Raw genomic sequence first — 57,671 nt, forward strand, 5'->3', positions numbered from 1 at the left:
ATATTACAATAATGAAAGAATAAAACTGAATTTAAACGGAATGAGCCCGACACAATATCGGGCTCATTATTATCAAAATTAATTATAAATTTGTCTAAACTTTTGGGTGCAGTCTATATATAATACAAGACGGCTTTATAATTTATTTAAAAATCAAGAATTAGTCGTTCAACATTTTCCACAACTTGTCTTTTAATTCTGTCAAACCTTGTTGGGCAACAGAAGAAATAAACATATACGGAATGTCTTTGAAAGCGACATCTAATTCTATTTTCAATTCTGCTTTTAACTCATCATCAAGCATATCGCATTTTGAAATCACTAACAGACGCTCTTTATCAAGCATTTCAGGATTGTATTTTGTCAATTCGTTTACCAAAATATCGTATTCTGCTTTGATGTCTGGCGTATCTACTGGAACTAGAAAAAGTAACGTTGAATTACGCTCAATATGACGCAAGAAATAATGTCCTAATCCTTTTCCCTCGGCAGCTCCTTCTATAATTCCGGGAATATCTGCAATTACAAAAGATTGAAAATCTCTGTAGGCTACAATTCCAAGATTTGGTTTTAAAGTAGTAAATGGATAATCCGCAATTTTTGGTTTAGCTGAAGTCAGTACTGATAACAAAGTTGATTTTCCTGCATTAGGGAAACCTACCAAACCTACATCAGCAAGTACTTTTAGTTCTAAAATCACATCCATTTCTGCACCAGGCAAACCAGGTTGAGAATATCTAGGTGTTTGATTGGTTGAGCTTCTAAAATGCCAATTCCCTAAACCACCTTTACCTCCACGAGAAAGCACTTGTTTTTCACCATCTTCGGTAATCTCAAATAATATTTCTCCAGTTTCTTTATCTTTTACTACCGTTCCTAATGGAACTTCGATAAATTTATCGTCTCCGTCAGCACCCGTACTCCTATCACCACTTCCATCTCCGCCATTCCCTGCTTTGATATGACGCGCAAATTTAAGGTGAAACAATGTCCAAAGACCTTTGTTGCCAACCAAAAAAACATGACCACCACGACCACCATCACCACCATCAGGGCCACCTTTTTCAATAAATTTTTCTCTATGCAAATGCGTAGATCCTTTTCCTCCTTTTCCGGAAGAAACATATATTTTAACGTAATCTACAAAATTCCCTTCAGTCATTTTTTCTAATATTCAATGTTCAGCTTTAGTATTTAGTACTCATTTTGAGCAATTTAATCCTAAGCTATTTAATTTTTTAATGCTTTCACCATCACTTTATCAATCTTCACGCCATCCATATCAATGACTTCTAACTCAAATTTTTGCCAAATCAATTTTTCTCCTTGTTTTGGAATATGAGAGAGTTCCGTCATTATTAACCCACTCACCGTGGTTACTTCATAATCATTGATTAACTCATCTAATTCAAAGTATGTTAAGAAGTCATGCAGCGAATAATGCCCGTCAACCAACCAAGTTCCGTCTTCTCTTTCAATCAACTGAAAATCATCTTTATAAAAGTCCGAAGCATCACCAACCAATGCTTCCAGAATATCATTCAAAGTAATTACTCCCTGGAAAACACCATATTCATCTGAAACAAATGCATAATGTATCCCTGTTTTTTTAAAGTTTTCTAAGGCTACATAAGCAGTAGTCTGTTCCATCATAAAAGGCGCTTCGGTCATTATATCAGCCAAATTGAAGTTTTCATTTTCAAAATGTGCGAAAATATTTTTTAGGTTAACAACTCCAACAATATCATCATAATTTTCACCGTAAATTGGATAAATAGAATGCAATTCTTTGAGCATAAACTCCTTAACCTGTTCTTTATCAGAATGCAAAGGTAAGAAAACCACTGACTTCCTGTGCGTCATCAATGAGTTTATTTTCCGGTCTCCAATATGGAAAACGCGTTCCACTATATCTTGTTCAATTTCTTGAACTTCTCCTCCTTCGGTTCCTTCTTTGATTATCGCTTTTATTTCCTCTTCGGTTACTTTACCGTCAGCAGTGGGCTTTATTTGTAAAATATCCAACAAAAAATCTGTTGAATGCGTTAACAACCAAATAAATGGTGCCGTAACAATCGAAACAATTTTCATGGGTAATGCCACTGCTTTGGCAATGGATTCGGGATGATTCAAGCCTATTCTTTTTGGTAATAATTCTCCTAGAACTAAAGAGAAAAAAGTCAAAGTCACAACAACCAAACCTACAGCAACTGGATGTGCATACGGTTTTAGAAATTCAAACCCGCTTACAAAAGTTTCTACATCTAATGTGATTTTATCACCACTATAAATACCAGTAAGAATTCCTATCAGAGTAATTCCTATTTGTACCGTTGATAAAAATTTATTTGGCGAATTCGCTAAATCCAATGCAATTTTAGCACTTTTATTCCCTTTTTTTGCCGCAGTCTCTAATCTGTTTTTCCGTGCTGAAATCAATGCGATTTCTGACATAGAGAAAACTCCATTTAGTAGTATTAGAAAAAATATTATTAGTATTTCCAATTTTTTAGTTGATTCGTTTTTTATTTAAAATCTGATTTCTGACTCTTTACTTTCTAAAACCTCCAATCTGGTTTTTAGCCCAGATGGCAGTGAAAAGCCCGGAGTTAAAAAAGCTAATTTTTCTTGTCAAAAAAGAGCGACCAAAGGAAGATCCTTTTATGACTTAGAAAAATAGATTTTTTTAACGAGGACTTGTAACGTACAGCTGGAATTGCTCCTATAAATTATCAATCACGTTACTTACTCTTTCTGTAATTTCTGCAATGGATCCTATTCCGTTTACGGCATGAAATTTTCCTTGCTCCTCATAATAATGCATCAAAGGTGCTGTTTTTTCATTGTATTCCTGGTAGCGATTTCTGATTTTTTCTTCATCTTGGTCGTCAATTCTACCACTTGTTTTTCCTCTTTCCAATAAGCGTTTTACCAGAATCTCATCATCGGCTTCAAGCGCAATTGTTGCTGCTACTTGAGAACCTATTGAGGTAAGAAATGCATCTAAAGCTTCGGCTTGTGAAATTGTTCTTGGATATCCGTCAAACAAAATTCCCTTTGTATCTGGGTGTTTATTTACCTCATCAATTAGCATTTTTGTAGTCAATTCGTCTGGAACTAAATCTCCAGCGTCCATAAATACTCTTGCTTGTTTGCCAAGTTCTGTATCGTTTTTTAAATTAAAACGAAATACATCACCAGTTGATATGTGTGTTAATTTGTATTTTTCTTTCAAAAACTCTGCTTGAGTTCCTTTACCAGCTCCTGGTTTTCCAAATAAAACAATGTTAGTCATGTTGTTCTGTCGTTATTCTTTTAGTTTATATACTTCGGGTAAATTTCTTCCTAATCCATCGTAATCTAAACCAAAACCCACAATAAATTTATTTGGAATTCTAATCCCAATGTAATCTATTTTGATGTCTTTTGTGTAGGCTTCGGGTTTAAAAAAAAGTGTTGCTATTTTAAAATGTTTTACATTTTGTTTTTTGAATAATTCTTTCAGTTCAACCAATGTATTACCGGTGTCAACTATATCTTCGATTATAACTACACTGCGCCCCGTTAAATCCTGGTTTAAACCTATTAATTGTTTTACTTCATTTGTGGTAGCAGTTCCTTCGTATGATGCCATTTTGATGAAAGATACTTCACACGGCTTTTTATATTGTTTCATAAAATCAGAAACAACCATAAAAGCTCCATTCAATACTCCCACAAATACCGGCGTTTCATCAGCAAAATCAGCTTCTACTTGCGCCACCATTTTTGCGATGGCAAAATCAATTTCTTTAGCAGAAATAAACGGAACAAATTGTTTATCGTGAAGTTGTATCATTATTTTCGTGTTTAAAATAATGCGCAAAGATACAGAATTCGGATTTGACAATTGATAATTGGGCATTAATTTCTAATTTTAAGTAAATTCCACAAAAAAACGACTCAAAATGTATTAAAAGCAACAAATGACGCAATAAAATTATGAAGAAAATAAAATAGCATTTTCGGATTCAATCATTATAAAGTATCTTTGCATAAACATACAACTACACCATGAATTATTTTTCTTCTGATTTTAAATTGGGAATTCTCGGCGGCGGACAACTGGGTAAAATGCTGTTGTTTGACACCCGAAAATTCGACATACAAACTTATGTTCTTGATCCAAGTGATGAAGCACCATGTAAAATAGCCTGTAATCAATTCTTTAAAGGTGATTTAATGGATTTTGAAACGGTGTATAACTTTGGTAAAAAAGTTGATGTTTTAACTTTTGAAATTGAGTTGGTAAATCTTAAAGCTTTAGTAAAATTAGAGGAAGAGGGAGTAAAAGTATTTCCTTCACCAAAAACGTTGCAATTAATTCAAAATAAAGGAATTCAGAAAGATTTTTATATTCAACATGCTATTCCAACAGCAAATTACAAACGATTTGAGAATCTAAAAAGTCTAATTGTTGATATTTTGGATTCTAAAACAAAACTACCGTTTGTCTGGAAATGTACTGAATTTGGTTATGATGGAAATGGCGTTAAAGTCATTCGACAAATCTCGGATCTAGACAACTTAGCTAATGTAGAATGTATCGCTGAAGAAATGGTTCCGTTCAAAAATGAATTGGCCGTTATCGTTTGTCGCAATCCATCAGGCGAAATAAAAACCTACCCTGTGGTCGAAATGGAATTTCATCCGGAAGCCAATCAAGTAGAATATGTGATTTGTCCTGCTCGTATTGATGAAAAAGTAGCTGAAAAAGCAAGAGCAATCGCTCTCAATGTTTCCGAGAAATTCAATCATGTTGGTTTATTAGCCGTTGAAATGTTTCAAACTGAAGATGATGAAATCCTCGTGAACGAAGTCGCTCCTCGCCCGCACAATTCAGGTCATTATTCCATTGAAGCCAGCTATACCTCCCAATTTGAAAATCATTTGCGAGCGATACTTAATTTACCTTTAGGGAATACCGACAGCAAAGTAGCTGGAATCATGGTAAATCTTTCGGGCGAAGAAGGCTATTCCGGTGATGTAGTGTATCAAAATATTGAAAAAATATTAGGTTGGAACGGTGTTACACCTCATATTTATGGCAAAAAACAAACACGTCCCTTTAGAAAAATGGGACATGTAACGATAGTAAATCAAGACATCAACGAAGCTCGAAGAATAGCTGAAGAGGTAAAGAATACGATTCGAGTAATTAGTACTAAATTGAATAATTAAAAGATTTAAGCACTGAAAAATTACGTCAGGTCTCATTCAGTTCTAGCTAATTTTTCAATCCTTAAATCTTTCAATCCTTAAATAATAATAAAATGAAAGTAGCCGTAATCATGGGAAGCATTTCTGACATGCCTGTAATGCAAGAAGCCATAGACATCCTAAAAGCATTCGATATAGAAATAGAAGTCGATATTGTATCGGCACATAGAACTCCCGAAAAATTATTTGATTTCAGCAACAATGCGCATACTCGCGGAATTTCGGTAATTATTGCCGGTGCTGGCGGTGCTGCACATTTACCAGGAATGGTCGCTTCTATGTCACCATTACCCGTTATTGGGGTTCCTATAAAATCAAGCAATTCAATTGATGGTTGGGACAGCGTTTTATCCATACTGCAAATGCCAAGCGGAGTTCCCGTAGCAACTGTAGCGCTAAATGGCGCAAAAAACGCAGGAATTCTTGCCGCTCAAATCATAGGAAGCCACGACAAAAGTGTGATGGAAAAGATAATTAAATACAAAACTGGGTTGAAAGAAGCGGTTAACATCGCTTCCGAAAGTTTAAAAAAATAAAAAAAGCTCCATAACGGAGCTTTTTTGTTTCATTTCATGGATCATTTACTCCACATCTACTGCAATTTCTAAGACTCCTTCAAATTCCGAAGCAATGATATCTTCTTTATTCAACCAATATTCGGAAGTAGTGATTGTATACGTCAGATTATCTGTGGTTGTCAAATCCCATAAAACATCCTCAGCTTCTGGAAAAGGAGCATTTTCATTCATCGCGTGATCAAACAATCTTTTGATAAGATTACTATCAGACAATCCTTTGCTTAATAATTTAAGTACATGCTCTTTGGTCAAATCAATGCTATTTTCAGGCTCTGATGATGCTATAGTAACCGTTACAATTGTTGCTTTTGCATTAGGAAATTTGCCGTTATACGCTTTGAAAAGGAGTTGATTAATATGAAACAAAGTTGCATGCAAACCTATTTCAGGATATTCTTCACAGACTTTGTCTAAAAACATATCGTTTGAAATTTGCTGAATTTGGCCTTCATTTAGATCTTCTGATAATTTATATTCTAATACGATTACGGCAGCCTCTTTGGGTTCAAAATCAGAAATTGCCATAAACAATAACTCCCTCAAACTGGAAGTATCCGCATCGGAAGCATCCGGATAATCGAATTTTTCAAGCAGTTTAATGTAATCCTCATTTGTCCAATACGCTTCAATTTCGTCAACAGTATTTGCGCTATTTATTGTAATTTGATAGTTCATATTTTCTTTGAATATTTATTTTTTATTTTGATTCCTTTCTTCAGAAACCAATCTTTTTTTTTACAATTTAAGGCTTTATTACTGCCAAACGAAATAAATAACATTTAAATAACACAATCAGCGGCGCCATTTTAGAGCAAATCAATTGCTGTGACAACCTCATTTTTTTCAATAAATCCATACCTTTGTGATCTTTAAACATCGAATTATTTTTATTAAAAAATACAAATGAGCATCTTAACCCACCATTTCAATACAAAGTACAATACTGCGCCTTTTTCGAAAATTAAAAACGAAGATTTTCTTCCTGCTTTTCAAAAAGGGATCGAATTGGCAAAAGCCGAAATCGATGCTATTGTACGAAATCCTATACAACCCACTTTCGAAAATACTATTGAAGCGTTGGCATTCAGCGGCGATGTTTTGGATCGAATTTCAAGCATCTTTTTCAACTTGAATTCCGCAGAAACAAATGACGAAATTCAAAAAATTGCACAAGAAGTTTCTCCTTTATTGTCTGAATTTGGAAATGATGTACGTCTTAATCCTGATTTATTCGCCCGAGTAAAAACGGTTTACGAACAAAGAGAAAAATTAAATCTAAATCCCGAACAAACCACGCTTTTAGACAAAAAATACAAAAGCTTCTCCAGAAACGGAGCCAATTTGCCGGAAGACAAGAAAAATCAATTGCGAGAAATTGACAAAGAATTATCGAAATTGAGTTTGCAATTTGGCGAAAATGTTTTGGCTGAAACGCAAGCCTATCAATTAAACATTACCAATGAATCGGATTTAGCCGGTTTACCGGAAGGTACAATCGAAGCCGCTCGCTCTTTGGCTAAAAGTCAAGAAAAAAAAGGTTGGATTTTCACGCTGGATTACCCAAGCTATGTTCCCTTTGTGACCTATGCTGATAATCGTAAATTGCGTAAGAAAATGGCTATCGCTTTTGGTGCCAAAGGGTTTCAAAACAATGAATTTGACAATCAGAAAATTGTGCTTAAAATTGCCAAATTGCGTTTTGACAGAGCACAAGTTTTAGGTTACGCCACGCACGCTCATTTTGTTCTCGAAGAACGAATGGCAGAAAGTCCGGAGAAAGTAAAAACATTTTCGAATGACTTATTGGAAAAAGCCAAACCCGCAGCTTTGAAAGAATTTGCACAATTGACCGCTTTCGCAAAAGAGTTACACGGAATCGAACAACTGGAAAAATGGGATGGCGCTTATTATTCGGAGAAATTGAAGCAACAGTTATTCAATTTGGATGATGAAATTTTAAAACCGTATTTTCAATTAGAAAAAGTCTTGGACGGTGCTTTCGCAGTAGCGCAAAAATTATATGGAATCACTTTCGAAGAAATTTTCGAAGTCGATAAATACCATGAAGAGGTAAAAACATACGAAGTAAAAGACGAAGAAGACCAATTAGTCGCCGTATTTTATGCTGATTTCTTTCCAAGAAAAGGCAAACGCAACGGTGCTTGGATGACGTCTTTTAAATCGCAATACATAAAAAAAGAAGTCAATGAAAGACCGCACATTTCCATTGTGTGCAATTTCACGAAACCTACCGAAACAAAACCATCGTTGTTAACTTTCAACGAAGTAACGACTTTGTTTCATGAATTTGGTCACGCATTACATGGCATGTTAGCCAACACGACCTATCCAAGTTTATCCGGAACAAGTGTGTATTGGGATTTTGTGGAATTACCGAGTCAAATTCTGGAAAACTGGTGTTATGAGCCGGAAGCACTAGCTTTATTTGCCTATCATTATGAAACTGGTGAAATGATTCCGATGGAATTAGTGCACAAAATTAAAGAAAGTGCCAGTTTTCAAGAAGGAATGGCAACGATGCGTCAATTAAGTTTTGGATTGTTAGACATGGGATGGCATGCGCAAGATCCTTCCAATATCAAAGACATCAAAACTTTTGAAACCGAACAATTTGCAGCCACACAATTGTATCCTGAAGTAAAAGAAAATGCGATGAGCACTTCTTTTTCCCATATTTTTCAAGGCGGTTATTCTTCTGGATATTACAGTTATAAATGGGCCGAAGTTCTGGATGCTGATGCTTTCGAATATTTCCAGGAAAAAGGGATTTTCAATAAAGAAGTAGCAACCAAATTCAAGGAAAACGTGCTTTCAAAAGGCGGAACAGAACATCCGATGATCTTGTACAAACGCTTTAGAGGACAAGAACCAAAACCGGAAGCACTATTGAGAAGAGCAGGATTGGTTTAGATTTTTAAACAATACGATTTTTTAGACCATAGAAACCGAAGTAAAAGCTTCGGTTTTTTTAAAAAAAATTTCGGGGATTAGGAATTAAATAGTTTTTTATAGTAATTTTGAAGAAGCAACTCTTTCATTATGTGATAAATACAAAAAAACCACACTATAAAAACAATTAGCTTTTATCAAGGATTAATATAACTTCTTTTTCTATCAGGTCTAAAATTATCATTAAAGACAAACTAAAAATCTAAATATGATGACAACTATAAAGGTTTTAACTAAAATAAAAGCACCAATACAAACTGTTTTTGATTTATCTAGAGATATTGATGCACACCAACAATCTGCAAATTTCACAAAAGAAACTGCCATCAACGGAGTCACTGCCGGGTTAATCAATTACAACGAAACCGTTACTTGGCGGGGCAAACATTTTGGCGTTTATTTGACTCATAAAAGCCGAATCACAGCAATGAATTTGTATGGCTATTTTGTTGATGAAATGGAAGAGGGAAAATTCAAATCATTCCGACATGAACACATATTTAATGAAAAAGACGGGGTTACTATACTGAAGGATAAATTATATTACGAAGTTCCTTATGGTTTTTTTGGAGAACTATTTGACATACTGTTTTTAAAAAATCATTTGATTAATTTTATTATCGAAAGAAATAAAACACTAAAAGCTTTATCAGAAAACGAAAAGCAATAACCACCAAACAAATGGAATACTTTCTGCCCAAAAAGAGAATTCTATTTAAATTTATTTCAAAAACTCTCTGAAATTTTCCTTGCTTATCACCAAAAAACTCGGTTGATACGCTTCTTGAAATGATTTAGGCAACTTCGCTTTTTTGGTGGACGACCATTTGAATTCAAAAGCACTGACTGCATCAGCATTAGTTTCAATATAATCTATTTCCTGTTGTTGCGTAGTTCTCCAAAAATAAGGTCTGGACAAACTCTGAGAATAGGACAACTTTTTGAATCGTTCTGAAACTAAAAAATTTTCCCACAATGCTCCTTTATCCTGTCTAAAGTCTAATGAATTAAAATTTCCAATCAACATATTCCGAACACCATTGTCGTAGAAATAGATTTTTCTGTTTGCCTTTATTTCATTTCTCAAGTTTTTGCTAAAACTATTTAATCTAAAAATCACAAAAGCTTTCTCTAACAAATCGATATAAGTATTAACCGTATTTTTATCTACACCAACTAATTGTGCTATTTCATTATAACTTACCTCACTACCAACCTGAAAAGCTAAAGCTTGTAATATTTTTTCTAAAACTTCCGATTTTCGGATACCCGCTAAACTCAAAACATCTTTATACAAGTAACTAGAAACAAGGTTTTTCAAAATTTCATATTCATTACCAAAATTATTAATCACATCAGGATACATTCCGTATAACAATCGCAATTCCAATTGCTGTTGCGCTTTCATATAGCCAACATTTCCTTCAAATTCATTCCAGGAAATGGGATACAAACGGTATTCAAATTTGCGTCCCGTTAATGGTTCTTGTGTAACATGATTAATATCAAAAGCCGAAGAACCACTCACAATCACTTGTACATCTTTGATTTGGTCAACAATAATCTTTAGTTTTAAACCAATAGTAGGAATACGCTGTACCTCATCAATAAAAACGTATTTATAATTTCCAATAATACTTTTTAGTGTTTCGGTATTTGCATTTGCTAAAGTATCAGCCACAACCGCATCATCACCATCAAGAAATAGAAATGGAATATCCTTTAATAAAGCGTTAATCAATGTAGTTTTTCCAACTTGTCGCGGACCTATTAATACAATAATTTTTCCCTTCCCTAAATTCTTCTCTATTATTGACGTTAAATCTCTACTAATCATAACTGTAAATTTAAACAAATATAGTACAATTATACGCTATTCACCAAATTTATATTGTTTTTGGTGAATACATTCACCAAATTTATAGTTTTTTTGGTGAATATATTCACCAATATTAGTATTTTTTAAAGAATCAAAACTAGCAGCCACCAGATAATTGGCACGCTTTCCACCCAAAAAGAAGTATAATATTTCGAGCGTTTTTCATTAGCAAAAACCAGAAATAACGCAATCAGAATCACTATTATCAAGTTGACAATCAATTGATTTTTGTCAAAATTACTTTTAAAAAATTCTAAAAAATAAAACGGAATCAAAAGTAACAATCCCAATATTTTAGTTCGCTTCAATCCTATTTGTTGTGGTACGGTCTGCAAATGCGGATCGTCTTTTGCCAAATCAATAATTTCAAAAATAAGGATCAATACAAAAATCAAGATAAAACGTTGCACGCATTTTAAATAGAAATCGGAAGTAATTGAAATATTGGCATTCAAAACTGGCAAAGCCAAGGTCACTCCTACCCAACACAATGCTACAATATAAATTTTAACTCCAGCCCAGTTTCTTGCATTTTTCTTATTTGGAAAAAAGGAAAGTGTGTACAGTAATGTAACACTCAAGAAAACTACAGCCACTATTTGGGTTAAATTTTGGAGCTGAAAAAAATAATATCCGACTAAAAAAAGAGCTAAAAAGCTAAATAACGTGATCATTTTTAACTCCTTGCGCATCTGCAATCTTTGAACTCTGACCAGAGCATCGTATTTTACAAAATTATATCCTACAATTGTTCCAAAAAAAGCAAAGTTAGCAACTGGCTCTTCTACTGGAATGTGGAACATATGTTGCGTCATCCTAACCAAAGCAAGACATGATAAACCCACGTGAATACTACCATTAATGTAAAAATCGAATATTAATTTTAAAAACCTCATTAGACAAAATTAATCAAAGTGTTAACAAGAATGGCTTTTAGTTGAAAAATTCACAGAAAATCAAGTTAAAAAAGTCTTTTAATAGCAGATTAATATTTATTTTTACAACCTTTTAAAACAAGAAACACACAACCCATTTTATATATAATGAAAACAGACGCTTTTGCATTAAGACACATTGGCCCAAGAGAAAATGATCTAGAACACATGTTGAAGACAATTGGGGCTGCAACACTTGACCAATTGATCCATGAAACTATCCCAAGTGATATTCGTTTAAAATCTGATTTGGACTTAGAGCCTGCAATGACTGAATATGAGTTTGCAAATCACATACAGAAATTGGGGAATAAAAATAAAGTTTTTCAATCGTACCTTGGTTTAGGGTACAATGCAGCAATTATTCCTGCAGTAATCCAAAGAAATGTATTTGAAAACCCAGGATGGTATACTGCTTATACGCCGTATCAAGCTGAAATTGCGCAAGGTCGTTTAGAAGCAATTTTGAATTTTCAAACGATGGTCATCGAATTAACCGGAATGGAAATTGCAAATGCTTCGTTATTAGACGAAGGAACTGCTGCTGCAGAAGCCATGGCATTACTTTTTGACGTTCGCTCTCGTGACCAAAAGAAAAACAACATCAATAAATTCTTCGTTTCTGAAGAAATATTACCACAAACTTTATCCGTTTTACAAACACGTTCTACGCCAATCGGGGTTGAATTAGTAGTAGGAAACCATGAAACATTCGATTTTTCATCGGAATATTTTGGAGCAATTCTTCAATATCCTGGAAAATTTGGACAAGTTCATGATTATACCGCTTTTATCGCCAAAGCAGCCACAAACGAAATAAAAGTGGCTGTTGCTGCTGATATTTTGAGTTTGGCAAAATTGACTCCTCCGGGAGAAATGGGTGCAGCTGTAGTGCTTGGAACAACACAACGTTTCGGAATTCCTTTAGGTTACGGTGGCCCCCACGCTGCTTATTTCGCTACGAAAGATGAATACAAAAGAAGTATGCCGGGAAGAATCATCGGTGTAACTGTTGATACTGATGGAAATCGTGCCTTGCGCATGGCGTTACAAACCCGCGAGCAACACATTAAACGGGACAAAGCAACTTCAAATATTTGTACAGCACAAGTTTTATTATCCGTTATGGCAGGGATGTATGCCGTTTATCATGGTCCAAAAGGATTGCAATATATTGCGAATAAAGTACATGCTTCGGCCGCAACATTGGCAAATGAATTAGAAAAATTAGGGTTACAACAAACCAATACTGCTTTCTTTGACACAATTGTTGTTAAGGCTGATGCCAAAAAAGTAAAAGCGATTGCCGAACAAAACGAAATCAACTTCTACTATATCGACGAAAACACCGTTTCTATTTCCTTAAACGAAACGACAAGTATTGCCGATTTAAATAAAATTATTGCTGTTTTCGCTTCTGCAAAAGAGACTCTGGCAGCTACAATTGAAAGTTTATCAGAAACCAATCATTTTCCAGCAAGTGTAAGCAGAACATCAACGTTCTTGCAACACGATGTTTTCAACAAGCATCACTCCGAAACCGCTTTGATGCGTTACATCAAAATGCTGGAAAGAAAAGATTTAGCGTTGAATCACTCGATGATTTCATTGGGTTCTTGTACGATGAAACTAAATGCCGCTTCAGAAATGTTGCCTTTGAGCATGCCACAATGGAATAACATTCACCCGTTTGCACCATTGGATCAGGCACAAGGATACCAGGAAATGTTGGCTAAATTAGAACAACAGTTAAATGTTATTACTGGTTTTGCCGGAACAACATTACAACCAAATTCAGGTGCCCAAGGCGAATATGCCGGATTAATGGTAATTCGTGCGTACCACCAATCCAGAGGAGATCACCATAGAAACATTGCCTTAATTCCATCATCGGCTCATGGAACAAATCCAGCTTCGGCAGCGATGGCAGGAATGAAAGTTGTGGTTACTAAAACATTAGAAAATGGAAATATTGACGTAGAAGATTTACGTGAAAAAGCTATTTTACACTCAGCCAATCTTTCTTGTTTGATGGTAACGTATCCATCAACTCACGGTGTTTTTGAAAGCGCAATCAAAGAAATTACACAATTGATCCACGACAACGGTGGACAAGTATATATGGATGGTGCCAACATGAATGCGCAAGTTGGATTAACAAATCCTGCAACTATTGGAGCTGATGTTTGTCACTTGAACTTACACAAAACATTCGCTATTCCTCATGGAGGTGGTGGACCAGGTGTAGGACCAATATGTGTTGCACCACAATTAGTGCCGTTTTTACCTACTAACCCAGTAATTCCAACAGGTGGAGAAAACGCTATTACAGCTATTTCTGCCGCACCTTGGGGTTCTGCTTTGGTGTGTTTGATATCGTATGGTTACATTTGTATGCTTGGCGCTGAAGGTTTGAAACAATCTACTGAATATGCAATTTTAAACGCAAACTACATCAAAGAAAAATTAAACGGTCACTATGATACGTTGTATTCTGGAGAAATGGGTCGTGCAGCACACGAAATGATTTTAGAATGCCGTCCATTTAAAGAAAAAGGAATTGAAGTAACTGATATTGCAAAACGTTTGATGGATTATGGTTTTCATGCTCCTACCGTTTCTTTCCCAGTTGCCGGAACTTTAATGATTGAACCTACTGAAAGTGAAAACTTAGAAGAGTTAGATCGTTTTTGTGACGCTATGATTGCAATCAGAAAAGAAATTGAAGCCGCTACTTTAGACAATCCAAATAATGTATTGAAAAATGCGCCACATACTTTGATGATGGTTACTACTGATAACTGGAATTTTCCATACAGTCGTGAAACAGCAGCATTTCCATTAGAATACATTGCCGAAAATAAATTCTGGCCTACCGTTCGTAGAGCAGATGAAGCGTATGGTGATAGAAACTTAGTTTGCTCTTGCGCGCCGATTGAAGCGTACATGGAAAGCTAGTTTTCAGATATTTTAAAAAAAAAAAGAAATGCCTCGATATATCGGGGCATTTTCATTATACTTGTATTAGCAAAGCAATTCTTACAAGTGTATGTTGAAAACAAAACTCTTATTATTTCTATTACTATCGTATTTTGGAACTTGCCAAGCCCAGAATTATGGGTTTAGTTATTCCCCTAACAGCATTGATTCGCTGGAAAATTACCTTACCAAAATAACGAATAATAAAATAAACGAGTTCGACACTAGTCAACGAAAGAAAGCCAAAGAAATACTTTTAGAGAGAAAAGTATCTTTCATAAAAGATGTAGCGGATAGCACATTTATTTTTGACAAAACCATTAATGGGTTTCTTCAAAAAACACTTGCCGAAATATACCATTCAAACCCTCAAATTGACACGAAAGATTTTTATTTTCTAATTAACAAATCCCTGATTCCTAATGCTGCGTGTTATGGAAATGGAATATTCTCAATTAACTTAGGTCTATTCACACTTATTGAAAATAATGATGAAATGGCTTTTATTATCTGTCATGAATTAGCACATTATATCTTAAAACATAATGACAAAGCTCTCGAAGAGTATCTCAAAACCTTCAACTCTAAGGATGTTAAACAACAGCTAAATACCGCTTCCAATAAAAAATATGGTCGAAGGTCTGCTGTAACTTTATTATTAAAAGATTTGAAATTTAATTTCATGAAACGAAGCAGAAGTGCAGAAACACAAGCTGACTCACTTGGCTTCACTATTTTTAATAATACAAAATACAACAAACAGGCTTCAATAAATATTCTAAAAAAACTGGATCTGACTGACGGCATGATTTTCAACAATCAAACCGATTTAAAACAAAATTTCACTTTTGAAGAATATCCATTTAAAGACCTATGGATTGAAAAAGAAGACAAAATGTTTGACACTACTGAAAGTGCAAATGATTTAGAGCTTGACAAAGATTCCTTAAAAACACATCCTGACATTCCACTTCGTATAGAAAATATAATTCACAATTATACTATCACCTCCACAAATACCACTAAAAACGAAATAGGATTGGTACAGAAAAAAACATCTGAAAACAGCATTAAAATCTTTTTTGACGATTCTAAATTAGACTTTGCTCTATACCAATTATTATCACTTCATAAAAAAAATGAATTGGACAAAAAGACCTTTAATCGCTATGTTGCTTATTTATTAAAAAAAGTATACATTTTAAAAGAAAAACATGTTTATGGAAAATATGTAGGTCCGGTAAACTCTTTCTCAGAGGAAAAACACATTAATGAAATAAGGTTGTTTTTAAACAATGTTGAACTAAAAGACTTAAAGAAAATTGGTTACTATTTTTGTCAAAAAAATGAATTAATATCCAAAGATGATGCTGAATTTCAAGATGCTTATACTTTTTTCAAGAGTTTAAATAAAAATTAATACTAATCAAATACAAACCAATTATGAAAAGAATCAGTACTTTACTTTTAATCTCTTTTGTGGCAAATTTGACCTTTGCACAAGAAAAAAAAATTAACGAAGTCAATACTTTTAAAGTAAAGAATTCAGGGGCAATCCTAAACAAAGAGAAAGATGTTGATGGTTATTATTTTTTCTATGAATTAGACAAACTAAAAAAAGGTGACCGGGAGTTTGCAATTCAAGTTTTAGATAAAAATCTAGTGGAAGTTGCTAAGAAAACATACATTGATAATAAAAATACTTTTTTGATGAAAAGTAGTTTTAACAATCAAGGAATAATGTTTGCTATGGCTAATTTTAAAGAAAAAAAAATCAGCCTGCTAAGCTATGATAAAAAAGTCAACCAATTACCTACTGTTGAGATTCCCTTAGAAAGCAAAGAAATCCGTTATATTCAATACATGCAACAAACAGGTGATTTTAATATTATATTTCCTGTTGAAAATAAAGGATTCATTTTCAACAAGTTTGAAGACAACAAGAAAATAGGATACTCTTTAAAATATTATCCAACTGATGGTGGAAAATCATGGGAATATAATTCTCCCGATGATTCAAAAGAAATGTTGGCAATAAATCCTATTGAGGTAAATGACAAAGTAATTGTTGCTTTAGAAACATCAAAACCAAGTCTTTTGTCCAGAAAACTTACCTTAAAGACAAAAATTATTGATGTGAATACAGGTGTTTTATTGTATGAAAAAGAATATAGTAAAAACAGCAAACCCCGATTAATTAATAATGCGTTCTTGGACAAAGACAATAATGTGGTTTTAATGGGGGAATATTTTAAAGAAGGGGATAATATTATAGATGATAAAAGTTTAGGTCTGTTTACAGAAGTTGTTGATTTATCTGGAAAAACTTTAAAAGAAAATTTTACTAGTTGGAAAGAAGATGTTGCTAAAATTGCAAATGTAAGCGGCAATTACATTGAAGACAAAGGATACATCTATTTCCATAATATTGCAAGAACAAAAAACAATGAGTATTATGCCATTGGAGAATTCTATAAAAGAACCGCAAGTGCTGGAGGTATAGCGCTAACAACATTATCGCTGTTAGGCGGTGGTGGCGGTGGTGCAAGTGTAACACAGCTTACAATTACAAATTCTGTGGTTTTTAAGTTCAACTCCGATTTCAAACTTACAGGAATTCAAGAATTTGAAAAAGGAAAATCAAGAGCTCCAAGTTTATCTGATTTTGGAAGCCCTCAATTAAACGCACACGCATTAAAAGCGTATGGAGCATTTGATTATGAATATACCCAACTAGACAAAACAAATGATCGTTTCTACGCTTGTTTCATAGATTATGAAAGATTAAAAGGAGAAAAAAATAAAAATGCTTTTAAAACTATAATTTGTGATAATGGACAATTATCCGAAGATAAAATTTATTTAAAAAGTGATAATAACAATACTGATTTTAGGGTTTTACCCGCAAAAGTTGGAAATGTTTTATTATTGGAATATGATAAAAAATTAAAAGAAATAAATATACATTTAGAAAAAATAAATATTAAATAGTCCCTTTAGAGCCACTTATTAGTGGCTCTTTTTTATTTTTGTACCCATAATTTAATTTCAATTTCTAATTAATGTTTTTATCAAAAAAAGTCATAGCTTAGAAACAATTACACCTATAGTATTTAAACACAAACAAATCCTCAATTACAAATTCTCAAAACACCCATTTTATCAATCGCAACAATTAAAAATAAATATCGCATAATTTTTTATAATTTGTAATAAAATAATCAATATTTTTGCCAATAAATTATTATTTCACAATTATATGCGCGCATAGTAAATTTTGTGAGTGTACTAATTTATTTATCATTAAATTTGCCTGAATTTTGGAAAACAACCCGATGAAAATAAAAATAACTGGAATAGGAAGTTATATTCCTGAGAAAAAAGTAAGCAATACTGACTTTAGTGATCATGTTTTTTTGAATGAAGACGGAACAGCTTTTGGTTACCCTAATGAAGTAGTCATTAATAAATTTAAAGCAATTACTGGCATCGAACACAGACGTTATGCCGAAGACCAATACAACTCTTCTGATTTAGCTTTCTTTGCTTCTCAAAAAGCAATAGAAAATGCTGGAATTGATCCAGAAACGATTGACTACATCATTTTTGCACATAATTTTGGCGATGTTAAATGTGGAACACATCAATCTGATATGCTTCCAAGTTTAGCCACTCGTGTCAAAAACAAATTACAAATAAAAAACCCAAAATGCGTGGCCTATGATATCCTTTTTGGATGCCCGGGCTGGATAGAAGGAGTACTTCAAGCCAATGCTTTTATAAAATCTGGCATGGCAAAACGCTGTTTGGTAATAGGTTCTGAAACACTTTCCAGAGTAGTTGATGCGCATGACAGAGATTCCATGATTTATTCTGATGGCGCTGGTGCTTCAATCATTGAAGCTTCTGATGACGAAACAGGAATGTTGGCTTACGAAAGTGCAACTTACGCAAATGATGAAGCTAATTACTTGTTCTTTGGCAAATCATACAACCCAGATTTAGATCCAGACATTCGCTATATAAAAATGTACGGACGTAAAATATATGAATTTGCATTAAGCCAAGTTCCGGCAGCCATGAAAAGTTGCTTGGACAAAAGCGGAATAGGCATTGACGACGTAAAAAAAATCCTTATCCACCAAGCCAATGAAAAAATGGACGAAGCGATAATCCAACGTTTTTACAAATTACACGACAGACCCGTACCAAAAGACATCATGCCCATGAGCATTCATGATTTAGGAAACAGCAGTGTAGCCACTGTTCCTACGCTTTATGACCTGTTAATTCGCGGAGAAATAGAAAACCAATCCATACAAAAAGGCGATGTTCTAATCTTTGCATCCGTTGGGGCAGGAATGAATATCAATGCGTTTGTTTACCGATATTAATCAATAAGGAATTTTGCAATCAGGAGCTAATCCGGCTGTACATTACAATTCCTCACTACAAAACTTGTTTTTCTAAGGTGCAAGAAAGCTTCTTTTAGTCGCTTTTTGCACCTTGAAAAACTACATTTTGAAGCTCCGGGATTTTCATTTCCATCCGGGCTAAAAAACAATGCCCAAAAACACATTTATTACTATATTTGTGGCTTGGTGCCCTTGCGGCAAAATCAAAAAAACATGTACGAAAAAACGTTTCCCAATAAAAGATTCAAACATACTTTAGAATTTCTAAAAAAACACGTCTCAACTTCAGAAACCATATTAGATTTGGGCGTAGAAAATCCTTTTTCTAAAATCATGAAATCCGAAGGATTTGCAGTTACAAATACAACAGGAGAAGACTTAGATACCGACCAAACTGTACTTTCAACAGAAAAACAAGATGTCGTAACCGCTTTTGAAATCTTCGAACATTTACTCAATCCGTTTACTATATTAAAAGAAATAAAATCCGATAAGCTTTTTATATCCATCCCGATGCGTTTGTGGTTTTCACCAGCTTATCGAAGTAAAACAGACATGTGGGACAGACATTACCATGAATTTGAAGATTGGCAACTAGACTGGCTTTTAGAAAAAACAGGATGGAAAATAATCGACCGTGAAAAATGGACCAATCCCGTAAAAAAATTTGGCCTTCGTCCCTTATTGAGAAAGTTTACCAACCGATATTATATAGTTTACGCTGGAAAAATTCCCACCCCAACCCTCCCCAATGGGAAGGAAGCCTAGACGCTACAATTTTTAAGCTTAAAGTCTCAGCATCTTAGAAACTTAGTCCCTCAAAAAAATGAATTATTACATTGTTATTCCAGCTCATAACGAAGAAGCATTTATTGCTTTAACTTTGGAATCTTTAATTTCGCAAACCGTTTTACCCAAAAAAGTAGTCGTTGTCAATGACAATTCCACTGATAAAACTGCCGAAATTGTAACGGGTTTCGCTAAAGAAAATCCGTTTATCACTTTGGTAAACAAAACTTCCAGTGCGATACATCTTCCGGGAAGTAAAGTCATTCAAGCTTTTCACAAAGGTTTCGAAACATTGGACGAAGAGTACGACATTATCGTAAAACTGGATGCCGACTTAATTCTGCCGAACAACTATTTTGAGGCTGTTCTAAACATTTTCGAAAAAGATGCAACAATAGGAATGGCGGGTGGATTTGCCTATATCGAAAAAAATGGCGAGTGGATTCTGGAAAATCTAACCGATAAAGACCATATTCGTGGCGCATTCAAAGCCTACAGGAAAGCCTGTTTCCAACAAATAGGGAATTTAAAACCGGCTATGGGTTGGGACACCGTTGATGAATTACTATCAAAATTTTACGGATGGAAAGTCGTTACCGATGCTTCATTGATCGTAAAACACCTAAAACCAACTGGAGCTAATTACAACAAAACGGCCCGCTACAAACAAGGAGAAGCGTTTTACACTTTAGGTTACGGATTTTTAATCACTTCAATAGCTTCGGCAAAACTAGCGATGATGAAAAAGAAACCGTTACTTTTTTTGGATTACATCAAAGGTTTTTGGAAAGCCAAAGCTGCTAAAACCCCATTATTGGTAACCGCAGAACAAGCAAAATTCATTCGCAGCTACCGTTTGAAGAAAATGAAAGAAAAAATTTTCTAACGAAAACTACGAAAGCATAACATATAACTCATAACTATTTTTGTAATTTAGCCCATATTCACAAAACTATGATGCTCATTCGATATATAACGCAAATAGGAAGGTACTTCTTAATGCTCAAAGAAATTTTCAATAAACAGACGAAATGGTCTGTGATGAGAAATCTGATTTTTAAGGAAATAGACGATTTAATTATTGGCTCCCTTGGTATTGTAGCATTCATTTCTTTCTTTGTTGGAGGTGTTGTTGCCATACAAACGGCATTGAATTTGACCAATCCATTAATTCCAAAATACCTTATTGGATTTGCCACAAGACAATCTGTAATATTAGAATTTGCCCCTACGTTCATCTCGGTGATTATGGCTGGAAAAATGGGTTCCTTTATTACATCAAGTATTGGAACCATGAGAGTGACTGAACAAATTGACGCACTGGAAGTGATGGGAGTTAACTCCTTGAATTACCTTGTTTTCCCCAAAATAATAGCACTATTATTATACCCATTCCTAATAGGGATCGCAATGTTTCTCGGAGTTCTGGGTGGCTGGATGGCAGGTGTTTATGGCGGTTTTATCTCTAGCACCGAGTTCATAAATGGCACCCAAATGGATTTTATTCCGTATCATATTGTTTATGCATTCATTAAAACTCTAATATTTGCCATGTTACTAGCCACAATTCCTTCTTTTCATGGATATTACATGAAAGGTGGCGCACTTGAAGTAGGAAAAGCCAGTACCGTCGCTTTTGTTTGGACATCCGTTTCCATAATACTATTCAATTATATACTAACGCAGTTGTTACTAGGATCATGATAGAAGTACAAAACATAGAAAAATCATTTGGTGGTGTCAAAATACTTAAAGGTATTTCTACGGTTTTTGAAACCGGAAAAACAAATTTAATTATTGGGCAAAGTGGATCTGGCAAAACGGTTTTACTTAAAAGTCTTTTAGGAATTCACACACCGGAATCTGGGACTATTTCATTTGATGGCCGAATTTACTCGGAATTAACGCCTGATGAAAAGCGAGATTTACGAACTGAAATAGGAATGGTATTTCAAGGGAGTGCATTGTTTGATTCGATGACAGTTGCAGAGAACGTAGGTTTTCCATTAAAAATGTTCACCAAAGACAATAAGGCAAAAATTCAGCAGCGCGTAGACTTTGTATTAAAAAGAGTCGATCTTACTGACGCTCATAAAAAATTACCTTCACAAATTTCAGGAGGAATGCAAAAACGAGTAGCAATTGCACGCGCAATTGTAAACAACCCAAAATACCTGTTTTGCGATGAACCAAACTCTGGTTTGGATCCAAACACAGCAATTTTGATTGATAATCTTATCAAAGAAATCACCGAAGAATACAATATTACAACGGTTATAAACACGCATGATATGAACTCCGTTATGGAAATAGGAGAGAAAATTCTATTCTTAAAAGATGGTTTAAAAGCTTGGGAAGGAAGCAAAGAAGAAATTTTCAGAACCGATAATGAAGCTGTCGTTGCCTTTGTGTACTCTTCTAATTTGTTCAAAAAAGTACGAGAAGCGTATTTGAAAGAGTAAATCTAGCTTGATTTCAACAATTCTACCTCAGCATTTGGGTTGAATAAATACATTTTACCGGAACTCATTTCAAGGCATTCGAAACGCTTGGTTCTTACAGCTATTTTCTTGAAAATCTTTCCGTTTTGGATTCGGAAAACACTTCCATAAGGAATTTCGAACACATAATTTTTATCATTTTGCTGGTCAAATTGTTTCAAAGCTAATGCCAAAGTAGCATCGGTATCGCTACTTGCGGTTGGATTTTTGAAATGTCGAGCTAACAAGGGTAACAAGTGATTCGGAAAAATTTCTGGCCGGATGTATGGAATCATCAATCTTTGAAAAGAATATTTCCACTCACTCCCATGAGGTTTGATATTTCTTCCAAATTTTTCGAAAGCGACCAAATGCGAAATTTCATGAATCAACGTAATCAAAAACTTGTATTTATTCAGATTTGAATTGACCGTAATTTCATGTTTTCCATTCAACCCTTTTCGATAATCACCATGACGTGTCTGACGCTCATTGACAATCTTAAGATGCACTTGATTGGCAACAATAAGTTCGAAAACGGGTTTTACCGCATGCTCTGGAATGTATCTGGCTAAGGTTTCGCTCAAAGTAGTTATGAATTATGAGTTACGGATTCGTAGAAGATACTTGCAACACTTTCCCATTGAAATATTTATTTCCGGTCAAAGTGAAATCATAAATATAATTGGCCATCTCACCTGCTGAAATTGGTGCTTGATAGCCCGGAAAAGCCTCAGCAAGCATTTCTGTTTGCACAGAACCCAAAGCTAAAACATTGAACGAAATACCACGTTCCTTATATTCTTCTGCTAATAATTCTGACAACGTAATCACGGCTCCTTTACTCGAACTATAAGCTGCCAATCCAGCAAATTTTAAGCTTCCCTGAATCCCGCCCATAGAACTTATCGTTACTACATGGCTTCCTTTTTGTAAATAAGGCAAGCAGATTCGGGTCAAATTAGCAACACCAAAAACATTGACTTTATAGATATTTTCAAAATCCTCCTGAGTGGTTTCTGAAAAGGGCTTCAACAATAAACTTCCTGCATTATGAACGACGGCATCAATTTGCTTCCAAGATTTGGAAAGAAAATCTTTAACTTTTTCCAATTCAGATTCACTGGATAAATCAACCGAAAGACAGGTGATATTTTCATTCCCTAATAAAGCCTGAGGAATTTTTCTGGAAATAGCCAGAACTTGATGTCCAGCCTTGGCAAATTGCAATGCCAACTCATATCCTATCCCTCTGCTCGTTCCTGTAATAATAATATTTTTCATGTAGCAAAAATAAACAAAAACACTAAAAAAAACATCATTTTAACTCTAGGTATTGTTTCGAATATAAAAATAAGGTTTTCTATAATTTTGCTTAATTTTGTTGAAACAAAAACCGATTTGAATTCGCATAAAATGATAGCAAACATAGAATTTGAAGTAGCAAAATTGAATGATATTGATGGAGTATTAGCCTTACAAGAACTATATCTTGTCTCTAATTTATCCGAAAAAGAAAAAGCTTCCGGGTTTGTTACCACTCCATTTACAATTCAACAACTAACCGCAGTTATTCAAAAATCAGAATTATTTGTTGCTAAAGACAATAATAAAATCATTGCATACATTTTCGCAGGAAGTTGGGATTTTTTCAAACAATGGCCCATTTTCAATTACATGAGTTCTTTGTTTACGGAATTGAACTTTTTAGATTTTGAAATCACCACAACCAATAGTTTTCAATATGGCCCCATTTGCATTCACAAAGAATATCGTGGCAAGGGATTAATAACACCACTGTTTGAGTTCATGAGAACGCACATGCTTCATAAATATCCATTGGGCTTAACTTTCATCAACAAAATAAACATTCCGTCAGCGAAAGCACATACCGAAAAGCTAAAATGGACTATTATTGGGGATTTTCAATTCAACAATAACGGGTACTTTATTTTGGCGTATGAAATGAGTCAGGCAGTTTCTTAACCTATTTAAGCATTACAATTTCTTGTGTTGGAGAGTTTACCATTTGTGTTACAGCAGGTAATAATTCCTGAATAAAGGAAGTCATATGCGGAATATCCATTGCTTTGAAATCATCTGAAACATGATGGTAAAAGTCAAAATTTTCAAAATCAAATGTACTCACTGATTGGCAAGGCACTTTGAAAACATCATAAAAAGAAAAGTTATCGGACCTGTAGAATAATTTATATTCGGCTTCTTTTGGAAGAAAACCAATAGTGTTTTTTCCAGTATATTCATTGATTTTCCCTGCCATATTAGATTTATCAAATCCAGTAATATAAGCTAGATAGTCTCTTTTCATTGGTACACCAATCATTTCAATATTGAACTGAGCATATAATTTAAAATCTTGTGCTTTCAGTTTTTTGGCTAAATGTTTAGACCCCAGTAACCCTTTTTCTTCTCCTGTAAAAAACACAAAAAGAATACTTCGTTTATTATTTTTGGCGATGCTGAAATATTTTGCCATTTCAGCAACTGCAGTTGTTCCAGATGCATCATCATTGGCACCATTATTTATGAAATCTCCATTCACCCCTTTTTCATCCAAGCCAATATGATCGTAATGCGCACTTAAAATTATAAATTCATTTTTAAGAACTGGGTCGCTTCCTTCAATAAAACCTACAATATTGAAAGCGGGTTCTTTAAAAGTAGATAAGGTATCGCGATAGGATTTGAAATACGGTTTCACATTGTTATTTTTGAAGAACTGCTCCAAATAATCAGCTGCTTTTACCATTCCTGCTTTTCCGGTTTCCCTACCTTCCAATTCATCCGAAGCCAAATATTTTAATGTCTCGGCAACATCATTTTCTGTTACTTTATATTCAGCCTCAACAATTTTTAATTGCGCATCACTCGCAGTTTGAGCAATTACTGACGAAGTTAACAAACAACTGAAGAAAATAAAAGAAAGATATAAGAGAGCTTTTTTCATGATTATTGAGGTTTATTTTTTACAATATAACTTTATTTCGATAATATTTCTTGTAGACTTTTACCATTTGAACAACAGCCAAAACCACAAAAAATGACGGAATCACCACTGGCATTACATATTTAGAAAAGGCGGTTGTTTTTTGAGACACCGTATTTAATACCAAGACCAAAGTCATCATCCCAAAAAATGTACCTACTAAAGTTCCTGAAATATAATACAATTTTAGCTTATTTACAATGGAGATATATTTCTCATTCATCAAATAAAGATTCCAACCGGTCCAAAATGGCAATTGAAGAAAATTGATACCGTTCAAAAATACACCAATCAGGAAAGGAGAATAAAGTGCATATTTCTCTAAAACACCTTGCTCTTCCATTGTTTGATTGGAATTAGCATAAAAAGAATAACCCAAAATCAACAGAAAGAAAACCGCAAAAAAATCAATAATCCTCATTAATTTTTTATTGTTGACCAATTGTTTTGCAAAAATTAAAGTAAAATAAATCACAAACATCTCCACAAAAATCACTCCTAATAAAAAGAGAATCAAACTTTTCATTCCCTGTTTTGAATAAATTTCGAAACCTACAACATTCAAATATCCCAAAGGTATCGAACCGATAAAGCTCACTAAAAAACCAACAAAAATGTTCTTTAATGCCTTCATCTTCTTAAAAATTTACAATTTTATTGCTTTGTTCCAGATGCATTCTGTATTCCTTCATACCGTCTTTATGCAGTAAATACGGAGCGCCATTTTTATGGTTTGCCACACTTATTTCATACATATACGTAATGTGACGCGCAAGTTCTTTCCATGCAAAAAACAAAGAATGCTTTGGGTCATAAATATGTGTGGGCTCGCTTGCGGCACCATTTAACTCCACGACTGAAAAGTTCAATCCTTGTTCTAATTCTTCAATGGTATTGTACATGACATCCAATCTACCAAAGTAGAAACCCGGAATTTGCAGACACATTTCATTTATTATTTCCGTCAATTTTGGTGTTATCCAATGGCTTCCATCAATAAATTTTGCACCTCGTGCATGATTTCCATAAGGCACCAAATTCAATTTTCCCCCTTTTGGAAGAATATCGAGTAGTTTTTTTCCGTACTCCTGTTTCAAAACCTTTAATTGCATTTCGTATCTCGGATTTTCTTTAATTAATTCTTCCACAGTAGAGAACCCGTTTCCGGTAATAATCAAAAATTCTTTCGAAACTATCCCAGTAATTCTGCCGGCTTTTTCATGAGGATAACGTACATAGAAAATCCCGACTTCGTTTTCGTACGGAATTAAATCCTGCACTACGTAATCAAAATTTGCTTTTTCAGCATATTCTTTTAAATCATCAATGGTATTAATTTTTTTAACCCCAGATCCTCGCAGTCCAATATCCGGCTTGGCAATCAAAGGATATTTTATTTTTGCTTCTTGAATAGTATTTACAATTTTTTCAAGTGCAACTCCTTCTTTGATTAATTCCGTTTTTGGATAATACTGTTGTGGAATCAAATTGTAGATTTCTTTTTTGGACTCCATCATAAAACCACCATTTTTTATGGTTGGATTAGAAGCATTAAAGAAAAAAATAGATTTTGCCTTGATGGAATAATAGGACCATAAAAAATAAATAGGAATGTAAACAATCTGGAAAGGCCAGTATTCCCAATGCGTAATTTTGTGAAAAAATAGTTTCAAATTAAATTCTTTAAACGGTGATAAATGAGGTCGAAAAATCCTCCTGCGCGATCAAATCGTAATGCAATATAACTACTTTATTTTTTTCAATAACTGCTTGTGTGATACTTAATGTTTTCATCTCGTCATTTCTATTAATCACCAAACCGTTTTCATCATTTCCTTCTTCGGTGTAGCGATGAAAATCGTACATTTTTGATTCCGAAATTTCAGAATTGTCATCCATAAAAGTATGAAACCATTTGGCACGTTTTTCACGAATCGCTGACGGATATAAGGTCGAGGAAGACCAAATATGATTTTGATGAATGTCCAAAGATGTTGTCGCTTTCTCTTTTCCGTTCCAGCGCAATTGAAAAAGAGCATTGTTTTGAAATAAAACTAATGTAAAAGGCTCTATGTTTTCCAAATCAATTTCGGTCCAAAAATCCTTTGGTGAAATACTGCTGATCATCTCTAAGACAATCAAACCACGGCTTTTTCGATACGAAAGTTTTACTTCGTGCTTTTCCTCGGCGCCATTTAACAGCACCAAGATTGTTCCGTCTGCATTAGCAACAAACCAAGTTCCTCCTGCTTTTGGATCTTTTGGGAAAATAAGATTTTTCCCGTTTACTGTATAACTTCTGGGAGGTATTGCACTCGGTCTTACAGTTTTTTCATCCCGATTTGAAGTAATGATAATTTTATCATTCGTTGCTACAAAACTTACTGTACACATTGATTTCTATATTCTATTGTAGAACGGGCAACTCCAAAATTAGCGTCAATTATAACGGTTTCACATTGTAAAATAGCTACTTTAATAAGCGCCTGATGATGAATGCAATGTTCTAAATTATAGAGTAATTCTCTGAAATAGTTACTTTCAATTCGAATTTCCTCTCCATCAATAATTTGCAACAACTCGATATTTTTATTTTTTTTATCTAAATTTTGTTGAATCAACACGATATTTTCAATAGCAAAAACGGTATCCGTTTGAATACGAGTATTTCGTTCTCTTTTATCATAATTCACAATGCCTAAATCATATTGATTTTCTAAGCATTGAAACATTTCAATAATATGCCTTGTATGCTCCCCAATAGTTGCATTACTTAATTCAGTACAAGAATTTGAATATTCTTTTTGAGACAATTGATTCAGCAAATCAACTAATTCGTTTAAACTATTATTAATAGAAGGTATTAGCATATTTAAGTTTTAATTCAACAAATTCATCACTTTAGTTCTATCCTTAAAAACTAAAGTAACACAACAAAGAAAGGTAATTAGTGCCAAAATAAAAAGTGTACCACCGTCATTTTTTACTTCAATCCCAAGCACGAACAGATGAGCAAAAATCGCACCAACCATAACGCCGCAACCCATTATAGCACCAAATAACGAAGTTCTTGGTATTAAAATCAAAATTACCGTAATCAACTCGGCAATTCCAGTGCCAATTCTTCCATACGGCTCTATTCCCAAAGCAGAAAAAACATAAACCGATTCTTCGCTGGCTGTAAATTTAAAGTACAAGGTTTGCACTAAAATCACCGCCACTGCGAGTCGCATTATCCAGAAAAACACAACTGATTTCATAATTCCTGCTTTTTTTCATCTAATCCTTTTACTCCAATTCGCGTCCGCTTTCATCATCAATCCGGTTTCCTCTTTATTCCAGCTTTTCAATGTAGTATTAAAGAAAGCATTATAAAACAAATACAACTTTCCATTACTAATTTTGAAAGTCTCTGGATTTACAGACACTTTTTCATTGGAATCTCCCATTGCATACGCACACCAGCCTCCGTATTGCGGCTCAAATTTTGAAGGATTTTTCAAAAAATATTCTTTATTCACCGGCATAGAAAAATAATAAACCACACCTTCATACGATGCTGTTATTTCTTTTTTCCCTTTCACTGCTTTTCCTTGTTTAAAATACGCTACTGGATCATATCCTTGAATAGCTATATTTTTTTCAAGATTAAAATGAGCCACTCGTTTGTTATCCTTTTGCGAAAAGCCAGAAAAAGCACTCAATATGATTAAAATAAATAATAGCTTTTTCATGGTTATTTATTTAAAGATTTTGCAACAGCAATCAACAAAGCATTTGAAATTCTGTTTTTGAAATTAGGAGTGATGTATTCAAACTCAATTTCACCATTTACATTTAAAATAAACACCGCAGGAACAGGCAAAAAAGAACTATTTACCCCTTCAGAACCTTGAGTTATTCTCGATTTATAATTTTCTGGCGCTTGAAAAGCAATTCCAACAGCTTTAGACAATTCGCCTGTGCTGTCCGATAATAATAAATAATTTAATTTTTCTTTATCATCCGTGACCTTCAAACTTTTTGGAGCATCCGGACTTATCGCGATAATTTGATATCCTAAATCCAGTAATTGTTTTTCGGCTTCCCCCAATGCCGCTAAATGCGCATTACAATACGGGCACCAACCACCACGATAAAATACTAAAACGGTTCTTTTCTTACTGATTAATTCCGTTAAATTAACATTCGTATTTTCTACTGATTTTAAATTGAAATTAGGGATTTTTTCTCCAATAAGTAGTGGAGCGATTTCCGTAGCCAATTTTGGTAAATCATTTTGAGCGTGAATGGATAATCCAATTGCAAATAAAGCCAGACAAATTATTTTTTTCATAGTGTTACTTTTTGATATTGTAAAACTACTGTGCTATTTCGAATAGATTTGTCGGCTAGATTACAGTTTCAATAAAATAATTATAATTTACGGATATCCGTTATAATGATTTCTTTCCTACTGTAAATGATGGCACCATTCGTTTCCATTTCATTCAGTAATTGAGTTGCTGTTTGCCTTGAAGTACAGATAATTTGCGCAATATCATTTTGGGTCAGATAATTTTCAATTACCACTTTATCTTCTATTTTTTTACCTTCTTTTTCAGCCCAATCTTTTAGGAACTGAAACAATCTGGTTTTAGCGTCTTTCGAAATCAAATTAGAATAACTGTTCTTAATCCGTTTCATTTTTAGCCCTACGAACTTGGTGTAGGACAAAGCCAAACTTGGATTACGCAACAATAAATCTTCAAAATCCGACATTAGAAAACTACAAATAGCCACATCATCCGAAAGTACTTTTGCATATTCATTGGACTGGCTGTCAGTTTCCAAAGTCAGTTCTCCAAATAAATCTCCTTTTTGAATAATATCTTTAATCGTCTCATTCCCATCTTCATCGACCGCAACAATTTTTATATTTCCTTTTTTCAGCAGAAAAATTCTCGGCAAATCCGAAGAAGAAAAATAGATAATCTCGCCTTTCTTTGCTTTTTTAAAACCGGTAATAATACACAATTGTCTGATTTGTCCAAAACTCAACGTTCGAAACAATTTGTGATCGCGCAAATACCAATATTTTAAATCTTCGTACATAAAAGTAAATCTTTTAGTAAATGTAGCCTTTTTTTTAAATTAAAAACCATTAAGAAATTAAGTTCCATCAAGACAGATTACGCCTTAATTCTCTTAATTTATTAATGGTTTAAAAAATATTTTTTTATTAAATGGTCAACTAGGAAATCAAAGTTCTTGAAATTACAATTCTTTGTATTTCAGAAGTTCCTTCATAAATTTGAGTAATTTTAGCATCACGCATCATACGTTCCACATGATATTCAGCCACATATCCATTTCCGCCGTGAATTTGAACAGCTTCAATTGTAGTATCCATCGCAGTTTGCGAAGCAAATAATTTAGCCATAGCACCGGATTGCGAAATATCTTTCCCTTCATCTTTTTCTGAAGCAGCTTTCAAAACTAACATTTTTGCAGCCATAATTTGAGTAGCCATATCCGCTAATTTAAATGCGATTGCTTGATGTTTGAAAATTTCTTTTCCAAAAGCTTTTCTTTCTTGCGAATATTTCAATGCTAATTCATAAGCTCCAGTTGCAATTCCTAATGCTTGGGAAGCAATACCTATTCGTCCTCCATTTAAAACTGCCATTGCAAAATTAAACCCAAATCCATCTTCTCCAATTCGGTTTTCTTTAGGAACTTTTACATCCGTGAACATCAAAGAATGCGTATCAGATCCACGGATTCCCATTTTCTTTTCTTTTGGACCAATATCAAAACCAGCCCAACTTTTTTCAACGATAAAAGCATTGATTCCTTTATGTCCTTTTTCAATATCCGTTTGAGCAATTATGATATAGGTAGATGCCGAAGAACCATTGGTTATCCAGTTTTTTGTACCATTTAATAAGTAATAATCCCCTTTATCTATTGCTGTTGTTTTTTGAGATGTGGCATCTGAACCCGCTTCTGGTTCTGACAAACAAAATGCTCCAATTACTTCCCCTTTTGCAAGCGGAACCAAATATTTCATTTTTTGCTCTTCGTTACAATATTTTTCAAGGCCAGCGCAAACTAATGAATTATTTACCGACATAATTACTGCAGCAGAAGCATCCACTTTTGAAATTTCAGTCATAGCCAAAACATACGAAATACTATCTAATCCAGATCCACCATATTTAGGATCGACCATCATTCCCATGAAACCTAATTCGGCCATCATTTTCACTTGTTCAGTAGGAAACTTTGAATGTTCGTCTCTTTCTATAACTCCAGCTAACAATTCAGCATTTGCAAAATCTCGTGCTGCTTGTTGAATCATTAAGTGCTCTTCGGTTAGATTAAAATCCATATTTTTGTAGTAAATTAAATGTTCTTAAATTTGTCGTCAAAAGTAATTATTAAATATCATATTTCAAACGATTTCGTAAATTTAGCCTATGTTTAAAGAAAAGTATACTATCATAGGAGTCATGTCAGGGACTTCGTTGGACGGAGTCGATTTGGCGCACATTGACTTCACTATAAATAGTAATAAATGGGGCTTTCAAATCCTGGAATCTGAAACCGTTACGTATAGCGCTGATTGGGTGAACAAATTGAAACTAGCTGTCGATTTTTCTGAAGCTGCTCTCGAAAAATTAAATCAAGACTACACGCAACTTCTGGCTAACATTATTTCTGATTTTATCGCAAAATACGAAATTAAAAATCTTGACGCTGTTTGTTCTCACGGGCATACTATTTTGCACCAACCACAAAACGGATTTACATTACAAATAGGCAACTTACCAGAAATTGCCACTTTAATTAACCAAACTGTCGTTTGTGATTTCAGAGTTCAAGATGTACAACTTGGCGGTCAAGGCGCTCCTTTGGTTCCTATTGGCGACCGAATTTTATTTCCTGAATATGATTATTGCATGAATTTAGGCGGTTTTTCGAATGTCTCTTTTGAACAGAATTGCAAAAGAATCGCCTTTGATATTTCACCTGTAAACACCGTTTTAAATTTTTACGCCAATCAATTGGGATTGGATTATGATGACAAAGGCAATATTTCAAGAACTGGAATTTGTAACAAAGATTTATTAAATCAATTAAATGCTTTGGATTTCTATCAAAAGAAACATCCAAAATCATTGGGCTTCGAATTTGTAAAAGAAACCGTCTTACCTATTATCGAAAGCTATTCGATCCCAATTGTAGACAAATTATACACTTTCACGGAACATATAGCGTTGCAAATTGCTTTGGCTTTGCCCAATAAAAACAAAAGCCTTTTTATAACGGGTGGTGGTGCTTACAATGATTTTCTCATCGAAAGAATTCAGCATCATTTACCGGAAATGGAAATCATAATTCCTTCAGGTAAAATATTGGAATTCAAAGAAGCGTTAATTTTTGCATTACTCGGTGTTCTAAAATTAGGCCGAGAAATCAATGTTTTGAGCAGCGTTACAGGTGCAAAAAAAGATCACAGTTCCGGAATTATTTATTCACCAAAATAAAATTAGAAATAGATAATTCACATTATTCTATTTTTTATATTTGCAAAAATTAAACATATCGCAACAAATGAAAGATTTATTAAAGAAATTCGAAAATAAAGAACCTGAAATAGTTTTCCATTGGAAAGATGCCGAAACAGAAGCCGAAGGATGGACAGTCATCAATTCGCTTCGTGGCGGTGCTGCCGGTGGAGGAACTCGCATGAGAAAAGGGTTGGATATGAATGAAGTTTTGTCTTTGGCAAAAACCATGGAAGTGAAATTTTCAGTTTCTGGACCTGCTATTGGCGGCGCTAAATCTGGAATTAATTTTGACCCGAATGACCCACGAAAAAAAGGCGTTTTACAACGTTGGTATAAAGCGGTATCTCCATTATTGAAAAGTTACTACGGAACTGGCGGTGATTTGAATGTAGATGAAATTCACGAAGTGATTCCTATGACGGAAGAATGCGGTGTTTGGCATCCACAAGAAGGTGTTTTTAATGGTCATTTTAAACCGACCGAAGCAGACAAAATCAACAGAATTGGACAATTGCGTCAAGGTGTAGTAAAAGTGATTGAAAATCCAAGATTCTCACCAGATGTTTCCAGAAAATATACTATTGCCGATATGATTACCGGTTATGGCGTTGCCGAAGCCGTTCGTAATTACTACACAATTTATGGTGGAGACGTAAAAGGGAAGAAAGCAATCGTACAAGGTTTTGGAAATGTAGGTTCAGCTGCCGCTTTTTACTTAGCCGAAATGGGTGCTAAAGTAATTGGTATTATTGACAGAGATGGTGGCTTAATCAACGAAGAAGGATTCTCTTTCGAAGAAATAAGAGCTTTATTTCTTGCAAAAGACGGAAACAAACTGGTTGCTGAAAACATGATTCCATTTGAAGAAATCAATCAAAAAATATGGACCATTGGTGCTGAAATATTCACTCCCTGTGCCGCTTCCAGATTAGTCACTCAATCTCAAATTGACAGCTTGATTGCGAATGGTCTTGAAGTAATTTCGTGTGGTGCGAATGTTCCTTTTGCCGATACAGCAATCTTTTTTGGTCCAATTATGGAACATGTAGATCACAAAGTGAGTTTAATTCCTGACTTTATTTCTAATTGTGGTATGGCTCGTGTTTTTGCATATTTCATGGAAAAGAAAGTACAAATGACGGATGAAGCTATTTTCCAAGACACATCGGAAATCATCAAAAAAGCAATTGAAAAAGCACATGCTTTGAATCCAAATAAAACAAATATTAGTGCCACTGCTTTTGAAATCGCATTAAAACAGCTTACTTAAAATAGAATAGTATTCTTTCTATTTATCAGAACTGGGATTAAGCAGATTTTAAAATCTATTTAATCCCTTTTCTTATTTCTAGTTTTAAGCAAAAAGGTAGTTTTTTACCGCTAATTCGCTGATTTTAATAAAAATTTTATCTAAAATTAACCGCTTTAAACGGAATTATCACACACAAGTAAAACAAACTGACGAGGTAAATTAGCTTCTCTCTAATTACAAAAATTCAAGCTTTCAAGAAATAAATTTGCAAATCTGCGGTTATTTTAAAAACTCATGCCTTAGGAGTGTTATATTCTGGCAGTCGCTTTTTACTCTTAACAATTTTTAGTACTTTTCAACGTTTTTTAGTAATACACTTTTTAAAATTTAAAATATAAATGAGTTCCACCATTTCATCAGATCAAAAGAAATCGTTAGCACTATCCATTCTTTTGTATGCGACAATGTTGTTAATTTTATTTTTCATCCGCTTTTGGCCACCTGCAAACATGGATGAACTTGCTGGCGGCGGAGGTGGCGGTGGCGTTACAGTAAATTTTGGCGACAGCGATTTAGGTTCTGGCGCAAATTATAAAAGCGAAGTTTTGGAAGTAAAAAACCAAACCAGACAAACGCCTGCAAAATCAACTCCTGACGAAGCTATTTTATCTCAGGAAAACAGCACCGAAGAAAGTGTTGTGATTCCGACGAAAGAAAAAACTAAAAAACCAACAGTGGTTGTAAAAGAAGCAACAAAACCAGTGGTTGTAAAACCTAAAGTTTCAAACAATACAAATGATGCTTTATCCAGCATTTTAAAAGGCTCTAATAAAGGTGGCGATGGCGATGACAAAGCAGCCGGAAACAAAGGAAAAGCTAACGGGAGCTTGAGTTCTAACGGTTATTATGGAACGGGCGGTTCTGGTGGAGGAACAGGAGGAGGAAATGGTACTGGTACCGGAATAGGAACTGGTAGTGGCTATGGCTCCGGAAGCGGCGGTGGAACTGGAAGCGGTTCTGGCGGCGGAATTGGATACTCCTTAGGAAACCGAAAAGCATTGTCTAAACCCGCACCAAAATACACTTGTAATGAGCAAGGCAAAGTTGTTGTTGAAGTTTCTGTAGACAGAACCGGAAGAACCGTAAATGCAGTTGCCGGCGTAAAAGGAACTACAAATACCGCAAAATGCTTATTAGATCAAGCCCGAATTGCTGCAATGAACACAAGATGGGATGCGAGCAGTGATGCTCCGGAAAAGCAAGTCGGTAAGATTGTTTACAATTTCAATTTGAATTAGAACAAGCAGAAAAGTCACTTTTTTGTTTTCAACAGCTTAGTGTCATTGCGAGGAACGAAGCAATCCCAGTTGTTGCTCTTGTTATGCGATTGCTACGTTCCTCGCAAGACGAACAAAATAATTTAGTGGTTTAGGATTTGCGTGAGGGATAGAAGCTAGCTACCGAAGTAGCGCGGATAGCCCGACCGGAATAGAAAAAGGGGCTAATCAGCATAAAGTTGATTAGCCCCTTTTTCTATTGTGGTCACGCCCAAATAATGCAATTGCTTCGTAAAACCTCGTAATAAAGCTTATTTAGGACTGGTGGCAATCACAAACTTCAGATTGTTCTTTACTCCTATTTGTAGTACGTCAACTAAATCCTGTACTTGCAAATTGAATGGAATTCTCACAATAACCGTTTGATCCTTTGTTGAATTCATCTTAGACATCAAAGTTGTTTCGAGCGCTTCAAATGAAACTGCTTGCTTGTCGATATAGAATTTCTTATCCTCAGTAACGGATAAACTAATATACTGCTTGTTTGTTTTCTCGTTAGCCTGAGCTTTTGGCAATGTCATTTTGATCACATTGGGATTTGCTAATGTTGATATAATCAAGAAAAACAACAACAGGAAAAACATAATATCACTTAATGATGAAGTGGCTACCTCAGCATGAAATCTTCTTTTTCGTTTTATAGACATGTTACGATCTTTGAATAATATTTACAAATTCTAATATTTGTTTTTGAATTTTTAACGCAAAATTATCAATCTTGCCATTTAATATGTGATATCCGCTATATGCAATAATACCAACGATTAATCCCGCACCACTACTGATCATTTTCTCATACAATCCTCCGGAAATATTACCAATACTAATATTTTCAGTAACCGAAATGCTGTAAAATATTTTAATTACTCCAGAAATAGTTCCAACAAAACCTAACGTAGGCGCAATTCCGGCAATAAGACCTAAGTGTCCTAAATGCTTTTCCATTTCTCCTATTTCGATATCCGCAGCACGATCCATATTAGATTCAATCTCAATAATAGGCCTACCAATAACCAGAATTCCTTCTTTGATAATGTTTCCTGAGGCCGTATTGTTTCGTTCTGAAATAGATCGAGCCAAATCCAGATTTCCAGAATTTAGATTATCTCGCACATCACGCATCAAAAGGGTATCAATTTTTGATGCTTTATTAATGTACAAATAGCGTTCAATAATCAGATAGAAAGTGTAAAATAATAGAAACCCGATTGGAATAAGCCACACACCACCTTTTAAAAGGAATCCCAAAGTGGATATTTCGGCATTTGGAGCAATTTTTTCAATAACTACGTTTGAAGTAGCGTTGGTAATGGTGTCGGCCTGTAATTGTATAAAACTAAACATATAATATTATTGTATTTTAATCATTAATTCTAAAAATTATTTCAATTTTGCAATAAAGATACTTTTCGATGTACTATTAAACTAAAAAAATCGAAAAATATTTTAAACAACTACTATTTTATTACAAAAATGAACTATCAGAAAACCCTAAATTGGATGTTTAATCAACTCCCGATGTACCAACTTCAGGGCGCTTCAGCCTATAAAAAAGATTTAACCAACACGCATTTACTCCTAGCTCATCTTCATAATCCACAAGAAAAATTAAAGTGCATCCATGTTGCGGGGACCAACGGAAAAGGTTCCGCTTCGCACATGTTAGCATCTATACTTCAAGAAGCCGGGTACAAAGTTGGATTGTATACTTCACCCCATTTAAAAGATTTCCGAGAACGTATCAAAATTAGCGGAAATGATATTTCTGAGGAATTTGTTACTGATTTCATTAATGAACACAAAAGTTTTTTTGAATCAAACGACATGAGTTTTTTCGAAATGACAGTCGGATTAGCCTTCGATTATTTTGCCAAAGAAAAAGTAGATATCGCCGTTATTGAAGTGGGAATGGGCGGAAGATTAGATGCCACCAATATTATCACTCCATTAGTCTCGGTGATAACCAATATAGGATTGGATCATACGCAATTTTTGGGTAACACACTGAAAGCTATTGCTTTTGAAAAAGCGGGAATTATAAAGCCAAACATTCCCGTGGTTATTGGAGAATATACTCCTGAAACCAAACCTGTTTTTCTGGCTAAAGCCAAAGAATGCAATTCTGAAATCTATTTTGCTTCTGATTTAATTTCAGAAACCTATCCTTCTGATTTAATTGGCGATTATCAAATTCACAATAAAAAGACGGTATTGCAAACCATTTCTATTTTAAATAGTCAGACCGAATTTAAAATCACTCCAGAAAATACAAAATCCGGTTTACTTAATGTCGTGAAAAACACCGGCCTTCAAGGAAGATGGCAACAGTTGAATGCGTTTCCAAAAGTCATTTGTGATACGGCACACAATAAAAACGGGCTGGAAATTGTTTTAAAACAAATACAAAAAGAAGATTTTGATGCCTTACATATTGTTTTGGGAGTAGTAAATGACAAAGATTTAGATGAAATCCTACCTTTATTTCCTAAAAAAGCCATCTATTATTTCTGTAAACCCAATATTCCCCGCGGGCTGGATGTTTTAATTCTAAAGCAAAAAGCAGCAACTTTCGAACTAAAAGGCGAAGTATATAATTCTGTTTCAGAAGCTTATCAAAAAGCAATTGAAAATGCAGCAAAATCTGACTTTATATACATTGGCGGAAGCACCTTTGTAGTAGCAGAAATTTTATAATTTTTTTGATTTTTATTTGCAAATCTAGAAAAGTGGCGTATATTTGCACACGCAATAACGGAAACGAAAGTAACCAAATTGTTTCGGGCGATTAGCTCAGCTGGTTCAGAGCACCTCGTTTACACCGAGGGGGTCGGGGGTTCGAACCCCTCATCGCCCACAACAAACTCCATTAGAAATAATGGAGTTTTTTTGTTTCTTATAGTTTATGGAACACGTTACTTACATCCTTTTTAGCAGAATTAAGAATAGATATTATATTGGTTTCACTTCTAATTTAGAAGAACGTATTATTCACCACAATAAAAATATTAAATAAAACAACGAACTGCTAACAGCTAAGTTTTGTTGCGTGCGCAACAACAGTTCGCGGAATTGAATTCCGTGCCCGTTAATATTAGCAGCTAAAGACAGTAAAACCAAACCCTCGCAATAAAAACCCGATGAATTTTAAAAATGCCATCCCTGATAAATCTATTTCGCTTTTTGTGAAAAATATTTGGGTGTTTGAAAGTCAGGATAAATACATAAAAACCAGTTTGCCCTTTTTTGCTGATGGTTGTCCTGGATTGGTGTTCCAGCAAACTGATAATGGACTAATCGTAAAACCGCACAACAAATTAATGCCCGAAATTTTTCTTTACGGTCAAACAATCATGCCTATTGAGCTGGAAATTTCGGGAACATATCTCATCATTATTTTTCAGCTGTATCCCTTTGTTTTAAAAACATTTTTCAACATAGCTCCCCAAAGCATAAATGATAATTGTTATTATTTGGAAGACACCAAAGAAGATATCGCCAAACTTAACCTTAAATTAGTACTATGCAAAACAGTAAAAGATAAAATTGAAATTATCTCAAAATTGCTTTTACGGTATTTTGAAAAGAAAAAACAAAACCTTGATTTTGAAATTCGACAAGGAATAGAAAACATTATTCACACAAAAGGTCAGGAAAGTATTCGTTCGATAGCTGAAAAATTAAACCTCAACATTCGCACTTTTGAGCGTAGATTTCTGAGTGAAACAGGACTTCCTCCTAAACAATTTGCCAAAATTATTCAATTTCAGGCTTCACTGGAACAATTAACTGTAAAAGATTATACAAAACTTACCGATATTGTATATCAAAACGGTTTTTCAGACCAATCGCATTTCATCAAAGTCTTTAAGGCTTTCACTGGCAAAACTCCAAAAAATTTCTAATAACTCACACAACTGTCGTTTTTATTCTATTTTACAGGATTTATCTGTCGCAACTTTGCCTCATTAACTTAAAAATGAGATGAAATGAAAGTAATACTATTTGGCGCAACAGGAACTGTTGGCCGTGAAATCGTAAAATTAGCCTTAAAAAATGGTCATGAAGTTACAGCCTTTGTTCGCAATCCGGAAAAGATGCAAAACATCAGTCACCCTAATCTTATTATTCACAAAGGCGATGTTTTGAATGTAACCGACATAGAAAATGCTTTGCAAAATCAAGAAGCTGTTTTGTGTGCATTAGGTGATGGCAAAATAGGAAAAATACGTGCTAATGGAACAAAAAATATTATTGATGCAATGAATAAAACAGCAATAAAAAGGTTGATTTGTCAAACAACGCTTGGTATGGGTGAAAGTTATGAAAATCTCAATTTTATTTGGAAACATATTATCTTCGGAATATTGCTAAAAAAAGCATTTCTAGACCACCAATTGCAGGAAGAATACATTCTAAATAGCAATTTGAATTATACAATTGTAAGACCTAGTGCTTTAATAGATGGAGAAATCACAAATACATATAAAATTGGTTTTGATGGGACATACAAAAAACTCAAACTAAAAATAGCTCGAATTGAGGTTGCAGATTTTATGATGCACCAATTGCAAACCAACGAATATTTAAAAAAAGCAGTAAGCATATCCGATTAAAAAATGAAATTCCCAGATATTACTCTCATTATTACAGCAACAATAACGGCATTAATGGCAGGATTTTTCTTTTCTTACTCTATTTTTGTGAGTTTGGGATTAGGAAAATTAGCCGATAAAGAATTTCTCGGCGCAATGCAAAACATCAATAAAGAAGTTCAAAACCCGCTATTTTTTGTTTGCTTTTTTGGCACATTGATAATGCTCCCTATTACCAGTTTTCTACATTACAACCAACATTCGTTTGTATTTTTGTTTCTCGCTACACTATTTTATTTGTTTGGTGTTTTTCTTGTAACAATTTTTGGAAATATTCCTCTGAATAATAAACTGGAAATCTTTGACATTTCAAAAGCAACTGAAACCACAGCAAAACACATGAGAAATACCTTTGAAAATAGTTGGAATTTTTGGAACAATATAAGAACTTTTGCTTCTTTGAACAGTATATTTTTTCTTATTTTGGATTGTGTATTTAATAAGGCGAACTGACAGAAAAATTCTCTCTCTCCTTTCATTATAAAAATCAAAGAGATTATCCTCATCCAATTATAACAATGTAATAAAAATTATACATACAGCTATGAAAATCATAAAACGAAAGAAAACTTCGTGAATCCATCTCTAACGTGGTGTTTATAATGGATATTTATAATTTGTGTGTCAAGCATAAACTACAATTCATTATTTTAAGGCTAATTTCTTTAAATCCTGCATAAAATGGTGCGTAAATAATTCCGTATAGACCACAACAAACTCCATTATTTCTAATGGAGTTTGTTGTATATTTATTTCAGATTACCAACCCTGCGTCAATCCGTTCTTTACGACTTCTTCATATTTTTCTTTATCGAAACTATATAAATTTGGAGCTTTGTGCGCTACATTACTTTTCTTCTCATCTAACTTTGTTAAAATCCCGATTGCCGTTATCTTACGCAGAAAATTTCTACGGTCGAGTTTTCTACCCAGTATCGTTTCGTACAATTTTTGTAATTCTGGAATAGTAAATTTATCGGGAAGTAAATTATATCCTACCGGCATTAAATTCAGTTCCATACGAAGGGTTTCCAATGCCTTATCCAGAATTTGTTTATGATCTAAAATCAATTCTGGCACCGCATTATGATCAATCCACTCCACAATTTCATTGTTCTCTTCGGGCTGCGGAAGCGTTTGTAAAAAATCGACTAAAGCATAATATCCAACCGTTACAAAACGACTAGCATACCATTTTCCTTCGTCTAAGGGTATTCCGTAAAAATCCAAAACTGCATTACTAATAGCAACACTACATCTTCTAGCTGCTCCGAAGGTAGAAAACTGCCTCAGAAAAATTCCTTTCAATCCTGTTCTGCCATGTAATACCGTTACAGCAGCCTCATCAATATCTTCATTTACAGGCACAAAACCGCCAGGTAAAGCCCATCTATCGCTGTACTTTGTTTTTATCAATAACACTTTAAGTTGATTGTCATGAAATCCGAAAATCACACAATCTATTGATAAACCCGGCTGATATTCTTCCTTGTTATCTAAAATGGTTTTTAACATGTGATTTATTCTAGTAATTAATACACCCTTTGAAATACGCAATTTAGTTCCTTTTTTAAAAGAAAATAAAAGTACGTCCAATTTCGAAAACTCGTCATTCTTTCTTTTTGGTTTAAACCAAAAAAATATTTCGGCAAAGAAACAAATACATTTAACAAGAAAACATATTTGCACAAAAAAATAATAAAAAAAAATCATTTATAAAAAAAATTATGAAATTTTATACCAAATGCATTGTGAATCAAAAAAAATATACATTGCTTCAAAATAACACATACGATTACTATTTAAAATAGTTACCAAAAAAACAACCAAATTAAAGACTATGAAAAAATTATTTTACTACTTATTGGACTTGCATTGTCTTCACAATCGTATGTCCAAGCAGTAGATTATCGTGCTAAAGCAAAAAAATTAGTTTCTTAAATGACCTTAGAAGAAAAAGTTTCCTTGTGTTCCGGTGAAACAGCTTGGTCTACAAAAGCCAAAACCAGACTAGGAATTCCTTCTATTTTTATGACATACGGGCCACATGGTTTACATAAAGCAGAAGGTTTCGACTTTACTAATAGTGTTCCTTCTCCTTGTTTTCCAACAGCGTCAGCACTTGCTTCGTCTTGGAATCCAGCTTTGGCATAAAAAATGGGTGAAGCTTTAGGAATCGAATCTCAAGCGAACGATGTTCAAATATTATTAAGACCAGGAGTAAATATGAAGCGATCGTCTCTTGGTGGGAGAAACTTCGAATATTTTTCTGAAGATTCAGTTTTAGTCCGAAAAATTGCTATTGGCTTTATAAATGGAGTTCAAAGTCAAGGTGTGGAAATTCCATCAAACACTTTGCGGCAAACAGTCAGGAAGTTGAACGCATGTCTAATAGTTCTAATGTTGACGAACGCACCTTGAACGAAATCTATTTTTCAGCCTTTGAAATGACCATAAAAGAAGTACAACCTTGGACAGTAATCTGTTTCTACAATAAACTTAACGGAACATACGCTTCTGAAAACTCTTATTTATTGACTCAAATGCTAAAAGAAAAATGGGGCTTACAAGGTTTTGTAGTTTCTGATTGGGGTGCAGTAAACGAAAGAGCTTTAGGAGTTGATGCCGGATTGCATTTAGAAATGCCTGCTAGCGGAGGTTTCAATGATAAAAAAAATTGTTGAAGCGGTAAAAAAAGAAACTTTGGCGGAAGCCAGATTAGATGAAATCGTGACAGATTTACTTGCCATTACCTTAAAAGCAAAAGACAGCCCCAAAAAAAGAATCGTAGTGGATAAAGTAAAACACAATGAATTGGCCAGACAAGTAAGTGGCGAATGTATTGTTTTATAGAAAAAAGAAAATGCGATTTTACCGCTGAAATCAGCTTTAAAAAAGATAGCTATTGTTGGTGATTTTGCAAAAAACCCACGTTATCATGGAGCGGGAAGTTCACAAGTGCGACCTACACAAATTATAAATGCAATCAACAGTACACTCAAAATACTGCCGATTGATTTTTTTATTGCTTTTTGATCTTTCGAGCCTTGATAGCACAAGAGTAAATGCAGGTGAAACCTCTGCCTTATTTTTATTTTTTTGCTTTTTTAAATTCCAAAAAGTTCAAATTGAAATTCCCTTTTTCAAAACGCACTTTGATTTTATTCGTTCCTTGTTTTAAAATCACATTTGTTAAAGTCACCGTTTTCCAATTGTCTTTTCCGCCCGAAGCAGGAATTGTTATTGTTTCAGAGATTTTCCCGTTTTCATCCTCTAAATAAAGTTTTCCACCTGAAGCCTCATTCGCATAACGTACAGCAACATCAAAAGTAGTTTTGGCTATTACCTCAACCGTGTATTGCAGCCATTCACCATCTTCAATAAAACCAACCTGAAATCCATTTGTCATTGTATCGTTGCAAGACTCAACATCAACTCCATCATTTCGCATCAATCCGCCTTTGTTCCATTTAGTAAATTTAGTACCGTCATAATTAGCGACATCTTTATCAAAATAAGCGTATTCGTTTTGTCCTAAATCATATTCTGTTGCAAATACTTTCCCTGGCAAAGCATGGTTTTTATATTTCTTAGTATCGGTTGTTTGAACTTGTCTGATCATTGCATCAATCACATCATATCTGATGGTCAGGTTTTTCATTTTGAAATTTTCCGCGATACCCATTAATGCTTTTTTAGCAAAATCAACCGTAGGTTTAGATCCTTTATTATTCCAATAGTGCAACAATTGATCGTATTCAGGCGTTTTTGTAACCGAAGAAACTCCCGCTAAATTTTCAATTTTTTTCATTGGCCAAAAAGCCCAACCAATATTATTTGATTCCATTAAAGAAATGGCTTCCTTGAACCAAACATTAGAATTTTCTCCACTTTCTCCCAACCAAATTGGCACATTATATTGGGTTCTGTAATCCAACATTTTTTGGATCGAAGCCACATCATTTTGATTCCAATATTTGTGAAAACTCAACGCCATATTTTCATCCCAAAGCGGAAACATTCCGTTGTAATTATTTCCCCAGCAATTCCCTTCAATAAAAATTAAATGATTTTTATCGATGGCTCGAATGGCATTTGTAACTCTAACTTGCAAGGCTCTTAAAGGCGCATTCAAAGTTTCATCACAACCATTTTGATTCGTTCCTGTAAAATTCCAATTGGGTTCATTGATAATATCATAAGCTCCTACCCAAGGATTGTCTTTGTAACGTTCAGCTAATTTTTCCCAAAGCGCCACCATTTTATCCTGATTGGACGTACTTTCCCAAAGTGATGGTTTAGCAGGATCATAATCAGAGATATTCGCGTCTTTTCCTTGACCACCCGGGGCTGCATGCAAATCCAAAATCAAATATATTTTATTGGCAGCACACCAACTCAACAAATCATCGGTCATTTTGAAACCTTCCTCCAGCCACGTATTCTCACCAGAAATCGCTTCTTGTTCCAGAGGCAATGTGTATAAATTGTAATGCATCGGCAAGCGAACAGAGTTGAAACCCCATGCCGCCAATGAATCAATATCGTTTTTTGTTATTCCATTTGCTTTGTACGCATCATAAAATTCTTCGGTATTTTTAGCCCCTATTAAATCCGTTATTTTTTGCTTAATTATGTGTTGAGGACCTGCAAACGAACCGGTTTGAAGCATATATCCTTCCTGGACCATCCATCCGCCCAATCCCAAACCGCGCAACACAATATTTTTTCCGTTTCCATCAACAATTTCTTCTCCATTTCTATGTAAAAAACCTTGTCCAAACGAGGTAATTGAAAAAGAAATAAAGGCTATTAAAATTATTTTTTTCATAAAATTGGTTTTAAAATTAATACACTAATGTTTGAATCCCGTGAGCGGGAATTTCAACAACCGTTTTCTCGGTAGCGATAATTAAATTATACGTGACTTTTTTATCGCTTTGATTCATTACTACTGTAACCATTTTTCCGTCTTTATTCAGGAATGACGTACTTATCAAACTGCTTCGGCTTACTGCTGTACTGACTCTTTTAGCTTCTGGTCGAATGAATTTTGAAAAATGTCCGATGTAATAATACGACGGCGTATAGATTAATTCCCCCGAATTGGTATCGGCATGGATGGGTGCAAAACAAAAATTCCCTACGTGATTTGGCCCGCCGTTTTGGTCCAAAAGGATGTTCCAATCCGTCCAACCAACCGTTCCATTATTAAAATCGTTAATCATAGACGTTCCATATCGTTCTCCATTCGCCCAAAATTGATATTTTTTGGCATCAAATCTTTCGACGCAACCTTCGGTAAACAATAAATTTTCAGAGGGATAAGCTTCGTGCACTTTTCGAACATTATCAAACATTGGCTCTCCTCCTGCCCAAGTTTCATACCAATGAAATCCCATTCCCCAAGCATATTTTGAAGCTTCCGGATCAGAAAAAATAACATTTGCTCTTTGATTCATCAAATCACGGTTGTGATCCCAAACAACTATTTTTTTATCTCCTAAACCTTCTTTTTTCAGTGTTGGTCCCAGAAAATTCTTCAAAAAATCTCTTTCAGCTTCCGCAGAAAACACGCAGGATTCCCAAGTTTGTGTTGCCATTGGTTCGTTTTGAACGGTCAATCCCCAAATTGACATTCCTTCCTTCTCATACGCTTTGATGAATTTTGTGTAATAATTTGCCCAAGATTGGTAATATTCTGGAAGTAAGGTTCCTCCTTTTAGCATGCTACCATTGCTTTTCATAAAAGCGGGCGGACTCCATGGAGAAACATAAAGCAATAATTTTCCTCCAGCAGTTTTTATGGCTTGTTTAAGCATTGGAATGCGATATTGTCTGTCATGATCTATATTGAAACTTTTTAAATCCTTGTCTCCATCTTTAATATAGGTATAACTTCCGCTCGAAAAATCAGAACTGTGAATGGTAGTTCTCAATAAGGAATACCCAATTCCTTTTTCTGTATCATAGTAGGCATTCAAAAGTTCTTGCTGTTTCTCTTTGCTCAATTTTGCAAAAACCTCAGCACTGGCATCCGTAATAGCTCCACCAATTCCCATGAAATTTTGAAATGTTTTATTAGGTTCCACAAAAACAGAAATCTCTGTTTCCAAAGGTTGTTTGGAACTACTAAAACTCAATTTATCAGTTTGTGTCAATCGTAACTTTGTGTTTTCTGCTGTAGTATAAACGGTAATCGTTTTATCTTTCGTAGAAAAAGACACTTGTTTTGTTTTATTTTTTTGCTGTGAAAAAGCCAAAAAAGTCAGTGCTAAAAGGGCTGCTGTAGTTATTCTTTTCATAATATAAATTGTTATGCTATTGTTATTTTACCAAATATATGTTCCTACTGAACCCGCTTCCAGTGAAGTTGTTATCCAATTTCCTTTGTATTTAATATTAAAAATTTCAGAGGTGTTGCCGTCATTTTCAACAATTAAAACTTTTTTTCCACTAGGCGTTTTAAAAGCCACATTATTCAAATTCCCACTAAAGTTACTCAAAATTCTCACCGAACCGGCAGGAACAAATTTAGAGGCGTGGGCAATAATATAATACCCTACATTTCTGGTGAAACTATTACTGCTGTTAATCGTCAATGCGCCTTTACAAGTGGTACAACCGCCCGGAGTATTTGGTCCAAAAGAAGCGTTATTGGCTAAGTTCCATTCTAATGCTGTTTTACTCCAATTGCGCATCGAACCAATGATTACATTTTTCACATGCCATTTCAAATCCCCTTCGAAACTTCCTGTCGAAGACGTGTATTGCTCCGTGAAATAGATGCTTTTATTAGGAAAAGCATTGTGAACGGTAGATAAAGCACTGATGTCGCCTTCGTACAAATGAAATGCAGAACCATCAACATAGGGATTCGCTCCTGGGTCATTCAACACTGCAATAGGATACTCTGGTTTGTTGCAATTATGGTCGTACGTCACAATTTTGGTTGCTAAATTTGCAGCTTTGAAAGCTGGTCCTAAATGATTTTTTATAAAATCGGCCTGATGCAATGCAATCATCAACATACTTGGATTATTGCCAGGATGCAAGGGTTCGTTTTGAGGCGTTACGGCATCAATGGTAATTCCTTCAGCTTTCATAGTTTGAATGTACTTCACAAAATATTTTGCATAAGCGGCGTAATACTCCGGTTTCAAGCTTCCGCCGACAAAACTAGTATTGTCTTTCATCCACACGGGTGGCGACCAAGGAGTTGCCATAATTTTAATATTTGGATTGATTGCAACAATTTCTTTTAGCATTGGAATCAAATCCGTTTTATCTGTTGCCAAACTAAAATTGTCCAGATTTATATCCGTTTGTCCGCTTGGTAAATCATCATAGGTAAATGGAGCAGCATTCAAATCTGACGCACCAATACTGATTCTTAAATAACTAATAGCAATTGAATTAGCATCGAAACCAAACAATTCTTTTAATAATTCTTGTCTCTTTTGAGCATTTAATTGATTGATAACCTGCGCACTTCCTCCCGTTAAGGTATATCCGAAACCATCAATGGTTTGAAACGTTTTAGCCTCATCAACCTCGATGTTTGCATAGTTATTTAAGGTTGAGCCAAAGGCTAAATTGGAAGTTTGCTTTTGTAGCATCACACTCTGATTGCCTTTTGTCAACCAAAAATCCATTTCATTTGTTACTATCGGAAAAGTTGGCGCCGGAACCGGTTTAACGATATCTCCAGCAGGTGAACATTTTGACATAAGAACCGTCAAGGATAGTAAAAACAGAAGTTGTAGTGTTTTTTTTATAGTGTTCATATTTTATTTAAAATTTAATTCAACATAAACCGGTAAATGATCAGATGGATATTTCAAGTCTTTTGAATCGCTCAAAATGGCATATTTTTTTACTTTCAAAACACTGTTTTTCGAAATAAAAATATAATCTATCAATTTAGTTACAGGTTCGTTGTGTTTAAAATTATTGAATGTTCCCGTAGGCCCAAAGGGTTTTTCTTGCGAAACTTCTCTTGTATCATCCATTGCTTTTTTAAGCAGTATTATTCTGTTTTCCTTAGGTTGTGAATTTAAATCACCCATAAGAATTACAGGATAATTTTTTGTGTTTAGTTCCTCCATTTTCGTAAGGATTAATTTGATTCCTTTGGTTCTGGCCGCTTCGCCAATATGATCCAAATGGGTATTAAAGACCCAAAATAGTTGTTTTGTTTTCAAATCCTTAAAAAGCGCATACGTACAAACTCTATTGTAGGCCGCGTCCCAGCCTTTTGAAATTGTATTCGGCGTTTCAGAAAGCCAGAACGTACTGCTTTCTTTAACAGTAAATCTTTCTTTTTTATAAAAAATATTAGACGATTCTCCTTGACCTATTCCGTCTCTTCCAATACCTACATTATTGTATTCAAAAAGTGCCGTTGCAATAGCAACTACCTGATTGGGTCTTGCTTCTTGGACTCCAAAAACATCAGGATTGTAAAATTGAATTTGAGACATGAAATAATCTTTGCGAAGACTCCACGCATTTTCTCTGTCACTGGCAACATCTAAGCGAATATTGTATGTCATCACTTTCAATGTTTGTCCATTGGAAAAAATTCCCATTAACAGAAAAACTACCAAAACAATTATTTTTTTTACCTGATTCATTTGACTATAATTATTACTATTCTGGATTTTTTTGTTCCTATGATTAACCCGCGTTTCTTTCTTTTAATCGAATTCGCAAACTAATATACAAAAAATTAAAAAAGCTGTTACATCACAACTGGCCTATCCTTTTCCTTTTTTGACTTCTAAAAAACAGCAATTTTAACTCGCTTTTCCAGAACAACCAGTTCCTTTAGCATTCAAAAAAAGCCTGAAATCTGATGACAACAGGCTTTTTAAAAAAACAAAAAAAAACCACTTATTTAACTACTAATTCTTATGACTCTTTCTAGGAAATTTAACCCTTATTTTTAATTATAATTTGGATTTTGAACAATTTGAGTATTTTCTAATTCTTTTAAAGGAATGGGCCAAATTTCATTTTTTCCGGCTACAAACCCTCTATTAGCGAGAACACTTGCTGCTCTTCCAGTTCGCACCAAATCATACCAACGGTGTCCTTCGCAAGCTAATTCTATTCTGCGCTCCGCTATAATTGCATCAATAGAAACGGCAACCGGAGTCAATCCAACTCGGGCTCGAACAGCATCTAACAGAGCTTGAGCTCGAACTCCAGTTCCGCCTAACGCTTCTGCTTCCATCAAATAGGTGTCTGCTAATCGAATTACATACATGTTTTGTCTGTAATTTAAAACGGCATCGCCACCTCCAGTTGTTATATCAGCGGTTAATGGCATGAATTTTTTGATAAAGAAACCGGTGTCCTGATACCCCGGAATATAATCTGCCAAACCTGCAGCTTTTAATGCTTTTAAATCCGCTACGGTTGATTTAAAACGAGGATCGGTTTTGATCACATCATACAAATTTTGTGTAATCGGATTAAAAGCAAAACCGGTAGCATAATCCGGAGCAGTTGATCCACTGGGTCTGGAATAGCTTCTTGGTCCAATCATAACATTGACACTATTCCCTTCATCAGAACCAGAACCCCAATTGCCCCAGCCTGTATTTCCCCTGTTAGTATTAGAAACCTCCAGAATGGATTCCGTGTTAAATTTATTAGCAACTACCCATAAATCAGCATAATTATCCAACAATTTATACCCATATTGGCTTGTTGTACCCGGTGTACCGTTTACTTGGGCAAATTGTGTTGCCGCCAAAGTATTTTTGCCTTGATACAAATATACTTTTCCTAAAAGTGCCTGAACAGCTCCTTTTGTAAGGCGCCCCGCTTCATCAGCGGGATTGGTTATTGTCATTGGTAAATCCGGCATGGATTCCGTCAAATCTTTTTCAATTTGCGCATAGATTAATTCCGGACTCACTTGAGTTACCGAAGCGATTTCGTTTGGCGTAAGCGGTACGGTAATTAACGGGATATTTTTGAACAAGCGCACCAGTTCAAAATAGTAAAAGGCTCTTAATGCTTTGGATTCAGCGGTAAATCTTGCTTTTACGGTTTCATCCATAGGCACCTCCGGTAATTTTACGAGGAGCACATTAGCTCTGAAAATTCCTTGGTAAAAATTGTTCCAATAACTGGTAGGAATAGTAACTGAGCTTATGGTATAATTAGAAAAAGATTGTATTCCGGTCCCATCGGTTGCGCCTCCGCCTCCTGCATAAGTATCATCAGAACCTGCGTTCAAGATGGTCACCATATTTTCGAATCCAACGGAATATTTCCCGATACCGTCATAAACGGAAACTAAACCTGAATAGGCTTCAAATTCATTTGAATAATACGCTTCTTCTAATGCGGTTCCTTCTGGATCTACATTCAAAAAATCTTCACTGCAGGCGGATGCTGCCACCAACACCACTAACAAAAGAAACGACTGTTTTATATTTCTAAGTTTCATACTACTGTTTTATTAAAATTGTAAATTAACGCCTAACATGACTGTTTTTGCCTGGGGATAAAACCCTCTGTCAATTCCCATGACACCACCTCCAATTTCAGGATCGTATCCTGAATATTTTGTAAAAGTGAACAAATTTTCACCTGTCAAATAAATTCTGGTTTTTTGCAATCCTGCTTTATTGATGATTGCAGTGGGAATCGAATACCCAATTTGTATCATTTTGAATCGAAGATAATCGCCGTCTTCCAAATAGAAATCAGATGGATTATTGAAATTCCTGTTAGAATCGTTTGTGGTCAATCTTGGAAAAGTATTGGAAGTCCCTTCGCCATTCCAACGCCCCAAAGCCGTAGTTTGATAATTGGAATTTGCAATATCCAAGCGGCGCAATCCTTGAAAAATTTGATTTCCGGTAACCCCTTGGGCAAAAACCATTAAATCAAAATTTTTGTAGTCAAAATTTAAGGTTAAACCAAAGGTAAAATCAGGAATCGGACTTCCGATAAAAGTTCGATCATCAGCTGTAATGGCACCATCACCATCCACATCCGCCCAGCGAAAATCCCCAGGTTTGGCATCTGGTTGAATCAAACTGCCGGCAAGATTAGTATAGGCATTAATTTCATCTTGATTCTGAAAAATTCCCTGGGTTTGAAAACCAAAGAAGGCATTATAAGGCTGACCAACTTGAACTCTTGTAATTGGGTAAGTACTTGCTTGAATGGTTTGCCCTCCGGATAAAAAGTCAATTCCATTTCCTAAATAGGTAACTTTATTTTGCAGATACGAAACATTTCCATTTACAGAAAAATTAAGTTCTCCAATACTTTTTCGATAACCCAATTCGATATCAAACCCTTTATTTTCCATGTCGGCAACATTCCCTACCGGACTTCCTGTTGCACCTACAAATCCGGGCAAAGTGACATCTTGCAAAATCCCTTTGGTAGTTTTGTTGTACAGATCAAAAGAGAAACTAATATTTTGAAATAAAGTAGCATCAAATCCAATATTAGCCTGGCTGGTTTCCTCCCATTTTAAATCCGGATTGGAAGGAGCATTCGGACTGTTCCCAATTGTAACTGCGCCGCCATTACCAAAACTATAATTCCTACCTCCGCCAATAGTCGCTAAATACCTAAAATCCCCAATAGCATCATTTCCTGTTATCCCGTATCCTCCTCTGAATTTCAATTGTTTAATCACTTTGTTTTCTTTCCAAAAATCTTCTTTTGAAGGCACCCAACCCAGAGAGAAAGAAGGGAAAGTTCCAAATCTATTATTGGATCCAAATCTGGAAGAACCATCTCTACGAATAATACCCGTAACCAGATACTTTTCGTTGTAGTCATAATTAAACCTTGAGAATAAAGAGGTTACAATATGTTCCGCACCAGTGTATGCAAAGGCATCAATTTGATCTTGCGGAACACTAAAATTAAAAGAAGCATCCTGATAACTGGTCACCGGAATATCATAATAAGTAACCCCAGTCCCGCTGGTAATATTATCCACATAAACACCCTGACCTGCTAACACACTAAAATTATGTCCCTTAATTTCTTTGTTGTATGAAATAATATTTTCAACATTCCAACCAAAACTTTTATTAGTTGTTCGGCTTACATTGTTCCTTAGCATAATGCTTGACGCATTCAGGTAGGATTCAGGAGTGAAACTCTCGCCACCCCAATAGGCTAATTTTCCGCCTAAAGTCGTTCTCACTTTTAATCCTTTTATAGGCTCCAACTCTAAATACGCATTACCGACAAAATTGTCTGACCAACCGTAATTACCTAATCGCGTTTGGATATAAGCTAATGGATTGGCCATTTCCTGCCCTACTAAAGAAGAAATTCCATAAGGATTCCCCATGGCATCTCTAATGATTCCGCTATTATTATAAGGAGCAGCGCTGGCTTCATTAGGGTCTGTAACTACAATTGGAGTCAAAGGATCCAGATTAATTACAGAACTTAATGGACCGCCATACTCACTATTTGTATTTCCAATTCCGATATTTTTTTCTCTTGAATACCCTAAAGTTTGTCCCAAGGTGATCCATTTTGATAATTTATGAGTAGAGTTAATTCGAATATTTTTTCTGGTATAATTTGAGATATCAGTAGCTACAATTCCTTCCTGATCCAAAAGTCCAAAAGAAAGATAAAAGGTAGAAATTTCATTTCCGCCAGATAAACTAAGCTCATGACCTTCGCGTTTAGCACTATTATTAAAAATAGTGGATTGCCAGTCTGTTCCGGCTCCTAATGATTCCGGATTAGGAAATGGAGCGGCAGCACCCCCAGCCACCGATGCTTCATTAAAAAGAGTCGCATACTCAGTAGCATTAAGCAAATTTAGTTTTTTAGCTGGAGAAGATACTCCTGAAAAACCGTTGTAACTGACACTGATTTTTCCTGATTTTCCTTTTTTGGTAGTAACCAATATTACTCCCGCAGCAGCTCTTGCACCATAAATAGCTTGCGAAGCGGCATCTTTAAGCACTTCTATAGATTGAACATCCGATTGATTTAAAAATCCAATACCGCCGGCATCCACCACAACACCATCAACAACCCAAAGCGGTTCGTTATTGCCAAAAGTAGTGATTCCCCTAATTCGAATAGTCGAGGATGAGCCAGGCTGACCCGAATTAGACGCAATATTAACCCCCGAGGTTCTTCCTTGTAATGATTGTTCGATTCTGGTTATGGGTAAGTTTTCTAAATCTTTCGCTTTAATACTTGAAATAGCTCCGGTAACCACACTTTTCTTTTGAGTTCCGTACCCCACAACCACGACCTCATCTAAATTTTGAGACTGAGGAATAAGTTTAAAATCAATTTGTAATCTCCCATTTATTACTGCTTCAATAGGATTGTACCCTAAATAACTGATAACTAAAGTTGCTTTAGAGTCGGCCTTGATGGCATAATCACCATCAAAATCAGTGCTAGTCGCTAAAAAAGTTCCTTTAATTAAAACTGTAGCACCTGGAATAGGAAAGCCCGATTCATCTAACACCTTTCCCTTTACAGCAATCTCTTGTGCCTGACTGTAAAATGAGAATAAGAGAGACAAAAAACAAAAAAAATGTGTTTTTGTTAATTTCATTTTTATAAAAATTTTGGTTAATTAATTAGTTATTTCAAACAATATTAGCGTTATATTCTCTGGATGTATAATAATTAATTATTACAAAAACACATCAACCCGTATTTTAAAACTACTCAAAAACCCATCATTAAATCCATAATGCACTGTTATTCAGTCTTTATATTTCAAAATCCAGATGTTATAAAAAAGTTAATTTAAAAACAAACACTATCTTTATAAAAAAGGGCTTTATCTAACGTAATCCTCGAATAGGTCACCTGTTAAGAATCTCTTTTTTTTTTAACATTAAAATCTTTTTAAAAAACGAAACATTAGTTACATTTAAATTATGCGATTTATAAAATTCATCATACTTTTTGTTCTTATTTCCGTTTCACAAACCCCTTTGATTGGACAAGTAAAAAACATTGGCATTCCAGAAATTAAAAATTATCCGAAATCAGATTATAAAGGCGGAACTCAAAACTGGGATATTGATCAGGACAAGAATGGCAATCTGTTTTTTGCAAACAACAATGGACTTTTTCAGTTTGATGGTTCGACTTGGACAAAACACGCATTACCAAATTTTTCAGGATTAAAATCCTTAAAAATTGATAATTCCGGTAAAATTTTTGTGGGTGGTTATAATGAATTTGGCTATTTTGAAACCAATCCCAAAGGGAAGCTAAATTATTTTTCTATATCAAAATTACTACATGCAGAAGCTAAGAATACGATCGATTTTATCTGGAAAATTCATTTGTATAAAGATGAAGTCATTTTTCAATCGTTTGGAGGAGCTTATGTTTTCAAAAATAACAAACTCGAATTTTTGGAAGCACCTGACAAGTTTCAATTTTCTTTTCGAGTAAAGGACCAGCTCTATTTTCAAGATATTGCACAAGGCCTACTCGCATACAGAGACGGGCAATTCATCCCTTTAAAAGGCACAACTTCCCTAAACAAAACCGAAATATGGGGCATGTTTACCTTGCCGAACAACCGCATTCTGATCACAACTTTAAACAAAGGACTTTTCATTTACGACGGAGAGAAAATCAGTTCCTGGGAAACAGAAGCGAATGATTTTATCAAAAAAAATAGTTCTTTGGGTGGCGTTCAAATGAATGAAACAACCATTGTTCTTAATTCTGTATCCAATGGAATGATTGTCTGTGATACAAACGGAAAAATAATTCAAACTATTAATCGCGCAAAAGGACTGTATAATAATACTGTTTTAAGTTCTTTTATCGACCATAAAAATAATATCTGGCTAGGCCTAGACAACGGTATCACTTTCATCAATGAAAACTCTCCATTTACCTATTTTGGCTTTAGCTATGATTTAAGTACGGTTTATGCATCTGTTATTTACAAAAAAAATCTTTATGTAGCCACCAATCAAGGCGTTTATTACCACCCTTGGAATGGATCTGTCAAGAACAATAAATTCATTCCTGTCACGGGTACAACCGGCCAGGCATGGAACCTTCAAATTATTGACGGGCAATTACTATGTGCCCACAACAACGGCGCTATAGTAATTGCAGGAGGAAAAGCGGTAAAAAAATTAGACACTAATGGATATTTTGGATTTAAGCAATTACGTGGTAATCCAAACTATTTTATTGGTGCCAAATATGATGGATTTTCCATATTTGAAAAGACGAATACAGGTTTGCAATTTAGAAATCACATTCAGGGATTCAATCAGTCTGCAGCTTCGTTTGAAATTGAAGACGATCATATTTGGCTCAAAAAAGATGCTTCCCTGTACAAACTCAAACTGGCTGAAAATTTGGAAAAAATTATTTCGACACGAAAATATGAAAATCTAACCTCTTCCAATAAAGGAATTGGGAGTATACAGCATTTGAATAACGACGTCTATTTTCAAACTGACAATCATTTTTTTAGATATTCACAAAAACAGGATTTGTTTTTTGAAGATAAAAAAATCAGTGCATTATTTCAGAATATCCCAAAAATAAGCGCCACAAATGAAGATGCTTTAGGGAATATCTGGTACGTATTCAACGAATCTTTAGGAGTATTAATGAAAATCAAGAATGGGAATTATAAAAAGCTACAAGCTCCTTTTTCAAATTTTAGCGGAAATCTGGTCAACAATCATCTCTCTATAAATACTGTAAACCCAAATACCATTTTTATTGGTCTAACCGAAGGTCTGGCACATTACGACTCCCAATTTGGCTCTGCTATCAATAAGAAACCAACCGCATTTATAAAGACATACTCTTTTCCAAAAGATACTTTAATTTTAGGAAATGCAACGCAAACCGAGCTGAAATTAAAAATTCCGTATGCTTCAAATCATATAAAGTTTACATTTTCATCTCCCATATATGAAAATATGGAAAACGTGGCATTCACATATCTACTGGAAGGTTTTGATGATCGCTGGAGCGACTGGTCAGCTTCAGCAGTAAAAGAATACACCAATCTAAAAGAAGGAAATTACAAAATGAAAGTAAAAGTACGAAACAGCTTTGGTCTTGAGTCCGAAGAAGCATTTGTTTCCTTTACTATTGCGCCTCCATGGTACAGGCATTTTTTAGCTTATTTACTTTACATTTTGATCATTACCGCTTCTATTTTTTTCATTAGAAACAGGATAAAAGTAAAAATACGAAAGAATAAATACTACGAAACGATTGAACAACGAAGATTATATTTAGAGAAAGAATCCAAAATCCGACAAGAACAATATGAATTAGAAAAAGAAATCGAAAAACTAAAAAACGACAAGCTTCAAATTAAAATTTTAACAAAAGACAAGGAACTGGTCAATAACTCTTTACAGGTTGTCAAGAAAAATAAAATTCTCAATGGAATTATTTACAAACTAAAAGACATCAATGTTGAATCCTTTGATGATGCCACCAAGTTCCAGTTTTCAAAATTGAACAAGAGTATAACAAAAGAGGTAAATGCAGATAAAAGCTGGAAAGATTTAGAGAAACACATCAAAAATGTGCATTTTGATTTTCTCAAAAGACTAAAAGAAAAACACCCCACTATTTCACCACGAGAACTGGACTTATCTACTTATTTGCTGATGAATATGTCAACGAAAGAGATTGCTGAAATCATGAACATTTCCAGCGGTGGTGCAGAACTAGCACGGTATCGATTGAGAAAAAAGCTGGAACTTAATAAAAAAGAGAATCTCACCGGATTTTTAATGAGCATTTAATAAAAATAAAAAATGCCATCATAAATTACTATGATGGCATTTTTATTATAAAAACAACTGTTCTTTATGTCAAGAAATTTAAAGTTCGTTCGAGTGCCATTCCCCTGGACCCTTTTATCAAAATAGTACTGTTATTGAATTCAGTCATTGGCAAATCATTCGAAAACGCTTCAAATGTATTGTAGAACCAAAAGTTGTTTTTTTCAAGTTTATTAGTATAAAATGCAGCGCCTATAAAATAACATTTCACTTTATTTTCATTCGAAAGCAAGTCAACGATTGCGCTATGTTCTTGTTGACTTTCCTGTCCCAACTCAAACATATCTCCCAATATCATTATCTTATTTGAACTCTCTAACTGCAGGAAATTCTCAATTGCTACTTTCATACTACTTGGATTTGCATTATAAGCATCCAGAATAATTTGGTTAGTTCCTTTTGTCAACAGTTGTGATCTATTATTCTCAGGCACATAACTTTCTAAAGCCTCTTTTATTAGGACATCATCGATGTTAAAATACTTTCCAATAGTGAAAGCTGCATTGATGTTATTGGCATTATACAAGCCTATTAAATGTGTTGAAATGTTTAGATTGGAATAGTTAATTACTACAAATGGATTTGCTTTAATCGAAGTAATATTGACAGCAGCATTTGTTTTATTTACACCAAAAGAATAAGACTTCAAGGCCTTTGATTTCTCCACCTGAATTGGGTCTTCCAAATTTATAAAGGCGAACTTGTCATTTACCGAAAGGTATTGATACATTTCGCTTTTGCCTTCAATCACTCC

Annotated in this window: 55 protein-coding genes and 1 tRNA gene (1 of these 56 running past the window's edge); 27 read left to right on the forward strand and 29 right to left on the reverse strand. The window is 34.6% G+C overall.

Going from position 1 to position 57,671, the window contains the following annotated elements; translation table 11 throughout:
• Window positions 1-82: IS3 family transposase (locus ACNQGD_RS13870; RefSeq protein WP_417965007.1), on the forward strand; the 82-nt coding region annotated here is incomplete at its 5' end.
• A 78-nt stretch (window positions 83-160) separates the two neighbouring features.
• On the opposite strand, the gene obgE is transcribed toward ACNQGD_RS13870, so the two are convergent.
• The 4 genes from obgE to hpt form a co-directional block, all read right to left on the reverse strand.
• Window positions 161-1,162 (reverse strand): GTPase ObgE, encoded by a 1,002-nt coding sequence (gene obgE / locus ACNQGD_RS13875; RefSeq protein ID WP_417994833.1) that lies wholly within the window; start codon window positions 1,160-1,162, stop codon window positions 161-163.
• Window positions 1,163-1,230: 68 nt separating this feature from the next.
• Window positions 1,231-2,505 carry a hemolysin family protein gene (locus ACNQGD_RS13880; protein WP_417997036.1) on the reverse strand — a complete coding sequence of 425 codons (1,275 nt, stop codon included), beginning with the start codon at window positions 2,503-2,505 and terminating at the stop codon, window positions 1,231-1,233.
• Window positions 2,506-2,722: 217 nt separating this feature from the next.
• Window positions 2,723-3,295 (reverse strand): adenylate kinase, encoded by a 573-nt coding sequence (locus tag ACNQGD_RS13885; protein ID WP_417997037.1) that lies wholly within the window; start codon window positions 3,293-3,295, stop codon window positions 2,723-2,725.
• Between the two features lie 12 nt (window positions 3,296-3,307).
• Complete coding sequence (hpt, locus tag ACNQGD_RS13890) at window positions 3,308-3,838, reverse strand: hypoxanthine phosphoribosyltransferase (RefSeq protein WP_417994830.1); 531 nt, start codon at window positions 3,836-3,838, stop codon at window positions 3,308-3,310.
• A gap of 215 nt (window positions 3,839-4,053) precedes the next feature.
• On the opposite strand from hpt, the gene ACNQGD_RS13895 reads away from it, so the two are divergent.
• Together ACNQGD_RS13895 and purE are read left to right on the forward strand one after the other, a co-directional pair.
• Window positions 4,054-5,220 carry a 5-(carboxyamino)imidazole ribonucleotide synthase gene (locus ACNQGD_RS13895; protein WP_417999692.1) on the forward strand — a complete coding sequence of 389 codons (1,167 nt, stop codon included), beginning with the start codon at window positions 4,054-4,056 and terminating at the stop codon, window positions 5,218-5,220.
• 92 nt (window positions 5,221-5,312) lie between these two features.
• The gene (purE, locus tag ACNQGD_RS13900; protein ID WP_417999693.1) at window positions 5,313-5,795 is read left to right on the forward strand and encodes a 5-(carboxyamino)imidazole ribonucleotide mutase; all 483 of its coding nucleotides are present in this window, start codon (window positions 5,313-5,315) and stop codon (window positions 5,793-5,795) included.
• A 45-nt stretch (window positions 5,796-5,840) separates the two neighbouring features.
• Here purE and ACNQGD_RS13905 read toward each other — a convergent pair whose 3' ends face one another.
• Window positions 5,841-6,512, reverse strand: a complete 672-nt coding sequence (locus ACNQGD_RS13905; protein WP_417999694.1) for a hypothetical protein — start codon at window positions 6,510-6,512, stop codon at window positions 5,841-5,843.
• Between the two features lie 228 nt (window positions 6,513-6,740).
• Between ACNQGD_RS13905 and ACNQGD_RS13910 the strand changes: the two genes are divergently transcribed.
• Both ACNQGD_RS13910 and ACNQGD_RS13915 read left to right on the forward strand, forming a co-directional pair.
• Window positions 6,741-8,768 carry a M3 family metallopeptidase gene (locus ACNQGD_RS13910; RefSeq protein ID WP_417999695.1) on the forward strand — a complete coding sequence of 676 codons (2,028 nt, stop codon included), beginning with the start codon at window positions 6,741-6,743 and terminating at the stop codon, window positions 8,766-8,768.
• A 247-nt stretch (window positions 8,769-9,015) separates the two neighbouring features.
• The gene (locus tag ACNQGD_RS13915; RefSeq protein ID WP_417997710.1) at window positions 9,016-9,477 is read left to right on the forward strand and encodes an SRPBCC family protein; all 462 of its coding nucleotides are present in this window, start codon (window positions 9,016-9,018) and stop codon (window positions 9,475-9,477) included.
• Between the two features lie 51 nt (window positions 9,478-9,528).
• Here the strand turns inward: ACNQGD_RS13915 and ACNQGD_RS13920 are convergent, their stop codons facing one another.
• Complete coding sequence (locus ACNQGD_RS13920; protein ID WP_417999696.1) at window positions 9,529-10,644, reverse strand: ATP-binding protein; 1,116 nt, start codon at window positions 10,642-10,644, stop codon at window positions 9,529-9,531.
• A gap of 125 nt (window positions 10,645-10,769) precedes the next feature.
• Complete coding sequence (locus ACNQGD_RS13925; protein ID WP_417999697.1) at window positions 10,770-11,582, reverse strand: UbiA prenyltransferase family protein; 813 nt, start codon at window positions 11,580-11,582, stop codon at window positions 10,770-10,772.
• Window positions 11,583-11,729: 147 nt separating this feature from the next.
• Here ACNQGD_RS13925 and gcvP point away from each other — a divergent pair, with 147 nt between their 5' ends.
• From gcvP to ACNQGD_RS13965, 8 genes are all read left to right on the forward strand, one after another.
• The gene (gene gcvP, locus ACNQGD_RS13930) at window positions 11,730-14,579 is read left to right on the forward strand and encodes an aminomethyl-transferring glycine dehydrogenase (RefSeq protein WP_417999698.1); all 2,850 of its coding nucleotides are present in this window, start codon (window positions 11,730-11,732) and stop codon (window positions 14,577-14,579) included.
• Between the two features lie 91 nt (window positions 14,580-14,670).
• Window positions 14,671-16,020, forward strand: a complete 1,350-nt coding sequence (locus ACNQGD_RS13935; RefSeq protein ID WP_417999699.1) for a M48 family metallopeptidase — start codon at window positions 14,671-14,673, stop codon at window positions 16,018-16,020.
• A 23-nt stretch (window positions 16,021-16,043) separates the two neighbouring features.
• Entirely contained in the window at window positions 16,044-17,591 is a 1,548-nt protein-coding gene (locus ACNQGD_RS13940; RefSeq protein WP_417994821.1) for a DUF6770 family protein, read from the forward strand.
• 344 nt (window positions 17,592-17,935) lie between these two features.
• Window positions 17,936-18,994, forward strand: coding sequence for a 3-oxoacyl-ACP synthase III family protein (locus tag ACNQGD_RS13945; protein WP_417999700.1), 1,059 nt, complete (start codon window positions 17,936-17,938; stop codon window positions 18,992-18,994).
• A 234-nt stretch (window positions 18,995-19,228) separates the two neighbouring features.
• Window positions 19,229-19,783: a class I SAM-dependent methyltransferase gene (locus ACNQGD_RS13950; protein ID WP_417999701.1), complete on the forward strand. Its 555-nt coding sequence runs from the start codon at window positions 19,229-19,231 to the stop codon at window positions 19,781-19,783.
• Window positions 19,784-19,841: 58 nt separating this feature from the next.
• Window positions 19,842-20,690, forward strand: coding sequence for a glycosyltransferase family 2 protein (locus tag ACNQGD_RS13955; RefSeq protein ID WP_417999702.1), 849 nt, complete (start codon window positions 19,842-19,844; stop codon window positions 20,688-20,690).
• A 68-nt stretch (window positions 20,691-20,758) separates the two neighbouring features.
• Complete coding sequence (locus ACNQGD_RS13960) at window positions 20,759-21,508, forward strand: MlaE family ABC transporter permease (protein ID WP_417997719.1); 750 nt, start codon at window positions 20,759-20,761, stop codon at window positions 21,506-21,508.
• Window positions 21,505-22,266 (forward strand): ABC transporter ATP-binding protein, encoded by a 762-nt coding sequence (locus tag ACNQGD_RS13965; RefSeq protein WP_417997720.1) that lies wholly within the window; start codon window positions 21,505-21,507, stop codon window positions 22,264-22,266. The genes ACNQGD_RS13960 and ACNQGD_RS13965 overlap by 4 nt, the downstream gene beginning before the upstream one ends.
• 2 nt (window positions 22,267-22,268) lie before the next feature.
• Here the strand turns inward: ACNQGD_RS13965 and ACNQGD_RS13970 are convergent, their stop codons facing one another.
• Entirely contained in the window at window positions 22,269-22,871 is a 603-nt protein-coding gene (locus ACNQGD_RS13970) for a SprT-like domain-containing protein (RefSeq protein ID WP_417999703.1), read from the reverse strand.
• Window positions 22,872-22,890: 19 nt separating this feature from the next.
• On the reverse strand, window positions 22,891-23,568 hold the full coding sequence (locus ACNQGD_RS13975) for an SDR family NAD(P)-dependent oxidoreductase (protein WP_417999704.1): 678 nt from the start codon (window positions 23,566-23,568) through the stop codon (window positions 22,891-22,893).
• 132 nt (window positions 23,569-23,700) lie between these two features.
• On the opposite strand from ACNQGD_RS13975, the gene ACNQGD_RS13980 reads away from it, so the two are divergent.
• Window positions 23,701-24,270 carry a GNAT family N-acetyltransferase gene (locus ACNQGD_RS13980; RefSeq protein WP_417999705.1) on the forward strand — a complete coding sequence of 190 codons (570 nt, stop codon included), beginning with the start codon at window positions 23,701-23,703 and terminating at the stop codon, window positions 24,268-24,270.
• Between the two features lies 1 nt (window position 24,271).
• Here ACNQGD_RS13980 and ACNQGD_RS13985 read toward each other — a convergent pair whose 3' ends face one another.
• The 10 genes from ACNQGD_RS13985 to ACNQGD_RS14030 form a co-directional block, all read right to left on the reverse strand.
• A complete protein-coding gene (locus tag ACNQGD_RS13985; protein ID WP_417999706.1) occupies window positions 24,272-25,252 on the reverse strand; it encodes a M20/M25/M40 family metallo-hydrolase in 981 nt (326 codons plus the stop codon).
• Between the two features lie 19 nt (window positions 25,253-25,271).
• Complete coding sequence (locus ACNQGD_RS13990; RefSeq protein WP_417999707.1) at window positions 25,272-25,925, reverse strand: LysE family transporter; 654 nt, start codon at window positions 25,923-25,925, stop codon at window positions 25,272-25,274.
• 4 nt (window positions 25,926-25,929) lie between these two features.
• Window positions 25,930-26,964 carry an ATP-grasp domain-containing protein gene (locus ACNQGD_RS13995; protein WP_417999708.1) on the reverse strand — a complete coding sequence of 345 codons (1,035 nt, stop codon included), beginning with the start codon at window positions 26,962-26,964 and terminating at the stop codon, window positions 25,930-25,932.
• 10 nt (window positions 26,965-26,974) lie between these two features.
• The gene (locus ACNQGD_RS14000) at window positions 26,975-27,685 is read right to left on the reverse strand and encodes an NRDE family protein (RefSeq protein WP_417999709.1); all 711 of its coding nucleotides are present in this window, start codon (window positions 27,683-27,685) and stop codon (window positions 26,975-26,977) included.
• The gene (locus ACNQGD_RS14005; protein ID WP_417997728.1) at window positions 27,673-28,161 is read right to left on the reverse strand and encodes a DinB family protein; all 489 of its coding nucleotides are present in this window, start codon (window positions 28,159-28,161) and stop codon (window positions 27,673-27,675) included. The genes ACNQGD_RS14000 and ACNQGD_RS14005 overlap by 13 nt, the downstream gene beginning before the upstream one ends.
• Before the next feature lie 9 nt (window positions 28,162-28,170).
• Window positions 28,171-28,551 (reverse strand): DoxX family protein, encoded by a 381-nt coding sequence (locus ACNQGD_RS14010; RefSeq protein ID WP_417997729.1) that lies wholly within the window; start codon window positions 28,549-28,551, stop codon window positions 28,171-28,173.
• Between the two features lie 15 nt (window positions 28,552-28,566).
• Complete coding sequence (locus ACNQGD_RS14015) at window positions 28,567-29,025, reverse strand: YHS domain-containing (seleno)protein (protein ID WP_417999710.1); 459 nt, start codon at window positions 29,023-29,025, stop codon at window positions 28,567-28,569.
• A 2-nt stretch (window positions 29,026-29,027) separates the two neighbouring features.
• Complete coding sequence (locus tag ACNQGD_RS14020; RefSeq protein ID WP_417999711.1) at window positions 29,028-29,627, reverse strand: peroxiredoxin-like family protein; 600 nt, start codon at window positions 29,625-29,627, stop codon at window positions 29,028-29,030.
• Between the two features lie 80 nt (window positions 29,628-29,707).
• Window positions 29,708-30,385: a Crp/Fnr family transcriptional regulator gene (locus ACNQGD_RS14025; RefSeq protein ID WP_417999712.1), complete on the reverse strand. Its 678-nt coding sequence runs from the start codon at window positions 30,383-30,385 to the stop codon at window positions 29,708-29,710.
• A gap of 139 nt (window positions 30,386-30,524) precedes the next feature.
• Entirely contained in the window at window positions 30,525-31,664 is a 1,140-nt protein-coding gene (locus ACNQGD_RS14030; protein WP_417997733.1) for an acyl-CoA dehydrogenase family protein, read from the reverse strand.
• An 88-nt stretch (window positions 31,665-31,752) separates the two neighbouring features.
• Between ACNQGD_RS14030 and ACNQGD_RS14035 the strand changes: the two genes are divergently transcribed.
• The 3 genes from ACNQGD_RS14035 to ACNQGD_RS14045 all read left to right on the forward strand — a co-directional run bounded on the left by ACNQGD_RS14035 (window position 31,753) and on the right by ACNQGD_RS14045 (window position 35,397).
• Window positions 31,753-32,823 carry an anhydro-N-acetylmuramic acid kinase gene (locus ACNQGD_RS14035; protein ID WP_417999713.1) on the forward strand — a complete coding sequence of 357 codons (1,071 nt, stop codon included), beginning with the start codon at window positions 31,753-31,755 and terminating at the stop codon, window positions 32,821-32,823.
• 67 nt (window positions 32,824-32,890) lie between these two features.
• Window positions 32,891-34,117, forward strand: coding sequence for a Glu/Leu/Phe/Val dehydrogenase dimerization domain-containing protein (locus tag ACNQGD_RS14040; protein WP_417999714.1), 1,227 nt, complete (start codon window positions 32,891-32,893; stop codon window positions 34,115-34,117).
• A gap of 380 nt (window positions 34,118-34,497) precedes the next feature.
• Complete coding sequence (locus ACNQGD_RS14045; protein ID WP_417999715.1) at window positions 34,498-35,397, forward strand: energy transducer TonB; 900 nt, start codon at window positions 34,498-34,500, stop codon at window positions 35,395-35,397.
• A gap of 290 nt (window positions 35,398-35,687) precedes the next feature.
• On the opposite strand, the gene ACNQGD_RS14050 is transcribed toward ACNQGD_RS14045, so the two are convergent.
• Complete coding sequence (locus ACNQGD_RS14050) at window positions 35,688-36,083, reverse strand: ExbD/TolR family protein (RefSeq protein ID WP_417997737.1); 396 nt, start codon at window positions 36,081-36,083, stop codon at window positions 35,688-35,690.
• A 1-nt stretch (window position 36,084) separates the two neighbouring features.
• Window positions 36,085-36,780: a MotA/TolQ/ExbB proton channel family protein gene (locus tag ACNQGD_RS14055; protein ID WP_417999716.1), complete on the reverse strand. Its 696-nt coding sequence runs from the start codon at window positions 36,778-36,780 to the stop codon at window positions 36,085-36,087.
• A 129-nt stretch (window positions 36,781-36,909) separates the two neighbouring features.
• Between ACNQGD_RS14055 and ACNQGD_RS14060 the strand changes: the two genes are divergently transcribed.
• The 6 genes from ACNQGD_RS14060 (at window position 36,910) to ACNQGD_RS14085 (ending at window position 40,541) form a co-directional block, all read left to right on the forward strand.
• On the forward strand, window positions 36,910-38,130 hold the full coding sequence (locus tag ACNQGD_RS14060; RefSeq protein WP_417999717.1) for a bifunctional folylpolyglutamate synthase/dihydrofolate synthase: 1,221 nt from the start codon (window positions 36,910-36,912) through the stop codon (window positions 38,128-38,130).
• A gap of 85 nt (window positions 38,131-38,215) precedes the next feature.
• Window positions 38,216-38,290: transfer RNA gene (locus ACNQGD_RS14065), tRNA-Val, on the forward strand.
• 48 nt (window positions 38,291-38,338) lie between these two features.
• On the forward strand, window positions 38,339-38,449 hold the full coding sequence (locus ACNQGD_RS14070; RefSeq protein WP_417997740.1) for a GIY-YIG nuclease family protein: 111 nt from the start codon (window positions 38,339-38,341) through the stop codon (window positions 38,447-38,449).
• A gap of 124 nt (window positions 38,450-38,573) precedes the next feature.
• Window positions 38,574-39,338, forward strand: coding sequence for a helix-turn-helix domain-containing protein (locus ACNQGD_RS14075; RefSeq protein WP_417997741.1), 765 nt, complete (start codon window positions 38,574-38,576; stop codon window positions 39,336-39,338).
• Between the two features lie 84 nt (window positions 39,339-39,422).
• Complete coding sequence (locus ACNQGD_RS14080; protein ID WP_417997742.1) at window positions 39,423-40,049, forward strand: NAD(P)-dependent oxidoreductase; 627 nt, start codon at window positions 39,423-39,425, stop codon at window positions 40,047-40,049.
• 3 nt (window positions 40,050-40,052) lie between these two features.
• Window positions 40,053-40,541: an anthrone oxygenase family protein gene (locus ACNQGD_RS14085; RefSeq protein ID WP_417999718.1), complete on the forward strand. Its 489-nt coding sequence runs from the start codon at window positions 40,053-40,055 to the stop codon at window positions 40,539-40,541.
• A 306-nt stretch (window positions 40,542-40,847) separates the two neighbouring features.
• Here the strand turns inward: ACNQGD_RS14085 and ACNQGD_RS14090 are convergent, their stop codons facing one another.
• Window positions 40,848-41,603, reverse strand: coding sequence for an NUDIX hydrolase (locus ACNQGD_RS14090; RefSeq protein ID WP_417997744.1), 756 nt, complete (start codon window positions 41,601-41,603; stop codon window positions 40,848-40,850).
• A gap of 426 nt (window positions 41,604-42,029) precedes the next feature.
• Here ACNQGD_RS14090 and ACNQGD_RS14095 point away from each other — a divergent pair, with 426 nt between their 5' ends.
• From ACNQGD_RS14095 to ACNQGD_RS14105, 3 genes are all read left to right on the forward strand, one after another.
• Window positions 42,030-42,242: a hypothetical protein gene (locus ACNQGD_RS14095; protein WP_417999719.1), complete on the forward strand. Its 213-nt coding sequence runs from the start codon at window positions 42,030-42,032 to the stop codon at window positions 42,240-42,242.
• Window positions 42,243-42,433: 191 nt separating this feature from the next.
• Window positions 42,434-42,772 carry a glycoside hydrolase family 3 N-terminal domain-containing protein gene (locus tag ACNQGD_RS14100; RefSeq protein WP_417999737.1) on the forward strand — a complete coding sequence of 113 codons (339 nt, stop codon included), beginning with the start codon at window positions 42,434-42,436 and terminating at the stop codon, window positions 42,770-42,772.
• Window positions 42,753-42,941 carry a hypothetical protein gene (locus ACNQGD_RS14105; RefSeq protein ID WP_417999720.1) on the forward strand — a complete coding sequence of 63 codons (189 nt, stop codon included), beginning with the start codon at window positions 42,753-42,755 and terminating at the stop codon, window positions 42,939-42,941. The genes ACNQGD_RS14100 and ACNQGD_RS14105 overlap by 20 nt, the downstream gene beginning before the upstream one ends.
• Window positions 42,942-43,179: 238 nt before the next feature.
• On the opposite strand, the gene ACNQGD_RS14110 is transcribed toward ACNQGD_RS14105, so the two are convergent.
• The 6 genes from ACNQGD_RS14110 to ACNQGD_RS14135 all read right to left on the reverse strand — a co-directional run bounded on the left by ACNQGD_RS14110 (window position 43,180) and on the right by ACNQGD_RS14135 (window position 53,673).
• The gene (locus tag ACNQGD_RS14110) at window positions 43,180-44,919 is read right to left on the reverse strand and encodes a cellulase family glycosylhydrolase (protein WP_417999721.1); all 1,740 of its coding nucleotides are present in this window, start codon (window positions 44,917-44,919) and stop codon (window positions 43,180-43,182) included.
• Between the two features lie 16 nt (window positions 44,920-44,935).
• Complete coding sequence (locus ACNQGD_RS14115) at window positions 44,936-46,393, reverse strand: glycoside hydrolase family 30 protein (RefSeq protein ID WP_417999722.1); 1,458 nt, start codon at window positions 46,391-46,393, stop codon at window positions 44,936-44,938.
• Window positions 46,394-46,420: 27 nt separating this feature from the next.
• Window positions 46,421-47,875, reverse strand: coding sequence for a glycoside hydrolase family 30 protein (locus ACNQGD_RS14120; RefSeq protein ID WP_417999723.1), 1,455 nt, complete (start codon window positions 47,873-47,875; stop codon window positions 46,421-46,423).
• 3 nt (window positions 47,876-47,878) lie between these two features.
• The gene (locus ACNQGD_RS14125; RefSeq protein ID WP_417999724.1) at window positions 47,879-48,724 is read right to left on the reverse strand and encodes an endonuclease/exonuclease/phosphatase family protein; all 846 of its coding nucleotides are present in this window, start codon (window positions 48,722-48,724) and stop codon (window positions 47,879-47,881) included.
• Between the two features lie 311 nt (window positions 48,725-49,035).
• Entirely contained in the window at window positions 49,036-50,553 is a 1,518-nt protein-coding gene (locus ACNQGD_RS14130) for a RagB/SusD family nutrient uptake outer membrane protein (RefSeq protein WP_417999725.1), read from the reverse strand.
• Between the two features lie 12 nt (window positions 50,554-50,565).
• Complete coding sequence (locus ACNQGD_RS14135) at window positions 50,566-53,673, reverse strand: SusC/RagA family TonB-linked outer membrane protein (RefSeq protein ID WP_417999726.1); 3,108 nt, start codon at window positions 53,671-53,673, stop codon at window positions 50,566-50,568.
• A gap of 331 nt (window positions 53,674-54,004) precedes the next feature.
• Between ACNQGD_RS14135 and ACNQGD_RS14140 the strand changes: the two genes are divergently transcribed.
• Window positions 54,005-56,878, forward strand: a complete 2,874-nt coding sequence (locus ACNQGD_RS14140) for a helix-turn-helix and ligand-binding sensor domain-containing protein (protein ID WP_417999727.1) — start codon at window positions 54,005-54,007, stop codon at window positions 56,876-56,878.
• A 64-nt stretch (window positions 56,879-56,942) separates the two neighbouring features.
• Here the strand turns inward: ACNQGD_RS14140 and ACNQGD_RS14145 are convergent, their stop codons facing one another.
• Window positions 56,943-57,671 carry the 3' portion of a UDP-N-acetylmuramoyl-tripeptide--D-alanyl-D-alanine ligase gene (locus tag ACNQGD_RS14145; protein WP_417999728.1) on the reverse strand. The gene runs 558 nt beyond the window's last position, so 729 of the gene's 1,287 nt are visible here — the last part of the coding sequence; its start codon lies beyond the right edge, outside the window; its stop codon occupies window positions 56,943-56,945.

The sequence above is a fragment of the Flavobacterium glucosi genome (assembly GCF_048286535.1).
Classification (GTDB): Bacteria; Bacteroidota; Bacteroidia; order Flavobacteriales; family Flavobacteriaceae; genus Flavobacterium.

Bases quoted from the DNA above. Each gene is read 5' to 3' on its own strand.
- obgE (WP_417994833.1), bottom strand. From the start codon at position 1,162: ATGACTGAAGGGAATTTTGTAGATTACGTTAAAATATATGTTTCTTCC.
- ACNQGD_RS13885 (WP_417997037.1), bottom strand. From the start codon at position 3,295: ATGACTAACATTGTTTTATTTGGAAAACCAGGAGCTGGTAAAGGAACT.
- hpt (WP_417994830.1), bottom strand. From the start codon at position 3,838: ATGATACAACTTCACGATAAACAATTTGTTCCGTTTATTTCTGCTAAA.
- ACNQGD_RS13895 (WP_417999692.1), top strand. From the start codon at position 4,054: ATGAATTATTTTTCTTCTGATTTTAAATTGGGAATTCTCGGCGGCGGA.
- purE (WP_417999693.1), top strand. From the start codon at position 5,313: ATGAAAGTAGCCGTAATCATGGGAAGCATTTCTGACATGCCTGTAATG.
- ACNQGD_RS13905 (WP_417999694.1), bottom strand. From the start codon at position 6,512: ATGAACTATCAAATTACAATAAATAGCGCAAATACTGTTGACGAAATT.
- ACNQGD_RS13910 (WP_417999695.1), top strand. From the start codon at position 6,741: ATGAGCATCTTAACCCACCATTTCAATACAAAGTACAATACTGCGCCT.
- ACNQGD_RS13915 (WP_417997710.1), top strand. From the start codon at position 9,016: ATGATGACAACTATAAAGGTTTTAACTAAAATAAAAGCACCAATACAA.
- ACNQGD_RS13920 (WP_417999696.1), bottom strand. From the start codon at position 10,644: ATGATTAGTAGAGATTTAACGTCAATAATAGAGAAGAATTTAGGGAAG.
- ACNQGD_RS13925 (WP_417999697.1), bottom strand. From the start codon at position 11,582: ATGAGGTTTTTAAAATTAATATTCGATTTTTACATTAATGGTAGTATT.
- gcvP (WP_417999698.1), top strand. From the start codon at position 11,730: ATGAAAACAGACGCTTTTGCATTAAGACACATTGGCCCAAGAGAAAAT.
- ACNQGD_RS13935 (WP_417999699.1), top strand. From the start codon at position 14,671: ATGTTGAAAACAAAACTCTTATTATTTCTATTACTATCGTATTTTGGA.
- ACNQGD_RS13940 (WP_417994821.1), top strand. From the start codon at position 16,044: ATGAAAAGAATCAGTACTTTACTTTTAATCTCTTTTGTGGCAAATTTG.
- ACNQGD_RS13945 (WP_417999700.1), top strand. From the start codon at position 17,936: ATGAAAATAAAAATAACTGGAATAGGAAGTTATATTCCTGAGAAAAAA.
- ACNQGD_RS13950 (WP_417999701.1), top strand. From the start codon at position 19,229: ATGTACGAAAAAACGTTTCCCAATAAAAGATTCAAACATACTTTAGAA.
- ACNQGD_RS13955 (WP_417999702.1), top strand. From the start codon at position 19,842: ATGAATTATTACATTGTTATTCCAGCTCATAACGAAGAAGCATTTATT.
- ACNQGD_RS13960 (WP_417997719.1), top strand. From the start codon at position 20,759: ATGATGCTCATTCGATATATAACGCAAATAGGAAGGTACTTCTTAATG.
- ACNQGD_RS13965 (WP_417997720.1), top strand. From the start codon at position 21,505: ATGATAGAAGTACAAAACATAGAAAAATCATTTGGTGGTGTCAAAATA.
- ACNQGD_RS13975 (WP_417999704.1), bottom strand. From the start codon at position 23,568: ATGAAAAATATTATTATTACAGGAACGAGCAGAGGGATAGGATATGAG.
- ACNQGD_RS13980 (WP_417999705.1), top strand. From the start codon at position 23,701: ATGATAGCAAACATAGAATTTGAAGTAGCAAAATTGAATGATATTGAT.
- ACNQGD_RS13985 (WP_417999706.1), bottom strand. From the start codon at position 25,252: ATGAAAAAAGCTCTCTTATATCTTTCTTTTATTTTCTTCAGTTGTTTG.
- ACNQGD_RS13990 (WP_417999707.1), bottom strand. From the start codon at position 25,925: ATGAAGGCATTAAAGAACATTTTTGTTGGTTTTTTAGTGAGCTTTATC.
- ACNQGD_RS14000 (WP_417999709.1), bottom strand. From the start codon at position 27,685: ATGTGTACAGTAAGTTTTGTAGCAACGAATGATAAAATTATCATTACT.
- ACNQGD_RS14005 (WP_417997728.1), bottom strand. From the start codon at position 28,161: ATGCTAATACCTTCTATTAATAATAGTTTAAACGAATTAGTTGATTTG.
- ACNQGD_RS14010 (WP_417997729.1), bottom strand. From the start codon at position 28,551: ATGAAATCAGTTGTGTTTTTCTGGATAATGCGACTCGCAGTGGCGGTG.
- ACNQGD_RS14015 (WP_417999710.1), bottom strand. From the start codon at position 29,025: ATGAAAAAGCTATTATTTATTTTAATCATATTGAGTGCTTTTTCTGGC.
- ACNQGD_RS14020 (WP_417999711.1), bottom strand. From the start codon at position 29,627: ATGAAAAAAATAATTTGTCTGGCTTTATTTGCAATTGGATTATCCATT.
- ACNQGD_RS14025 (WP_417999712.1), bottom strand. From the start codon at position 30,385: ATGTACGAAGATTTAAAATATTGGTATTTGCGCGATCACAAATTGTTT.
- ACNQGD_RS14030 (WP_417997733.1), bottom strand. From the start codon at position 31,664: ATGGATTTTAATCTAACCGAAGAGCACTTAATGATTCAACAAGCAGCA.
- ACNQGD_RS14035 (WP_417999713.1), top strand. From the start codon at position 31,753: ATGTTTAAAGAAAAGTATACTATCATAGGAGTCATGTCAGGGACTTCG.
- ACNQGD_RS14040 (WP_417999714.1), top strand. From the start codon at position 32,891: ATGAAAGATTTATTAAAGAAATTCGAAAATAAAGAACCTGAAATAGTT.
- ACNQGD_RS14045 (WP_417999715.1), top strand. From the start codon at position 34,498: ATGAGTTCCACCATTTCATCAGATCAAAAGAAATCGTTAGCACTATCC.
- ACNQGD_RS14050 (WP_417997737.1), bottom strand. From the start codon at position 36,083: ATGTCTATAAAACGAAAAAGAAGATTTCATGCTGAGGTAGCCACTTCA.
- ACNQGD_RS14055 (WP_417999716.1), bottom strand. From the start codon at position 36,780: ATGTTTAGTTTTATACAATTACAGGCCGACACCATTACCAACGCTACT.
- ACNQGD_RS14060 (WP_417999717.1), top strand. From the start codon at position 36,910: ATGAACTATCAGAAAACCCTAAATTGGATGTTTAATCAACTCCCGATG.
- ACNQGD_RS14070 (WP_417997740.1), top strand. From the start codon at position 38,339: ATGGAACACGTTACTTACATCCTTTTTAGCAGAATTAAGAATAGATAT.
- ACNQGD_RS14075 (WP_417997741.1), top strand. From the start codon at position 38,574: ATGAATTTTAAAAATGCCATCCCTGATAAATCTATTTCGCTTTTTGTG.
- ACNQGD_RS14080 (WP_417997742.1), top strand. From the start codon at position 39,423: ATGAAAGTAATACTATTTGGCGCAACAGGAACTGTTGGCCGTGAAATC.
- ACNQGD_RS14085 (WP_417999718.1), top strand. From the start codon at position 40,053: ATGAAATTCCCAGATATTACTCTCATTATTACAGCAACAATAACGGCA.
- ACNQGD_RS14090 (WP_417997744.1), bottom strand. From the start codon at position 41,603: ATGTTAAAAACCATTTTAGATAACAAGGAAGAATATCAGCCGGGTTTA.
- ACNQGD_RS14095 (WP_417999719.1), top strand. From the start codon at position 42,030: ATGACCTTAGAAGAAAAAGTTTCCTTGTGTTCCGGTGAAACAGCTTGG.
- ACNQGD_RS14105 (WP_417999720.1), top strand. From the start codon at position 42,753: ATGATAAAAAAAATTGTTGAAGCGGTAAAAAAAGAAACTTTGGCGGAA.
- ACNQGD_RS14110 (WP_417999721.1), bottom strand. From the start codon at position 44,919: ATGAAAAAAATAATTTTAATAGCCTTTATTTCTTTTTCAATTACCTCG.
- ACNQGD_RS14115 (WP_417999722.1), bottom strand. From the start codon at position 46,393: ATGAAAAGAATAACTACAGCAGCCCTTTTAGCACTGACTTTTTTGGCT.
- ACNQGD_RS14120 (WP_417999723.1), bottom strand. From the start codon at position 47,875: ATGAACACTATAAAAAAAACACTACAACTTCTGTTTTTACTATCCTTG.
- ACNQGD_RS14125 (WP_417999724.1), bottom strand. From the start codon at position 48,724: ATGAATCAGGTAAAAAAAATAATTGTTTTGGTAGTTTTTCTGTTAATG.
- ACNQGD_RS14130 (WP_417999725.1), bottom strand. From the start codon at position 50,553: ATGAAACTTAGAAATATAAAACAGTCGTTTCTTTTGTTAGTGGTGTTG.
- ACNQGD_RS14135 (WP_417999726.1), bottom strand. From the start codon at position 53,673: ATGAAATTAACAAAAACACATTTTTTTTGTTTTTTGTCTCTCTTATTC.
- ACNQGD_RS14140 (WP_417999727.1), top strand. From the start codon at position 54,005: ATGCGATTTATAAAATTCATCATACTTTTTGTTCTTATTTCCGTTTCA.